The 57,671-nt window shown below is 46.6% G+C and carries 47 protein-coding genes, 1 pseudogene and 1 other annotated feature (1 of these 49 only partly in view); of the genes and pseudogenes, 20 read left to right on the plus strand and 28 right to left on the minus strand.

All coding sequences use genetic code 11. The annotated features are described in order from the left end of the window. Positions 1 to 3 precede the first annotated feature (3 nt). Together ACDE64_RS14195 and ACDE64_RS14200 are read right to left on the minus strand one after the other, a co-directional pair. On the minus strand, positions 4 to 3,405 hold the full coding sequence (locus ACDE64_RS14195; RefSeq protein ID WP_411347254.1) for a chitobiase/beta-hexosaminidase C-terminal domain-containing protein: 3,402 nt from the start codon (positions 3,403 to 3,405) through the stop codon (positions 4 to 6). Positions 3,406 to 3,775: 370 nt separating this feature from the next. After that, positions 3,776 to 4,645 (minus strand): LysR family transcriptional regulator, encoded by an 870-nt coding sequence (locus tag ACDE64_RS14200; protein ID WP_411347255.1) that lies wholly within the window; start codon positions 4,643 to 4,645, stop codon positions 3,776 to 3,778. Between the two features lie 119 nt (positions 4,646 to 4,764). On the opposite strand from ACDE64_RS14200, the gene ACDE64_RS14205 reads away from it, so the two are divergent. Then, on the plus strand, positions 4,765 to 5,283 hold the full coding sequence (locus ACDE64_RS14205; RefSeq protein ID WP_411347256.1) for an HPP family protein: 519 nt from the start codon (positions 4,765 to 4,767) through the stop codon (positions 5,281 to 5,283). 315 nt (positions 5,284 to 5,598) lie between these two features. Next, positions 5,599 to 5,835 (plus strand) — a binding site (T-box leader). Between the two features lie 95 nt (positions 5,836 to 5,930). Further along, entirely contained in the window at positions 5,931 to 7,115 is a 1,185-nt protein-coding gene (locus tag ACDE64_RS14210; protein WP_411347257.1) for an aminotransferase class I/II-fold pyridoxal phosphate-dependent enzyme, read from the plus strand. Between the two features lie 364 nt (positions 7,116 to 7,479). Here the strand turns inward: ACDE64_RS14210 and ACDE64_RS14215 are convergent, their stop codons facing one another. The 3 genes from ACDE64_RS14215 to ACDE64_RS14225 all read right to left on the minus strand — a co-directional run bounded on the left by ACDE64_RS14215 (position 7,480) and on the right by ACDE64_RS14225 (position 10,944). Then, positions 7,480 to 8,544 (minus strand): M42 family metallopeptidase, encoded by a 1,065-nt coding sequence (locus ACDE64_RS14215; RefSeq protein ID WP_411350297.1) that lies wholly within the window; start codon positions 8,542 to 8,544, stop codon positions 7,480 to 7,482. Between the two features lie 115 nt (positions 8,545 to 8,659). Then, complete coding sequence (locus ACDE64_RS14220; RefSeq protein WP_411347258.1) at positions 8,660 to 9,907, minus strand: saccharopine dehydrogenase family protein; 1,248 nt, start codon at positions 9,905 to 9,907, stop codon at positions 8,660 to 8,662. Then, complete coding sequence (locus tag ACDE64_RS14225) at positions 9,904 to 10,944, minus strand: methyltransferase domain-containing protein (protein WP_411347259.1); 1,041 nt, start codon at positions 10,942 to 10,944, stop codon at positions 9,904 to 9,906. The genes ACDE64_RS14220 and ACDE64_RS14225 overlap by 4 nt, the downstream gene beginning before the upstream one ends. 277 nt (positions 10,945 to 11,221) lie before the next feature. Here ACDE64_RS14225 and ACDE64_RS14230 point away from each other — a divergent pair, with 277 nt between their 5' ends. From ACDE64_RS14230 to ACDE64_RS14250, 5 genes are all read left to right on the plus strand, one after another. Next, positions 11,222 to 12,466 (plus strand): LuxR C-terminal-related transcriptional regulator, encoded by a 1,245-nt coding sequence (locus ACDE64_RS14230; RefSeq protein ID WP_411347260.1) that lies wholly within the window; start codon positions 11,222 to 11,224, stop codon positions 12,464 to 12,466. Between the two features lie 737 nt (positions 12,467 to 13,203). Continuing rightward, a complete protein-coding gene (locus ACDE64_RS14235) occupies positions 13,204 to 15,024 on the plus strand; it encodes a sensor histidine kinase (protein ID WP_411347261.1) in 1,821 nt (606 codons plus the stop codon). A 2-nt stretch (positions 15,025 to 15,026) separates the two neighbouring features. Continuing rightward, on the plus strand, positions 15,027 to 15,701 hold the full coding sequence (locus tag ACDE64_RS14240) for a response regulator transcription factor (RefSeq protein ID WP_411342806.1): 675 nt from the start codon (positions 15,027 to 15,029) through the stop codon (positions 15,699 to 15,701). An 84-nt stretch (positions 15,702 to 15,785) separates the two neighbouring features. Beyond that, a complete protein-coding gene (gene pssA / locus ACDE64_RS14245; protein WP_411342807.1) occupies positions 15,786 to 16,313 on the plus strand; it encodes a CDP-diacylglycerol--serine O-phosphatidyltransferase in 528 nt (175 codons plus the stop codon). A gap of 6 nt (positions 16,314 to 16,319) precedes the next feature. Continuing rightward, a complete protein-coding gene (locus ACDE64_RS14250; RefSeq protein WP_411342808.1) occupies positions 16,320 to 16,826 on the plus strand; it encodes a DedA family protein in 507 nt (168 codons plus the stop codon). 22 nt (positions 16,827 to 16,848) lie between these two features. Here ACDE64_RS14250 and ACDE64_RS14255 read toward each other — a convergent pair whose 3' ends face one another. Continuing rightward, positions 16,849 to 17,019 (minus strand): hypothetical protein, encoded by a 171-nt coding sequence (locus ACDE64_RS14255; protein ID WP_411342809.1) that lies wholly within the window; start codon positions 17,017 to 17,019, stop codon positions 16,849 to 16,851. Positions 17,020 to 17,294: 275 nt separating this feature from the next. Then, positions 17,295 to 18,041, minus strand: a complete 747-nt coding sequence (locus ACDE64_RS14260; protein ID WP_411347262.1) for an alpha/beta hydrolase — start codon at positions 18,039 to 18,041, stop codon at positions 17,295 to 17,297. A 380-nt stretch (positions 18,042 to 18,421) separates the two neighbouring features. Between ACDE64_RS14260 and ACDE64_RS14265 the strand changes: the two genes are divergently transcribed. The 3 genes from ACDE64_RS14265 to ACDE64_RS14275 all read left to right on the plus strand — a co-directional run bounded on the left by ACDE64_RS14265 (position 18,422) and on the right by ACDE64_RS14275 (position 21,441). After that, a complete protein-coding gene (locus tag ACDE64_RS14265; RefSeq protein ID WP_411350298.1) occupies positions 18,422 to 19,396 on the plus strand; it encodes an aldo/keto reductase family protein in 975 nt (324 codons plus the stop codon). Positions 19,397 to 19,435: 39 nt separating this feature from the next. After that, complete coding sequence (locus ACDE64_RS14270) at positions 19,436 to 20,002, plus strand: O-acetyl-ADP-ribose deacetylase (protein ID WP_411350299.1); 567 nt, start codon at positions 19,436 to 19,438, stop codon at positions 20,000 to 20,002. A 284-nt stretch (positions 20,003 to 20,286) separates the two neighbouring features. Then, a complete protein-coding gene (locus ACDE64_RS14275) occupies positions 20,287 to 21,441 on the plus strand; it encodes an epoxide hydrolase family protein (protein WP_411347263.1) in 1,155 nt (384 codons plus the stop codon). A 464-nt stretch (positions 21,442 to 21,905) separates the two neighbouring features. On the opposite strand, the gene ACDE64_RS14280 is transcribed toward ACDE64_RS14275, so the two are convergent. The 3 genes from ACDE64_RS14280 to ACDE64_RS14290 all read right to left on the minus strand — a co-directional run bounded on the left by ACDE64_RS14280 (position 21,906) and on the right by ACDE64_RS14290 (position 27,025). After that, positions 21,906 to 23,204, minus strand: coding sequence for a galactokinase (locus tag ACDE64_RS14280; RefSeq protein WP_411347264.1), 1,299 nt, complete (start codon positions 23,202 to 23,204; stop codon positions 21,906 to 21,908). A gap of 319 nt (positions 23,205 to 23,523) precedes the next feature. Then, the gene (locus ACDE64_RS14285; RefSeq protein WP_411342815.1) at positions 23,524 to 25,737 is read right to left on the minus strand and encodes a bifunctional alpha,alpha-trehalose-phosphate synthase (UDP-forming)/trehalose-phosphatase; all 2,214 of its coding nucleotides are present in this window, start codon (positions 25,735 to 25,737) and stop codon (positions 23,524 to 23,526) included. Between the two features lie 577 nt (positions 25,738 to 26,314). Next, on the minus strand, positions 26,315 to 27,025 hold the full coding sequence (locus ACDE64_RS14290) for a YceI family protein (protein WP_411342816.1): 711 nt from the start codon (positions 27,023 to 27,025) through the stop codon (positions 26,315 to 26,317). A 284-nt stretch (positions 27,026 to 27,309) separates the two neighbouring features. Here ACDE64_RS14290 and ACDE64_RS14295 point away from each other — a divergent pair, with 284 nt between their 5' ends. After that, positions 27,310 to 27,993, plus strand: a complete 684-nt coding sequence (locus tag ACDE64_RS14295; protein ID WP_411347265.1) for a response regulator transcription factor — start codon at positions 27,310 to 27,312, stop codon at positions 27,991 to 27,993. Then, positions 27,978 to 29,378 carry an ATP-binding protein gene (locus ACDE64_RS14300; RefSeq protein WP_411347266.1) on the plus strand — a complete coding sequence of 467 codons (1,401 nt, stop codon included), beginning with the start codon at positions 27,978 to 27,980 and terminating at the stop codon, positions 29,376 to 29,378. Before ACDE64_RS14295 ends, ACDE64_RS14300 begins: the two co-directional genes overlap by 16 nt. A 121-nt stretch (positions 29,379 to 29,499) precedes the next feature. On the opposite strand, the pseudogene ACDE64_RS14305 reads toward ACDE64_RS14300, so the two are convergent. From ACDE64_RS14305 to ACDE64_RS14315, 3 genes and pseudogenes are all read right to left on the minus strand, one after another. Further along, positions 29,500 to 29,613 (minus strand): annotated as a pseudogene (locus ACDE64_RS14305) (excalibur calcium-binding domain-containing protein); the annotation flags it as partial. A gap of 680 nt (positions 29,614 to 30,293) precedes the next feature. Then, entirely contained in the window at positions 30,294 to 30,785 is a 492-nt protein-coding gene (locus ACDE64_RS14310; protein WP_411347268.1) for a hypothetical protein, read from the minus strand. Positions 30,786 to 30,798: 13 nt separating this feature from the next. Beyond that, a complete protein-coding gene (locus ACDE64_RS14315; protein WP_411347269.1) occupies positions 30,799 to 32,733 on the minus strand; it encodes a primary-amine oxidase in 1,935 nt (644 codons plus the stop codon). A 224-nt stretch (positions 32,734 to 32,957) separates the two neighbouring features. Here ACDE64_RS14315 and ACDE64_RS14320 point away from each other — a divergent pair, with 224 nt between their 5' ends. Beyond that, positions 32,958 to 34,463 carry an APC family permease gene (locus ACDE64_RS14320; protein WP_411347270.1) on the plus strand — a complete coding sequence of 502 codons (1,506 nt, stop codon included), beginning with the start codon at positions 32,958 to 32,960 and terminating at the stop codon, positions 34,461 to 34,463. Between the two features lie 237 nt (positions 34,464 to 34,700). On the opposite strand, the gene ACDE64_RS14325 is transcribed toward ACDE64_RS14320, so the two are convergent. From ACDE64_RS14325 to ACDE64_RS14340, 4 genes are all read right to left on the minus strand, one after another. After that, a complete protein-coding gene (locus tag ACDE64_RS14325; RefSeq protein ID WP_411347271.1) occupies positions 34,701 to 35,528 on the minus strand; it encodes a helix-turn-helix domain-containing protein in 828 nt (275 codons plus the stop codon). A gap of 307 nt (positions 35,529 to 35,835) precedes the next feature. Beyond that, positions 35,836 to 36,702: a TIGR02452 family protein gene (locus ACDE64_RS14330; protein WP_411350300.1), complete on the minus strand. Its 867-nt coding sequence runs from the start codon at positions 36,700 to 36,702 to the stop codon at positions 35,836 to 35,838. Between the two features lie 237 nt (positions 36,703 to 36,939). Next, positions 36,940 to 37,437, minus strand: coding sequence for an NADAR family protein (locus tag ACDE64_RS14335; protein WP_411347272.1), 498 nt, complete (start codon positions 37,435 to 37,437; stop codon positions 36,940 to 36,942). Positions 37,438 to 37,473: 36 nt separating this feature from the next. Continuing rightward, positions 37,474 to 38,388, minus strand: a complete 915-nt coding sequence (locus tag ACDE64_RS14340) for an NUDIX hydrolase (RefSeq protein WP_411347273.1) — start codon at positions 38,386 to 38,388, stop codon at positions 37,474 to 37,476. Between the two features lie 857 nt (positions 38,389 to 39,245). Between ACDE64_RS14340 and ACDE64_RS14345 the strand changes: the two genes are divergently transcribed. Next, positions 39,246 to 39,617 carry a hypothetical protein gene (locus ACDE64_RS14345; RefSeq protein WP_411347274.1) on the plus strand — a complete coding sequence of 124 codons (372 nt, stop codon included), beginning with the start codon at positions 39,246 to 39,248 and terminating at the stop codon, positions 39,615 to 39,617. A gap of 60 nt (positions 39,618 to 39,677) precedes the next feature. On the opposite strand, the gene ACDE64_RS14350 is transcribed toward ACDE64_RS14345, so the two are convergent. Together ACDE64_RS14350 and ACDE64_RS14355 are read right to left on the minus strand one after the other, a co-directional pair. Then, positions 39,678 to 40,019 (minus strand): antibiotic biosynthesis monooxygenase family protein, encoded by a 342-nt coding sequence (locus tag ACDE64_RS14350; protein ID WP_411350301.1) that lies wholly within the window; start codon positions 40,017 to 40,019, stop codon positions 39,678 to 39,680. Positions 40,020 to 40,128: 109 nt separating this feature from the next. After that, a complete protein-coding gene (locus ACDE64_RS14355; protein WP_411347275.1) occupies positions 40,129 to 41,256 on the minus strand; it encodes a substrate-binding domain-containing protein in 1,128 nt (375 codons plus the stop codon). A 387-nt stretch (positions 41,257 to 41,643) separates the two neighbouring features. Between ACDE64_RS14355 and modA the strand changes: the two genes are divergently transcribed. From modA to ACDE64_RS14370, 3 genes are all read left to right on the plus strand, one after another. Next, a complete protein-coding gene (gene modA, locus ACDE64_RS14360) occupies positions 41,644 to 42,534 on the plus strand; it encodes a molybdate ABC transporter substrate-binding protein (RefSeq protein ID WP_411347276.1) in 891 nt (296 codons plus the stop codon). Beyond that, positions 42,531 to 43,208, plus strand: coding sequence for a molybdate ABC transporter permease subunit (gene modB, locus ACDE64_RS14365; protein ID WP_411347277.1), 678 nt, complete (start codon positions 42,531 to 42,533; stop codon positions 43,206 to 43,208). The genes modA and modB overlap by 4 nt, the downstream gene beginning before the upstream one ends. 400 nt (positions 43,209 to 43,608) lie before the next feature. Beyond that, on the plus strand, positions 43,609 to 44,397 hold the full coding sequence (locus ACDE64_RS14370; protein WP_411347278.1) for a GNAT family N-acetyltransferase: 789 nt from the start codon (positions 43,609 to 43,611) through the stop codon (positions 44,395 to 44,397). A 225-nt stretch (positions 44,398 to 44,622) separates the two neighbouring features. Here ACDE64_RS14370 and ACDE64_RS14375 read toward each other — a convergent pair whose 3' ends face one another. The 3 genes from ACDE64_RS14375 to ACDE64_RS14385 all read right to left on the minus strand — a co-directional run bounded on the left by ACDE64_RS14375 (position 44,623) and on the right by ACDE64_RS14385 (position 46,697). Then, on the minus strand, positions 44,623 to 45,387 hold the full coding sequence (locus tag ACDE64_RS14375; protein WP_411342830.1) for a hypothetical protein: 765 nt from the start codon (positions 45,385 to 45,387) through the stop codon (positions 44,623 to 44,625). 41 nt (positions 45,388 to 45,428) lie between these two features. Further along, positions 45,429 to 45,881 carry a flavodoxin gene (locus tag ACDE64_RS14380; protein ID WP_411342831.1) on the minus strand — a complete coding sequence of 151 codons (453 nt, stop codon included), beginning with the start codon at positions 45,879 to 45,881 and terminating at the stop codon, positions 45,429 to 45,431. Between the two features lie 405 nt (positions 45,882 to 46,286). Then, complete coding sequence (locus ACDE64_RS14385) at positions 46,287 to 46,697, minus strand: hypothetical protein (protein ID WP_411342832.1); 411 nt, start codon at positions 46,695 to 46,697, stop codon at positions 46,287 to 46,289. Positions 46,698 to 47,181: 484 nt separating this feature from the next. Between ACDE64_RS14385 and ACDE64_RS14390 the strand changes: the two genes are divergently transcribed. Next, on the plus strand, positions 47,182 to 48,045 hold the full coding sequence (locus ACDE64_RS14390; RefSeq protein WP_411347279.1) for a class I SAM-dependent methyltransferase: 864 nt from the start codon (positions 47,182 to 47,184) through the stop codon (positions 48,043 to 48,045). Positions 48,046 to 48,389: 344 nt separating this feature from the next. Continuing rightward, positions 48,390 to 49,175, plus strand: coding sequence for an RluA family pseudouridine synthase (locus ACDE64_RS14395; protein ID WP_411350302.1), 786 nt, complete (start codon positions 48,390 to 48,392; stop codon positions 49,173 to 49,175). A gap of 464 nt (positions 49,176 to 49,639) precedes the next feature. Here the strand turns inward: ACDE64_RS14395 and ACDE64_RS14400 are convergent, their stop codons facing one another. Then, positions 49,640 to 50,584 carry a LysR family transcriptional regulator gene (locus tag ACDE64_RS14400; RefSeq protein WP_411347280.1) on the minus strand — a complete coding sequence of 315 codons (945 nt, stop codon included), beginning with the start codon at positions 50,582 to 50,584 and terminating at the stop codon, positions 49,640 to 49,642. A gap of 295 nt (positions 50,585 to 50,879) precedes the next feature. On the opposite strand from ACDE64_RS14400, the gene ACDE64_RS14405 reads away from it, so the two are divergent. Further along, positions 50,880 to 51,467, plus strand: coding sequence for a DUF4865 family protein (locus ACDE64_RS14405; RefSeq protein WP_411347281.1), 588 nt, complete (start codon positions 50,880 to 50,882; stop codon positions 51,465 to 51,467). Here ACDE64_RS14405 and ACDE64_RS14410 read toward each other — a convergent pair. The 5 genes from ACDE64_RS14410 to ACDE64_RS14430 form a co-directional block, all read right to left on the minus strand. Continuing rightward, a complete protein-coding gene (locus ACDE64_RS14410; RefSeq protein WP_411350303.1) occupies positions 51,447 to 51,653 on the minus strand; it encodes a hypothetical protein in 207 nt (68 codons plus the stop codon). The genes ACDE64_RS14405 and ACDE64_RS14410 overlap by 21 nt on opposite strands. After that, positions 51,554 to 51,811, minus strand: coding sequence for a hypothetical protein (locus tag ACDE64_RS14415; RefSeq protein ID WP_411347282.1), 258 nt, complete (start codon positions 51,809 to 51,811; stop codon positions 51,554 to 51,556). Before ACDE64_RS14415 ends, ACDE64_RS14410 begins: the two co-directional genes overlap by 100 nt. A 167-nt stretch (positions 51,812 to 51,978) precedes the next feature. Continuing rightward, positions 51,979 to 54,447, minus strand: coding sequence for a DNA gyrase subunit A (gene gyrA / locus ACDE64_RS14420; RefSeq protein ID WP_411347283.1), 2,469 nt, complete (start codon positions 54,445 to 54,447; stop codon positions 51,979 to 51,981). Positions 54,448 to 54,743: 296 nt separating this feature from the next. Beyond that, a complete protein-coding gene (parE, locus tag ACDE64_RS14425) occupies positions 54,744 to 56,723 on the minus strand; it encodes a DNA topoisomerase IV subunit B (RefSeq protein ID WP_411347284.1) in 1,980 nt (659 codons plus the stop codon). Between the two features lie 707 nt (positions 56,724 to 57,430). Then, positions 57,431 to 57,671: the final stretch of an ABC transporter permease gene (locus tag ACDE64_RS14430; protein WP_411347285.1), read on the minus strand. It continues 749 nt past the right edge of the window; the window shows 241 of its 990 coding nt (coding positions 750–990); its start codon lies beyond the right edge, outside the window; its stop codon occupies positions 57,431 to 57,433.

Genomic DNA, 57,671 nt, shown 5'->3' on the forward strand with positions numbered 1-57,671 from the left:
AGATTACTGTGCATTCAGCTTCACATCGTCAAGGAATGCGGTATTATCACCCGTTGTCGATGTCGCAGCAAAGCGAATCGTATGATTGCCTGCCGTTACTGTAAATGCGTTAGTCGTATAAGTGGTATACGTTCCAGTATTCGGTGCGAAGCTGCCGACTTTGTTGCTATCGACGTACACATCGAAGCTTTGCGTACCGCCCAGATTGGTGCGTTTGGCTCCCTTAAAGCTGAGTGTATACGTACCGGCAGCCAGATTTGCCTGCTGCTGAATACTGCCGTTGACACCGCCATCTGTTTTCAAATAAGCCGTTTGCGTCCCTTCCGGTGCATTGGCAGCAGGTGCGAACACACTGCCATTGCCTTGCAAACCAGCACGGGAATCGAATACCCAGTCGCTTGTAAATGGACCGACCTTTGTTTTGGTACTGCTGGTGGATGCAATTGCCGGAGCTTCAAATCCCGTATTTTGCAGACCTGTAGTTACTGGCGGCTCTGGCTCAGTCGCTCCCGAATCAGTACGGATAATCATATTGTCAAGGAATGCAGTATGATCGCCAGTCGTCGATGTCGCGGCAAACTTCAACGTATGCTTACCTCCCGTGACGGTAAAGGCATTTGTCGTCAATGTTGTAAACGAACTGGACGACGGTGCGAAGCTGCCAACTTTCTGGCTATCTACATACACATCAAAAGTCTGCACGCCATAGCCGCTGCGCGTTGCCGCTTGGAAGCTGAGCTTGTATGTGCCTGCTGGGAAGTTCAATTGCTGGCTGATTGTACCGTTTACCCCGCCGTCTGTTTTCAGATAAGCGGTTTGTTCGCCGGATGGTGCATTGGGAGCGCCGAATACGCTGCCGTTATGCTGAATACCAGCGCGTGAGTCGAATGTCCAGCCGTTTGTAAATGGACCAACCTTGGTCGAGGTGATCGCTGGCTTTTCAAAATCAGTGTTGAAAATAGTAACAACGGGCACTTCACTCGGAATGGTTTTCGTATAGAAACAACGTTTGTCGAAGCCTGGTGCAGGATCGCCGCCAAAGGCGTCATCTGTACAGAGCGCTCCATCGGTAAACGTTTTGTATTTGAAAATGCCATCCGCTCCGTATGCTACCATCGCCTGACCGGTAAAGGAGCACGTCTTGCCTTCATACATACAGAACTGGTAACCGTCCGGTCCAGCCGATTGATCCAGCGTTTTGTACAATGCCGAAGTAACGCCAGAATTGTCTAGCCCCGACTTGATCGCAATCGCCTTCAACATCGTTGTCCCACCGTTTGGCAAAATGACTGCATTGCTATATAACGTGGATGAAGCGGTTGGTGTGCTGCCATCTGTCGTATAGCGAATCTGTGCACCTGCGGTGCCACTCTCAATAAAGACAGCTTCCGCCGAATTGTAAATGCCCGGTTCTAGACTGAAGGTCGGTGCATCCACACGCGTACTGATGGAACGCGGCGTAACTTTGATCAATGCAATGCCGTATGCGCCAGTATCACTACCACTAGCTGCCTTGATCGCAACCAGCTTCTCGGTTGCTACATCCGGCGCGGTGTATAGACCGTTCGCGGTAATAGAGCCGTTATTGCTACCAAGTACCGTCCATGTCACATTACCGGCAGCCAGCGTATACGTATCATCCGTTGCAGTCGCCTCCTCTGCCGATGTCGTAGTCGCTGTTTGTGCAGAAGTATTTAAGTCAGATGCAGTTGTCGTACGGTCTGCTACAGATGATGAATCCACTGGATGGTCAGATTCTTGGTTGGTTTCCGATGTTGCTTGCTCATCGTTCGCTGGTGTGGAAATGGTATCTTCCGAATCTGAAGCGGCTTCCCCGTACACATCCTCCGCTACAGCCGTTGTATTCGCATAGGTAGAATCGATCACGTTGGCACTCAGTTGCAGTGTTTGTCCACCAGTCACTGTCTTCTCCACAGGTGTCACTTCCACCTGAGTTTGCGGTTTGGCTGTCGTATAAATAGATACCTGATATCCCGTATCCGTGCTATTGTCTGTAAAGGAATTGGTCGCTGCGAATGCGCCTTCTACTGGCGGTAAGATCGCATTCGTATTGCGCGTCACATTGTCGCGATACGTCAACTTGTAAAAGGTTTTGTTGACGTTGGTATTGCCGAAGTTAACGGTCAGGTTTTTGGCGGTGCCTGCTTTCGATTCAACGAGTAGCGTATAATTGCCATCCTGCCCTTTAAAAGCAGCTGCCCGTACGTCATCTGCTCCGCCAGTGCTCACCTTCAACACATCGCTATGTTCAGGGATATAGCGGTTCAAGAAGCCTGCCGAATAGTACGTTTTGCGCGGTGTACGATCCAGCGGCAGTGAATGCCACATTGTGTACGTACCGTTCGTATCCCCATCTGGATCGGAGCTCCATGCGCCATTCATTTGCCACATGACCGCGCCGTGCAAACCGTCATTAGCGGCTCGGATGACAGAGTTGGCAAAGCCTGCATCCCAATTGCTGGCATCGTCATCTGCCCAGCCAAATTCGGTCATCACCACAGGTTTGGAACCAGCAGCCGTTTTGCGGTCAGAGATCACTTTGCTCAAGCCGTCATAGCTCGTGCCATAGACGTGGAATGTGTATACGTCAAATGCACTGTCTGCGTTATTCTTAATGTATTGCATCCAGTCCAGCGCACCTGTTTCTTCCGGTCCCCAGATTTCCACATCGTCGCGCAGACCGTCAGCAGTTAGTTTGTCGCTGACCTTTTGCACCATCTGAGCGTAGTAGGCTTTCTGGTCGGCAGGTCCTTCAAAGTCCCAGCTGCCATTCGGTTCATTGTAAAAGGTTAAGTATTTGATGTTGTTGTAGCCACGATTGTTCAGCAGCTCATTCAGCGCTCTGGAAGCGGACACTGCATACGCATCCAGATCCTTCGGTGCGCTGACATAAGGATCTTTCAGACCGGGAATATTAAACCAGTCCTGAACGGTGCTACCCACCTTCCAGCCAAAATTCAGCTCTACTTCAGTACCTGCACTTTTTAGTGCATCCATGTATTTGTAGAAAGCCTTCATCTTGTCGCTATCAAAGGTATATGTACCTTTGGCTGGCTCCATCCAGTCGATCTGGAACCAGACACGCGCCACCTTCGGCTGGATCTTCTCGATTCGATTCACATCCATTGCCCAGTACGCATCGTTGTAGCCATATTTGGTGCCAAGCGGCATCAGATTCGTTGGAATGATATTCACACCGACACCGAGAAAATCGGATTGCACGACATTGCTGCTATCCACCGTAATCGTGCGTGTTACCGCAGCCGCTTCCGCCGTCTTCACCGTTGCTCCCGGCGCAATCACTTCCAACACTGGCAATAGTAGAGACAGTAGCAGCACCGTAACCCCAAACACGCTGAATGCTGATCTGGATTTGTTGTTCATTCGTTCCTCTCCTTTTCGTATGCAAAATATGAAGTATGCGTATTACGCGAACCATTGGCTATCTTCCATTGCTTCTTCATCATAGGTCAAAGATAGCGCTTACAAATTGAAAAATACACAGAATAAATTGAATTATATACAGATGTTATTTGTGATAACTCAGTCGGTACAGGCACTCACGTTGAACAAAATTACGATTCGCTTGAACAATCTGCTCCACGCAAAAAGGAGCACAGCGATCGTGTTATTCCCTCGCTGTACCCCTCATTTGCATCCTTTCAAGCATTGCCGCTCACTACATATGTTTCATGTCATCGCGGTTATTTCATGTCATTGCGGTCATGCTGTGTATCACCAATCACATTGTGTATTACGAATCCACAAAGAATTGCATCATAAACTGCTTGAACACCGCTGCATGGGTATTGCGTCGCGCCGAGCGATGCTCCACCATGCCATGCTGAATCCACACCGGCTCGCCCAAATCAAGTCTCTGCAATTGTGCTGACTGCAATTCACTTTCCACTGAACGCTTCGGCATCAACGCAATGCCTGCCCCGCCCATGACTGTTTGCTTGATCATTTCCAGACTGGCATAGGTGATATTCCGATAATCTCGCTTGCCGCAATCTTTTAATATTTGATCTGTGAGACTCTGATACATGCAGTTATTGCCAAAACCAATGACACGCAGCTCTTGCTGCATGATATGTTCAGGGTCCATATTTGCAGCACATACAAACATAAATTCCTCCTGCAATATAGGCGTGTATTCCAATTGCGCCATTTGCGGATCAAATGGAACGATGCCGTACTCTACCTTCAGATTGATCACATCATCTACGATCTGTTGCTGAAATCCAGTCGTCAGCTCGATGTCCAGATTGGGATGCAGAGCAAGGAACTGAACAAGTGGACTATACAACTGGGTCACACAAAACGATTCCAGTGCCTTGACTTTAATCGTATTCCGCACATTGTGAACCTCGTCGTTCATCTCCTGCGCCAGCTTGCTGAACTGATGTGCGTATTTGGCGAAAATCTCCCCTTTATCGGTCGGCGTAACTCCGTGAGTTTTACGATCAAACAGCTTCGCACCGATCATATGCTCAAGAATCTGAATATGATTCGTAATCGATGATTGGGAAAAACCAAGTACGGATGACGCTTTGCTAATATTTCGGTACTCATATACTTTTAGAAATGTATGGATATATTTTCCTTCCAGCTGATGAAGCACGATATGCACCATCCATCTGTATATTCGATATTGGTATCAGTATTATCAATTATACAGATAGCGTTGTAGCGTGTACAATGATCCATACAATCTCATTTTTGAAAGACGGTGCACACAATATGACTATTCTTAAACAGTATCTCCGCAAATTCTACACTACTACACGCTCTCCATTGCCGATCCATCTTGAGCAAGCATGGTGGGCTTTTGTCGGTGGTACGATTGCCGTTTTGGTATTAGAAAGTTTGTCTCGCAGTATGGATATTACGTTGCTAATCGCACCATTTGGAGCCAGCTGTGTGCTGGCATTTGCGCTGCCAGAAGCACCATTATCACAACCGAGAAATATTATCGGCGGACACTTTATTACGACATTATGCGGGCTGATTATCGCTCATCTATTCGGTCACGGAATGTGGGCATTGGCACTTGGCGTCGGTCTGGGCATCGCTGCCATGCTATTGACCAAAACTACGCATCCACCTGCTGGCGCTAACCCTATTATCGTTATCACTTCTGCAAGCTCGTGGTCGTTCCTATTTCAACCGGTGTTGATAGGTTCTATCGTTATTGTCTGTATCGCCTTGCTATACAACAATCTGTTCAAAAACAAAAAGTACCCTTCATTTTGGCTGTAATGGATGAGTCTACTGTGCATCTATTGAAGGCATATTCATTGACTTCCAGTCGCTCCTGCTATGAGAAATAATGGGAGTAAAATAATAACTTTTATGCGTAATTCAACATGTAGCGGCTAACAGAATCTGAAAACCTTTTTTTCAAAACTCCTCTTGCAATCGTAAAATTCCTGTATTACAATGAGCCTACGATTTTGACCGGTCGGATGAATCGTGATGATAGCAACAATGGAACTTGCACGCATCTCGATGATTCAATCATCCTTTACGTGTGTAATCATCAAGCAAAGACAGCCGCTTGGACGGCTACGATAAATACATTCTATGACGGGAAAGAGTACGTTATGATTCTGTTCACCAGAGAGTTGGGTCAGGTGTAAGCCAACGTTCAGAATATAACCGAAGCCATCCCCGAGAAGCAGGCTGAACTTACAGTAGGTGCTGCCGCATTTCCAGCGTTAACGGGAACACGTATTGATGGATACGTTGCAGAGTGCCGCTTTGTCATGAAGCGGAACCAGGGTGGTAACACGGGCAAAGCTCGTCCCTTTTCAGGGGCGGGCTTTTTTTGTTTTCTGTTTTCAGATCATCGATATAACAATGGATTTACCAATAGACAGATACACACAATCGAGGAGGAACTTAGGATGAGCACAATAACAACAAGCCCCGGCAGCAGCCTGATCACGCCGCTAGTACAGGAGATGCCGCAATCAGGAATTCGCAAGTTTTTTGATTACATTTCTGGACGTGACGATATTATTTCACTCGGAATCGGTGAGCCTGACTTCAAAACGCCGCGTGTTATTCGCGAAGCTTGTATGGCTGCACTGGAACAGGGTCGGACGGAATATACACCGAATGCCGGGCTGCTAGAACTGCGTCAACGGATTGCTGGATATTTACAAGATACGCACAAGGTCAGCTATGATCCCGCAGATGAGATCATGGTGACAATCGGCAGCAGTGAGGCGCTGGATCTGGCACTTCGTGTACTGATTCAGACTGGCGACGAGATTCTGGTGCCATCGCCGTGCTATGTCTCTTATTCTCCGATTACCGGATTGTGCAGCGGAACCACCGTGGAAGTGCAGACGAGCGCAAGCAACGACTTCAAGCTGACCGCCGAAGAACTGGAAGCTTGCATTACTCCTCGTTCCAAGCTGCTGATTCTGAGCTACCCGAGCAATCCAACCGGCGCTGTGATGAGCTATGACGATTGGCTGCCAATTGCACGTCTGGTGGAAAAATACAATCTGTTCGTGCTGTCAGATGAAATCTATGCAGAATTGACCTATGGCAGTCAGCATATCAGCTTTGCCGCTATGCCGGGTATGAAAGAACGAACGCTGCTAATTAGCGGATTCTCCAAAGCATTTGCGATGACTGGTTGGCGTATCGGTTATGTATGCGGTCCATCCGAAGTGGTGAAACCAATGCTAAAAATTCATCAGTATACGATTATGTGCGCTCCAATTCTAGGACAGATTGCTGCTATCGAAGCACTAAAACCCGCTGGACTGGAAGCAAAAGATATGATGATGGATTCATACAATCAGCGTCGTCAGATGTTTGTACAGGGATTGCGGCAAGCAGGATTGCAATGCCATGAGCCGCGCGGTGCCTTTTACGCATTCCCTTCTATCGCTCATACCGGATTAACATCAGAGCAATTCGCAGAACGATTGCTCAAGGAAATGAATGTGCTGGTTGTGCCGGGAACCGCATTTGGCGTCAGTGGTGAAGGGTTTGTTCGCTGCTCGTATGCAACATCAACCGAGAAGCTGGAGCAGGCATTGGAGAAGATCGGGCAGTTTGTGGGTCAACTGTAAGTCGTGTTTGATGACTGTACCATGCTTATTAATAACGGTACTATTATACTTAGTAATGACTGTAGCATCATACTTCGTAATTACTGTAGCATCATACTTCGTAATGATTTGCGATTGTTAGCAGCTTGAATATAGAGCAGTTTCATTATAGTTAAGCTGCTCTGTACCCGGCTCAAACCTACTTATATAGGTACAGTACGAAACAGTACGAAACAATTCAACTCATATCACATTATGAAGCCTGGGCGAATTGTGATAACGAGAAAACAGCCTACAATGAACGATCTGTAGGCTGTTTTTCGTATATTGACTAAATGAACATTGGGTTCATTTCCAATTCAATATATGGTATTAACATATGAGATTAACCAAATAACTCATCCACCGTAGCACGACCCAGCTTTTGGATCACACGAGTTAGCAAAGTCGCTGCATCGTCAAAATCCTTTTTCGCCATAATCGCGTTATGTGTATGAATATATCGCGTCGCAAAGCCCATCGATAGCGTCGGACAACCTTTGCCGCTGACGTGGAATTTGCCACCATCCGTACCGCCACCCGGTACGGTTGCAACCTGTACCGCCATCCCAATCTCCTCAGCGGTATCCATCACGAGATCACGCAAGCCATTATGCGGAATCATCGTTGCATCGAGTAGCAGGAGTAGCGGCCCTTCGCCTACTTTGGAAATGACGTGCTCGCTTTCCAGTCCCGGCATATCGTTAGCAATACCTACGTCCAGTGCAAAAGCAATGTCTGGCTCTACCAGATTGGCAACTGTTGTCGCCCCACGCAGACCAACTTCTTCCTGCACGGTTGCACCTGCGTACAGCACATTCGGATGCTGCTGCTCTTGCAATCGCTTCAGCACTTCCACTGCCAGTGCACAACCCGCGCGGTTATCCAATGCTTTGCCGACCCACAGCTCACCATCGCGCATCGTGGTGAATTCGGATACAGGTACGACCCAATCGCCCGGACGAACGCCCATTTGCTTTGCGTCCTCTGCATCACGAGCACCGATGTCGATATACATCTGTTTTAACGGTACGACCTTGTCACGCTCTGCCGCTTCCATACCGTGCGGCGGCTTGGAGCCAACGATACCGATGTAGTCGCCTTTGCGTGTTTTTACTTTGACACGTTGCGCCATCACTGTATGTGGCCACCAGCCACCGAGCTGTTGAAAACGCAAAAATCCTTTAGGGGTAATACTTGTCACCAGAAATCCGATCTCATCAAGGTGACCGGCGATCAATACTTTCGGGCCGCTGGCATCACCATTCTTTTTGGCGATTACGCTACCGAGACGATCTTTTAGAATCTCGTCGGACAGTGGCTCTAGATAATGTATCATCTCGTCGCGTACACTGCGCTCAAACCCGGATACGCCATCCGCTTCGGTCAATTGCTTCATCATTGCTGTCATTTCATCCAATGCCGTGTCTCCCCTTTGCCTGAAAATACTGACCATAGGTTAATTAGCCATTAGAACGATTGTATGCCAGATGAACAGCATTGGCAATTGTACAGGGTCAACATTTTCAGTAATGATCCAGTCCCATCATCTCAAATGGCAAATGTCGCTGCAATCTCGCCGCAAAGGTTTTCCATTCCAGCACTTGCTCAATATGCTGCACTCCACCCGGTAGATGATCCTGCAACTCTAACAGCATCATCGCCGCCAGGGCAGTAACCTCAGCTGTAGCATGGGACTGATTATGTCCATGAAGTACACAATACCGTTGTACTGGCTTACCATCTTTGCTCCCTTTGGCATCGATACGAATCGCATACCGGTCACTGCCAGCATGGATACTGCCAAATAGTGAAATCATCGCTTGTTGCACCGGAGCAAAACGCAGCAATCGAAATACACCCAACTTCTGTACTCCGGCAAGCAGGCGAGTCAGTAGAACAGAGTCAAAGCCTAGCCGTGTAGATACGGTAGGAACATGTAATGTTTGTGCCAATGTCTGCTGATCGGAAAAGGGAAACCGATACACATACTGACGACCGCTGGACTGCTCATACGGCATAGCGACGACGCGCCCATCGGTCAAACTGGAAACGGTCATCGGTTGTCCGTCCGACATTATAGTAAAAGACGAGCCTAGCTGTTCCACCGTCCAGCGAATCGCCGCTTCACCATGCCGTTCACCTAGACCAAGCATGATAGAAATATCCAACTGATCTGTGTGATCCATCTCCTGATGCACTGCCGCTCCCAGCAGATTGGTTAGCCCCGGTGCCAGACCGATACTAATCAGCGCAATAGACATAGGTGAAGCAGACGATGTACCAATATTAGTTGCGGTTGCGGTTGCGATTATGCTATTTACAGTGTGTGTGCTGGGAGTTGTAGCATATAAGCTTGTATGAGCGCCTACTGCTTGGGAGAGCGGTATTTGCGTAGCGATCTTCAATTGTTGAATCTGCTGTAAATACTCTCCGTTAGCCGTAATATCCATATAATGAATCCCATGATTCAGGCAGTATTCCACTAGCGTAGTATCGGTCAGATCGAGACACATAATCAGTAAACGAGCAGCAGACAGATCGGGCCATGTGTCTGGCGATGATTGAATATCCCATTGCAGCGGTTGAATCTGTCCATTGGTACTTTGACTGAATGCCTCTGCTGCCGCCGCATTACGCCCGGCGGCAATCACGTCATATGATGGCAGCAGACCGGAAGTGTCCTCGGCAATATATTGCACCAACCGCCGCGAAATCTGTTGCCCGACCGTGCCATATCCGCCTACAACAATAATCTGATTACGCACCATCATATTGTCTGTTCCCCTTCCCATGCACGGCGACCACACCACGCCTGTGTAAATAACGTTTGAAAATAACTTCTTACGTCCACCAGCCCGGCAGAGCTGAGCATCTGCTCCATCTGCTGGACTTCTGGCGGGTAGGACGTTACACCAATCGAATCCACAAATGTATACCAATCTTCATCAGAAATGTGATGATCCCGCATATGTTCATGCCATGCTTGCATCACCCAGTTCGTTTCCCCTTCCTCCGGCATACCGGATAAACAAGCAACCACAATCGGAGCGCCCGGTTTGACGCTCGCAACTAGCTTGTTCAGCATATCCTGCTGCTGTGATGAATCAGGCAGAAAATGCAGGACAAGAATACAGGAAGCCGCATCGTACAAAGATGGATCAGCGAACGTGTTCCAATCAGCATTGGAGCGTTGAGAGGAATCTTCAGAGTAACGAGAGATTTCCGAATGTAACGAAGTTTCGGAATATAAAGGAGTTTCGGAATATAAAAAACTTTCAGAATCCAATGAATCTTCAGAATCCAACGAAGCCTCAGAATAGCAAGAGGTTTCGGTGGAACTGCCAGTATGTTGTTTCTTTTGCGACATGACATCAGTTGCTGAAGCAGCGGCAGATGGCAGGTGTTCCACGCTTCCTTGATATAAATGGCAACGGTGAGCGACTCCTATCTCATGGACACGCTGCTGCGCCGTTGCCAGCATGCGTGTAGAGGTGTCCACCCCAGTACATTGCCAATGCTCGTGTCGGGTTGCCCATGTTACCAATTCCTGTCCGCCGCCTGCACCGATAACAGCAATGTGTCTTGATTGTTTCTGGTCAATGTTAGAGTTGGGACTATTGAGACTACCTTGATGAGTAGACGGAATCCGTGTAGATTGCTCTCGCTTGTTCATGCCTGCTTCTAGTATTCTGCCGCTTAATTCATATAGCACTGGGTATGCTGGAATTTTGTTGGCGATTGTTTGATGATATTTCCCTGCCACTTCGCTTTGCCAGCTCATGGATGGTTGATTATGTTGTTGCTGCATGGGTAACGCTCCTTTCGTTGAGCCATTCGAATATGCTATCGATTGTGGAACCATGAGCGCTTTGCTATACTTTTCTTCATTACAAACGATTCTCAGTACACTGCTTGCGCTAATCTATACGAACAATAGCTCTTGCTATTCATTATGAAACGAGCACTGCCATTCGCCCATCCCACAAAGCTGGGATTTATGTATATCGACTATATGATCAACCTATCTGCTTCACTATTTTAATCAAGCTACCGGATCATCTAGCGCCGGAGAAATGAGGTTTTGTATGCAATTCCCCCCTTCTCCACACTCTCGACCTACTGTCGATACACCACCCCATACACTGCCAGATGTACCGCATCATTTGCCCGCTGCATTGGACAAGGAAATGACATCCTCCATCGTGTATCGGCAGCAGTTGCTGGACTGGCTGAACATCTACATGCCTTTTGGCGGTGCTTGCTGTACAATGGTCGATCCCGACAGTCTCTTATCTGCTGGCGCGGTCGTCGAGCAGCAGTTAGAAAGCATTCATACCGGGCTACTGCATTATGAATATCAGCACGCACATGCACACGATGCATATGTACAGCTCGTTCATGCTCAGCCACCTGTATCGGTATTGAGCCAGCATGATTCTTCGATTTTGCTTGTTCATCCGCGTTATTGTGAGTTGTTGCAGCCTGCTGGTTTTGCCGATGAATTGCGTGCGGCATTGATGTACAAAGGCAAATGTTGGGGCTTTCTCACACTGTATCGTCAACAGCAACATCCGCTTTTCAGCCCAAGCGAAAAGCAATGGATCATCCAGCTCGCTCCATTGATCGCAGAACGGCTGCGCTGGTTTCATTTGCATACGTTACAGACTGCTGAGCACAACGATCAGCAGCACGACATATCGCATACTACGCTTGCTCATACTGATATTTCCTATAGCAATATCTCCAATTCTGAGCAGCTCCATAGTAGCGAGTCCTCTACCACAACAGTTGCAAATTCCTCCCCAATCGTTGCGGATCAAGGCATTCTGCTGCTATCTTCTGATCTGACCATCCTGTCCTCCAATCGCGCAGCTTCGTCATGGCTGGAACAATTATGTCAGCATGAAAATGAAGAGACTTCGCATCTGCCCCGCCCGCTTCATACGGCGGCATTGCAGCTGCTTCATCAATCAGCGGAAGCCGAGCCTTTTCAGGAAAGGGTACAAAGCTGCATTCCGGCGAATGGGCGCTATATCGCAATCAGTGTACAATTGCTGTATACGATGGACAATGATCAGCAGCTATTCATCGAAATGACACAAGCGTCGCCAGAGCAACTCTTCCAGCTGCGCTGTGATATGTTCAGCCTGACAACGCGTGAGCAAGAGCTGATTGCTCATGTCATCAAGGGGCGCTCTACTCGCCAGATTGCCGATCAATTGTACATTTCGTCGTTTACAGTGCAGGATCATTTGAAATCCATCTTCGCCAAAACCAACACGTCCAGCCGTCGCGAACTATTGGCATTGCTACGCAGTTCTTCTATATAACTAGAGGTACATTAACTAGAGATACTATTTAAAAAGTAAACTCCCTCTAGGTAGACTCAACGCGCTTGCTTCGTTCACTTTACGATTGCTTTTATAGGTTCTTTTTGGATATTGCTCATTTTTTCAGCTCACACTTACATTTATATTTGTATTTGTATTTGTATTTGTATTTGTATTCACACTCATACTCATACTCATACTCATTACTTAAGCACACTCCCGATACAATGCGGATTCAAATCGCAGTATGCGGGAGTGTTTTGTATAGGTAATGATTTTTCGATCCTCTACAATCCCTTACATATCGTTCTATTTTATAAACATTTGCTTACCCTAATTACAGCTTTTCATCAGAATGCCTCTGTTCATATTCATCATTCCCTTCAATCGCAGTACCACCCTGTACCATATTTCGCTATGGACACATGAAGGACAAACCGTTTCGTTATACTAGAATCACTGGAAAAGAATACTTCATTGCTCTTTTGCCAGACTGTTGTACGCATAGTACAAGATTCTTTTTCACATAGTATGCGACTTTCGTTCAAGCAGTATGAGAATCTTTTTTCACGTTCCATTAGACACTTTTTCACGTAATACAAAATTTTGTTTCAGTGTACATCGGACGTTTCTTCAAATAGTAGAAGTGAAAAACCTGACACCTGTCTGCCCTATTGCTATGGTATGATGCAGAGGTTGTGAACACATTTCCGGTCGATTGTATAAAAGGAGACCAGATGAGAAATCGCGGGATTACATTTAAGCTGTTTATTATTACGGTGATTGTATTTGCCTGCTTTTACGGCATGGTGATGCTATCCCAATTGCTCTTTTTCAATCAATTTTACGAAACGTATAAAATGAAGCAGGTCGAGCGTAATGTCCAGCAGCTCGCTGACAGCTATGTGACCGAATCACAGGACAGTCATCTGCTGGCGCGCAATGCGATTCGATTCATGGAACGTAACAAAAGTCAGCTGGCGATCGTCGATCTAAATGGCAGCTTTATGCTGAATGATACGTACCAGTTAAGCATTAACGAAACATACCATCTGGTATTAAAACAAAAGGATGGCAAAGAACTGTTCGTACCGTTATCGCTCATGATTAGCGCATATGGCGGCGAATTACGACGAGCAGGCATCAAAACTGGCGATCAACTGACCATTTATGGCACCATACAGCAGCCATCAGGTAATCAGCCCTATACACTGCTCACACCGGAGCAAATCCGCAAAACCGGCATCCCGACCATCGGAGATAATCAGGATAACACGCTGATTCAGCGGACTGGCATCGTGGAAGATCTGGTGGTGCCGGATATGACTAGCTGGCGTTTAAGTCAAGGGTTGTTAATGCAAGCCATCTATGAGGAATTCCCGTTATCCACCGCGCAAAAGGATACCTTGCGACACATGCAGGAGCTGCAATACGGTTGGAGCGATTCATGGAGTGGTGCCAACAATCTGATTACGATGCACCCGTTGGAAAAGAACGGCAAGCTGCAAATCATGTTTGTGCTCACCTCCATTCAGGAGATTAGCGATACGAATGAAGCATTGCGCTGGTTTTATCTGTATCTCGGTATTGGCGGCTTTGTTCTGCTACTAATTCTGTCACTATTCTTCTCACGGATGGTGACGCGTCCGTTAATTGCACTGAATGAAATGGCAAAACGGATGGTCAAGCTGGATTTCCGCAATGTTGCGCCTCCACTGCGTCAACAGGATGAGCTGGGCGGGCTGGCACGCAGCATGCACACGATGTCTCACAATCTGGATCAGGCATTGCAAGAATTGCAGGGCGCCAATCAGCAATTGCAGCAGGATATGGAGCGTAAACAGCAATTGGAGCAGATCCAACAAGCCTTTTTCGCCAACGCTTCGCATGAATTGAAGACACCGCTCAGCATTATCAAGAGCTTTGCCGAAGGATTGCAGGATGGCGTAAATGTGAGCAAAACCGGGCATTACGTCAATGTCATCGTCGAAGAAGCTGACAAGATGGAGATGCTGATCAAGGATATGCTGGATCTAGCACGACTTGAATCGGGAACGATTCAACTGCATTACCGCTCTTTTATGCTGAGTGAACTGTCTGAAAAGGTCGCTGACAAACTGATCTATTCGTTACAAGAACGCGGACTGAATATGATGATCACCCCTATTAATGAGCGTCCGGTATATGCCGATCCCGAATGGATTGAGCAGGTTCTGCGCAATCTGATCGTTAATGCAATTCGCCACGCAGAGGAGCAAAGCTTGATTCGGATTGAAATCGAGAGTAACCTGCATTCCACCATCTTGCATGTTGATAACAAAGGCTTACGCCTGAGCGATGAGCAGTTGCACCAAATCTGGGAACGATTTTATCGTGGAGAGAATGTACCACGCAGCCGCAACAAGGGCGGTACCGGACTTGGATTGCCGATTGCAAGCCAGATTCTTGATCTGCATAGCTGTCGGTACACGGTAAGCAATCTGGAAGATGGTGTACGCTTTTCGATTATGTTTGACGACCGATCTGCGCAAGCAACCGAAACGATAGAAGGAGTATGACGATGGCAGGAACTGTATTGCTGGTAGAGGATGAATTGCGTATCCGTGAAGTCATTGCTGATTATTTTGCCGGGGATGGCTGGAATATTGTCGAGGCAGAACATGGCGAGGAAGCGCTGGATTTATTTGATACGGTTCACCCTGATCTGATCATTCTGGATATTATGATGCCGCATATGGATGGCTTCGAAGTATGCCGTCATATTCGTGCATGCTCCGGTGTGCCGATCATTTTGCTGACGGCGCGCTCTGGGGATCACGACAAAGTTCAGGGCTTTGAGCTGGGTGCAGATGACTACGTTACCAAGCCTTTCAGTCCAAAAGTACTGCTGGCACGGGCTAATTCTCTCATGAAACGGGTAATGGATAATTATGAGCCTCAAGGCTACCGTCTAACTTTCGGCAAAGCGGCGCTCAATACGTTGACACGGCGGCTGGAGCTGGATGGTCTGCCGATTGAATTAACTCCCAAGGAATATGAGTTACTATTATTGCTAATCCGTAACAAACATCGCGTCATCTCGCGCGATATGATTCTGGATCGAGTGTGGGGCGCAGAGTTTGAAGGTGAATCTCGTGTTGTCGATTCTCATATTAAAAAGCTGCGTGCCAAATTAGGCACACAATCCGGTCATATTCGTACGATGATCGGTGTCGGCTATCAATTTGAACTGTAATGAGCACTTGTCGCGTATAACTAGTATAGAGACAACATTCACATCATGGATCTGCGACGTCAACGTCGGGAAAGGACATATTTTATGATCAAATGGAACTTTATCCCCTCTTTATTTACAGTGCTGAATCTGGCAGCTGGTGCGACCTCGCTGTTGCTGACGATTCAGGGACATTACAGGATCGCGCTGCTGATGATTCTCGCTGCTGCAATCTTTGACGTATTGGATGGTTTGATTGCACGTCTGCTGAATTGTCCAAGCGAATTTGGCAAGCAGTTGGATTCGTTAGCAGATCTCATCTCATTCGGGGCGGCTCCGGCGTTTCTCGTATTATTCGACCAGCTAGACGGCTCGCATGGACCGGCTTCGGTAGCAGCAGTGTTATTCATTATCTGCGGTGCACTACGTCTGGCACGGTTTAATATTTCCGGCTCCAATGATGGCTTTACCGGTATGCCAATTACGGCGGCAGGTACGCTGTTATCGCTCGTTTCGCTGACTGACAATATGCTACGTCCCGTATTTATCGTCATTCTGATGATTGTGCTATCTCTGTTGATGATCAGCCGGGTTCCGTTTCCATCCTTCAAAAATCGCATGGTCAGGAAGTGATGCACGTTGGAATATGCTGTTGAATATATTGGCAGATACGGATATATCGCAATCTCCGCCCTGCTCGCGCTAGGTATTGTGGGACTGCCTATACCGGACGAGATGCTGATGATTCTGGTCGGCTATCTCGCTTCTACCAAGGTGCTTCATTTTCCACTCGTATTGATCTTCAGCTTTATCGGCTCGGTCGGTGGCATGACGATCAGCTATTGGGTCGGTCGTAAGCTTGGGCTGGCGATTCTGCTGCGCTATGGCAAATGGATCGGATTAACACCGAAACGGTATGATCGTGTAAGGCACTGGTTTCAGCGGTACGGTCGCTGGACGGTGTTATTCTCCTATTTTATCCCTGGTGTGCGTCATGCCGCTGGTTATATTTCCGGTATTAGCGCCATGCCTTTTCGTCAGTATGTATTGATCTGTATGGCAGGTGCCGTGATCTGGACAGTCATCTTCGTCTCCATCGGCTACTTTGCTGGAGCCCATTTTCTTCATCATCCCCCGCGAATGTAAATATACCGCCGGACAGCGTGCATTAATGCCAGCTGCCGACGGTATATTTTTTTTTGCGGCGTAAATGACGTTTGAATGATCCTTCCGCTTTGCGTAGAGCGAGTGTTCGCCGGATTCCCTGCATCATCAGTTTGTAACGCCATTCATCATTATGATTGATCAAATGCAATTCTTGTAAAAAATAAGCGTCCATGGGGATCACTCCAGTTCTCATGATCTGTGGTGATCCCAGTATAGACCCATAATATGAACAACAGATGTAGATCGGCTGAAAGAAAGCTTAAAACGCAGCGGATATCTTACTATCTATTTGCCTTGCCGAACTGGCGCATCTGCGCAATATTGCGCAAGGTATGGAGTAGCTTGTTATGACAATATCACCCTTTGCTACCCCTACTGCCCTTATTGCTTCCACTGTATCTATTGTCGCTTTTGCTTCTACTGCCTCTAGTGTCATTACTACTTCTTCTATGCTTGCCAATCCAGCCCATCTAAAAATTCGGCAATATCAGCAAATACCTGCTCCTGCTCTACATCCATCGGCAAAATATGCCCGGAACGTGGATACCATTTTAACTCCTTTTGCGCCGAACCGATCTTCTCATAAATCTCCTTCGCACTTTGCTGATACAACTCGTCATCCTGCTCGCCCTGCATAATGAGTGCCGGTGCGCTAATACGTGCCAGTCGTCCTGCTGTCGAGCTGATCAACTGACGCAGTTGCTCCAGATGAGTCAGCGGCTCTGTTGCCAGCTGTTCAAGACGCGCAGCAATCATGCTCTCATCCTTCGTTTGCAGGGATTCGTACCAGCGCGCATAGCTCAATACCCGGTGCAAAATATCAGCGGTATCCTTCTCCTGCACCGGCGCGCTCATCGATACAACTGCCTTCACTGGAAACAAAGTGCCCGTGCGCAATGTGAATACCCCACCTAGCGATACGCCAGCAACAGCAATTTCTTCATATCCCTGACTGATAAGCAGATCGTAGCCGTCAACCACACTTTGCCACCATGCGGCAGGGCGTGTGTGCAGCAATTGTTCCGGTGCGCCGCCATGTCCGGCAAATAGTGGTGCATGACAGGTGTACCCTTTTTCATGCAAATAACGACCCAATCGGCGTACATGCATCGTGGTGCCGGTATATCCGTGTAGCAGCAGAACTGCTCTCTGATCGCCAGTATACGTAAATGACTCCGGTGCAACCATCTTCATCTCGAATCTCTCCACTTCCGTTTTACTTTTCTCTATTCATTTAGCATATCGACTATCTATATTGCCTGTCAAAGTAAGCTTATTGAACCCTCGCGCAACTAGTAACACCATCACCAAGAATACCATAATTGATCCAACTGCGCCCAGCGGTCTGAACTAGGATGATATCGGATGAATCCCTTTCCCTGCGAACTGGATAGGATTGCTTATTTTGATGACTCATTGATTACAGCATAAAATGGATATAAGCATATCCAATCCAGAACGGGAATAGTTCGGACGACCATTGACGAAACGAATGTTTTGGCGGATGATGGCTAAGGCGGCTTGTATGTCAGATGCCGCCTCATCTATCTACATATCAAGGAGTGTGAGTGTTGATGAAATACCGCAATCTGGGCAATACGGGTTTGAAAGTTAGTGAAATCTCGCTAGGCAGCTGGTTGACTTACGGTACAGCCGCTGAACAACACGCAGCCGATCTGTGTATCCGCACTGCGTTTGAAACGGGAATTAATTTTTTCGATACGGCAAACGCTTACAATCGAGGTGAAGGCGAAAAAGCAATAGGTGCCGCGTTAGCAAGTTACGAGCGTTCCAGCTATGTGCTGAGTACGAAGGTCTTTTTCCCGATGGGCGATGGACCGAATGATCGCGGACTGTCACGCAAACATATTATCGAGCAATGTGAAGCCAGTCTGAAGCGACTGGGCACCGACTATATCGATATTTATTTCTGTCACCGCTTTGATCAAGAGACACCGACCGAAGAAACGCTACGCGCACTCGACGATCTGACTGCACAGGGTAAAATTCTGTATGCGGCTGTCAGCGAATGGTCAGCTGCTCAGATTACCGAAGCTGCTGCGATCGGGGAGCGGTTGCGTCTGCGCCCATTAGCAGCGAATCAGCCAATCTACAATCTGTTCGAACGTTATATCGAGCAGGAAGTGTTGCCGGTATCGCAGCAATATGGTCTAGGTCAAGTCGTCTTCTCTCCACTGGCGCAAGGCGTATTGACTGGTAAATACAAGCCGGGTCAAGCACCTGCCTCTGGCACGCGTGCAGCGGACGATTCGGTCAATCAAGTCATTCGCAGTTATTTCCGTGACGATGTGCTTGGCGTCGTGGCAGAACTGAACGATCTGGCTGCCAATATGGATATGACACTGTCGCAACTTGCACTGGCATGGGTTCTTCGTCAACCGGGCGTCAGCTCTGCTATTATTGGCGCTAGCAAACCGCAGCAGATTCATGAAAATGTAGAAGCGGTAAATATAACATTGAACACGGAAACGCTAGAACAGATCGATAGCATCATGGAGAAGATCAGCGATTTCGCACCGATGCGCTAACTGACAGTCAAGTGAGCGGCGCGGAAAGGAGATGACATGATGAAGCTTGTCTTAAACGGTGTAACGATTGAAGCGGTACAGGGCGATATTACGCGTGAAGCGGTTGACGCTATTGTGAATGCCGCCAACTCTAGTCTGCTTGGTGGTGGCGGTGTGGACGGCGCGATTCATCGTGCAGGTGGTGCAGCGATTTTGGAAGATTGTTACCGTATTCGCGACCGTCAGGGTGGCTGTCCGACTGGTGAAGCGGTGATCACCACCGCAGGCGATTTGCCGTCACAGCATGTGATTCATACGGTCGGTCCGGTTTGGAACGGGGGCGATCAGCTAGAACCAGATTTGCTGCGCAACTGCTACATGCACTCTCTGCAACTAGCGGATGAATATGAACTGAACAGCATCTCGTTTCCCAACATCAGCACAGGCATCTACGGTTATCCCAAACCCGAAGCCGCTGCAATCGCCGTAAAAGTCATTCAGCAATACGCGGAAACTGGCAATGGTACTGTGACTCATATCCGTTTTGTTTGCTTTGATCATGACAATTTGGCGTTGTATGAGCAGCAATTGGATTCATTGAATGACGAGCCTGACGAGTCGAAATAAATGTACATGTTTGCAAGAACAAAGTGAATGAAACTCATGAGTATTATAATAGTGAGTGTGAATACACAGAAGGAGATTATCCGGTAATCGGGTGATCTCCTTTTTAAATATATGGACGATATTAACTGCTAACTATGTACACCAGTTCTTCTTAGACCTGAATCAAACTTTGCACGAGAATATATACCCATCTAAATTATGGGTATAGTTGTATAAAAGAAGGATTTTGTAATAAGCAATGAGCGCTTTATATTGTTCATTTCCATCAAAGGAGTGTGTAGTCGATGATCCAACCATTTCAAATTTCCATCCCTCAACAGCAATTGGACGATCTGAAGCAGCGACTAGAACAGGCAAAATTGCCAAGTCCGCAAACGGACGAGCCTTGGAAGCTAGGGGCGGATCAGACGTTTATTCACAAGCTCATCACGTACTGGCAACAGGAATATGACTGGCGCAAACAGGAACAATTTCTAAATCAATTTCCGCAATACATCGCCCAGATCGACGGCTTTGCTATTCATTTTCTGCATATTAAGGGTGAGCGAGATGATGCTACTCCGCTGCTGGTTACACACGGATGGCCGGGTTCGTTTATTGAACATGTTGGTTTGATTCCGTATTTGACTCAGCCTTCGCAGCATGGTGGCACAGCGGATCAGGCGTTTGATGTGATCATTCCGTCGTTACCGGGCTTTGGCTTCTCTAGTGTGCCGAACGAATCCGGTACGCACGCGCAGAAAGTTGCCCACTTGTGGGCGCAGTTGATGGAGCAACTTGGCTATGAGCGCTATGTAGTTCAGGGCGGTGATATTGGCGCAATGGTATCGACTTGGATGTCGTTGCTGTATCCAGAGCGGGTGCAAGGATTGCATCTAAACTTTATCCCGACTAGCTACCAGCCACCACTGGAAGATAATGATCCGCCGCTGACAGTGGCAGAGCAGCGCTATTTGGAAGAAGCACAGCAATTCATGATGCGAGAAGGTGCCTACGCTGCACTCCATCGCACCAAGCCCGAGACTATTGCTTTTGCACTCAGCGATTCACCGATTGGGCTAGCTGCATGGTTGGGCGAGAAATTTTATAGCTGGACGGATCATAATGGTAATGTGGAAGATGCTGTATCACTGGATACCTTGCTGACCAATATTTCCATCTACTGGTTTACTAATACCATTGCATCCTCCATGCGGATCTATGCAGAAGGCTCCAAGGTTCCACTAACGTTTACTACAGGCGAGAAATTGACCGTGCCGACTGGCGTTTCTGCTTTTCCCAAGGAATTGCTGTCGCCACCGCGTAGTTGGGCGGAACGTGCATTTCCTATCGTTCGTTGGGAACAATTGGAGCATGGCGGACACTTCGCCGCCTTGGAACAGCCACAGGTATTTGCAGAGCAGGTGCGGAATTTTGTGTATGATACGTTGAAAATATAACTATATCTGCCGCTCTCAAGCTATATTATTCGTTCCAACTTTCACTTTCACTTTCACTTTCACTTTCACTTTCACTAAAAGCAAAACCACATGCTGTATTTGAAACAGTTGTCGTGATCAATATTATCTTTCACCTGCAAAGGTTCAGGATATGTTGGATCGCGAATAACTGTCTCTCATAACAACATGTGGTTTTTTATTTTATATGCAGCTTTGCATATGCGTACTTAGAATATACTGCGCGGCGATAATAACATTACATAATAATACAGCTAACGATACAGGAAAAGGAACTGTACACACTCATATCATGCAACTGTTCTTAGATCATACAAACGTTCTTAGATCATACAACCGTTTTCTACACGCACCTCACACATCTACATGTAATCCTGCCCTATGATCCTACACCTATATCACTAGCTAGTATCGACTATATCGCAATAGCAAAGTACTGTAGCTACTCAACCTTCCAACAGATCATTCAGACAAAACGCACCATGATCACGCACACGTACCCGGAAAATGGAAGTACCCAGCGTATCCTTAATCGTCTGCTCATATGCTGCTGCATGTTCATTCGGCACTGCCGCCAGAATAACACCGGCGAATCCACCGCCATGCAGACGACATGCGCCGTCGCCGATACGTTGCAGGAATACTTCTGTAATTGCCAGTGCCACCGCTACGCTTTGATCATGATGATCTGAATCACGATAGCAGTTTTGCAGCCATTTCCAAGACGAGTTACCGGATGAAGTCAACAGCTTCAGGAAGCCTGCTACATCGTCACGGCGCAACGCTTCCACTTGCTGATCGACACGTCCATTTTCTTCTAAGAAGTGCATCGCGCGCAGTACTGCACGATCACCCGCTTGCTCACGCAGCGCTGGCAGATTGGCATATACTTGCTCCAGCGTAATATCGCGACATACTTCCGCACCTAACTGCTTCGCTACCGCAAACATCTCGTTTGGCACACTTGCATAATCTTCCGTCAGATCGGCATGGTTGCCGCCAGTGCTCACGATCAGCAGTGAATAGCCTTTTTCATAAAAATCATACGGCACTGCTTCAATTAACGGCTGTTGCGGATCAGCAAAATCAATCGCTACCAGTCCACCGTACGCACAGGACATCTGATCCAGCAGACCGGACGGCTTGTTCCAGTACCGATTTTCGGCATAACGTCCAATCTTGGATAATGCGACTGCATCCAGCTTGCCATCATTGTATAGCGTATTCAGAATCGCACCGATCAGCATTTCAAACGAAGCGGACGAGCTTAGACCTGAAGCCGACAACACGTTAGTCGTAATATACGCACGGAATCCGCCTACTTTGTACCCTTGTTGCACAAAGCCATCCACGATGCCTTTGACGAGAAGGATTGTAGCGTTTTCATTTTCTGTGGAACTCAGATCATTCAGATTCACTCGAAACTCGCCTTCGTATCCTTCCGATACGAATACGATCTCCTGTTGCTCGGTCGACGCTGCCGCAGCAATCGTATCCAAATGGATGCTGCCTGCCAGCACTTTGCCGTGATTGTGGTCAGTATGATTACCACCAATCTCAACTCGTCCAGATGCGCTGAACAGCTGAACCTGCTGCTCTCCAAAATGCTGCCCGAACTGCTCCAATAGCTGCTCATAGCGCTTCGTCTGCTCCGACAGCTCCTCTTCCCCATATAACTTCACCAGCAAATGCTGTACCGGCTGTTGCTGTACATAATCTGCCGCTTTGGATGTCAAAATACTCATCTTCATTTCCCCCTGCCCGCGTGTATGTATACGCTTCAATAATTGCATTCACATCTTCTATCATAGCGCGACTTGCTTCATACGGAAAGGATAAAATACGAATATTTACGGCAGGATTATAACCGTTTGTCCATCATGTTACGGTCTTGCTAATATACGGTCTTGCTATCACAAAAAAGCAGAAGCGCCATAATGGCAGCTTCTGCTGAATTGTACGATCAACGATATGCTATTGAAATGATACAACTCATCCTGTTCCTATCAACAAGCTGTACATTCATAAAACTATTGTACTAAGCAAGCGGCACCTATACTCCGCTTATTTGCCTGCGTTTGTCTCTTTGCGACTCAATTCGATAAATCGTTTGAGCAGCTGACGGATGTTGCGGAATGACTTCAGACGATAGTTGGCGCTAGTATGACCTGCACCGACTTTAATCGAGAACGAATCTTTGGGCATTTCGGTAAACAGATCCTCATCCGTATGATCGTCACCTACGCCGAAGATAAAGTCATAGTCTTTGCCTTGCAGCATCTGATGCGCGCCATGACCTTTGTTCATACGAGTGTCCTTGATCTCCAGCACTTTGTTGCCTTCGAGAATACCAAGGCTCATCGACTGAGTAATAGAAATGAGCGCTTCACGCAATTCATTGCGTTTTAACTCTGCCATTTCTGGCTCACTTTGTCTGTAGTGCCATGCAAGAGAGTATTCTTTTTCTTCGATCAGAGAACCCGGTGTGCGGTCGGTGTACATTTCGAGTACGTGACGCACCGATTCTTTCCAATCGTTGTCCACACTCATCGTCATCTTCCACTCGCCGCCCGGTTCGCGCAGCCACAGACCATGCGAAGCGATAATGTACAGATCGAGATCGCCTAGCCAGTTCTGCATTACATCGCGGTCACGACCGGTAATGATCACGACGGTATTGTTTGGATCTTCACACAACTCGGTCAGAATGGTACGCAGCTCTTCATCCGGTTTTGCCTGATCTGGCGTCGGTTTGAAACCAACCAGTGTACCGTCATAATCGAGGAACAGGACACGTTTTTGTGATTCCTTGTATGCTTTTTCTACAGCGGATGGCTCGGAACGAATATCAACAACGTCTTTCGTTTCCACTTGAGATTCTGCTGTATTTTTGAGAGCTTCGAGGAACTCGTCTGCCCAGAACTTCACGTTGTAACGCGAAATGCGGCGGTGCAGCATTTTGTTGCGCTCGATTTTCTCATGATCTGGCATATCCAGTGCAGTTTTGATACCAGCTGCGATTGCGCCATAGTCGTTAGCGTTTACGATTACCGCTTCGCCCAGCTCACTTGCAGCACCGGCTGTTTCACTCATTACCAGCATACCTTTGTAATCGCTACGTGCGGCGATATATTCCTTGGCAACGAGGTTCATGCCGTCGCGCAGTGGCGTAACGAGCAACACATCGCTATTCCGGTAAAAGGCAATCAGGTCTTCCTGACTGAATGTACGGAAGAAGAACCAGACTGGCATCCAGCTCAGTGTACCGAATTCACCATTGACGGAGCTGACCAGGCCTTCGATCTCATTTTTCAATTCGTCGTACGCTTCTACGCCAACGCGTGATGGAGCGACGATCAGATTGAGACGTACCTTTTCATGGTACTCTGGATATTTTTGCAGGAATTGACGGAACGCTTTGATGCGCTCAGGCAGTCCTTTTGTATAATCCAGACGGTCGACGGAAATGATATTTTGTACCGTTTTCGTGCTTTCGATAAAATCGCGTGCTTCGTTGGACAGATTGTCTGTACCAGACGATTTGGCGAAGAAATCGTAATCGATTCCCATTGGGAATGCTTCGACTTGCACGGAATACGTTTCGTAATTGATTTTGTACAGGTTATGTTCTTTGCCCAGCAGGCGGCGTACGCTGCTCAAGAAGTGGCGCACATAATCGTAAGTATGGAAGCCGATCAGATTGGCGCCAAGTAAGCCGCGCAAAATCTCTTCACGCCAGATCAGCAGGCGATAGATTTCAAAGGAAGGAAACGGAATATGCAGGAAGAATCCGATCTGCGTATCCGGGTACTTCTCACGAATCAACTGCGGCAACAGCATCAGCTGATAATCGTGAATCCAGATCGTATCATTCGGCTCAATAATATCGTCGATCGAATCGAAGAATTTCTGGTTCACGCGCTTGTACGCTTCCCACGTCTCTTCATTATATTCAGTCATATTCGTAAAATAGTGGAACAGCGGCCAGATCGTTTCGTTACAAAAGCCTTCATAATACTGTTCAATCTCATCATCTGATAAGAAGATAGGCAAACAGTTATATTGATCCTGAAGCTCCTGGTTGATCTCCTTCTGTTCGTCTTCATTCAGGTTGTCGCTCGCAATACCCGGCCAGCCGGCCCAAACGGTGTCGCCCTGCTCATGATAACTTTTCAAACCGGTAGCGAGACCACCGATACTTTTGCTGTATTGAAGTTCGGACTCGTTTTTTTTCACAGTTACAGGTAAACGGTTAGATACGAAAATAATTTTGCTCATTGAATCCCCTCTCCTAATCAACAAAGTATAATTTGCATGTGTATGAGAACGTGAATGAAAGATCCTGCAAATCAGCTTGATTTTAAAACAACCGATGCGCTGATGGGTCATACCGGAATTACCCTTTTTTTCGGATTTCGACACATTTACTATGTAGTAACCTTATTGTGTAACAGACATGAATGTTGATTTGACAAGGCTTTTCGTCCAAATTAGCTACCAGGCATATGTATATTAAAAATAGGATTGTATCGATATTTTGACTATAAACCGTAAGAAAACAATGATGAATATTTTCATATTAACTACATCTGTATTGTGTATTATTGAACGATTTGAACGTTATTCTTGCTCATATACCTTCCTTCTCGCCTGCATCCATCGACTGTATGGTTCCGCTGCCTCAAGCAAGTATCATAATCAAAACAAGCCGGATAACGATAGCGTTCGTTATCCGGCTTACTTCTATATACATATACTCATTCGATACATACGGTAATTCATAATACACGGGGTGAAGCGCTAGATTGCAGTTCTTTCTACCGATTGCAGCTTTTTCTACTTACTCCATGCAATCTTACTGCTTATCCAGTACCAGTTCCAGTTGAACATTGATGTCGTTCTCTGTACTCATTACAACAGAGTGCGGGTTCGTCATACCGAAGTCGGCAAATGTAACAGTCGTTGTACCGGACAGCAGCAGTTGACCGTCTTGATATACGCCTTTCATATCAAATGTCGCTTCTTTTTCTACACCTTTTACTGTCAGTGTACCGGTCATTTTGAATTCATTGGTAGCACCAGATGCCCATTCAGTCGGTACATTTTCAAATGAAGTTGCTTTGAACGTTGCGTTCGGGAATTGGCTCACATCGAAGAAGTCTGCTTCTTGTACGTGACCGTCACGTTGAGAGTTACCAGAATCGATCGCGCTCATGTCGATCTGACCTTCACCTGTCATCTGAGATGTATCATCCACGTTCACGTTCCATGCACCACTTACTTTGTTATCTACAAAGTTAACTGTCTCTTGCGAAGTCGTTACAGAGAAGTATACTTTGGACGTCGACTCATTGATCGCCCAGTTCCCGTTCAGCTCGCTGCCGGTTACGCTCTCTCCTGTCGTTGCAGATGTTGATCCTTCTGCTGATGTACTTTCTGTTGGTACGACACTTTCGATCGCTACATTGTTACCCATGTAACTTTTCAGGAACGTATAGCCCCCTACTCCTGCGATTACAACAATGACTGCAATGGCGATTAACCAGTTCCTTGTCTTTTTATTCATGTGTGATTCTCTCCTTTGATTTCTTTGATATGCACAGTATACAAAGTCAATATGTCGAGAACATGTCCAAATGAATGATTTATTTATTTTTTTTACATAGTAGATTGTTTGGTTTTCCTGCTATATAATGCAATCAATCCACGGTTTATATTGCCGCTGGATTTGTTGCGCCTGTACAATAGAAGCAAGCTGATGAACAGATAGCATGTTGTATCTTCATCTGCTAACACAGGTCATATTACCGGAGAGTTTTTCGTTACTCTGGCAAGGAGCCGCTGATATAGATGAATCTGATTTTGATTGTCGAAGACGAACCGGGAATTGCCCGCGTCTTATCCGCTTATTTAAAAAAGGCAAGCTTTGAGGTCATTCATGCTGCCGACGGTATTACCGCACTGGAATTATTCAAGCAGCACCAACCTGCACTCGTCGTATTGGATGTGATGTTACCCGGCATGGATGGCTGGGAACTGTTGCAGCTCATTCGCGAACAAGGCGCATGCCCAGTCATTATGCTTACCGCCCGCGATGGCATCGAAGATCGCCTTAGCGGTTTGGACGGTGGTGCCGATGATTATATGACCAAGCCGTTTATACCGGAAGAGGTAGTTGCGCGGGTCAATGCGGTATTGCGCCGCCGACCGTATGTGAATGATCGCAACAGCAAGCGTCATTTTGGCAATCTCGTTATTGATTATGCTGCCAAATGCGTCTACCTGAACGGCGCTGAGGTTGGTCTCAGTCCGCGCGATCTGTCACTGCTGTTATTTCTGTCTGAATATCCAAACCGTACGTTTACACGCGATCATCTGATTGAACAGGTGTGGGGCATGGATTACGAAGGTAGTGATCGTGCCGTCGATCTATCGGTCAAACGATTACGCCAGCTGCTCTGTAACTGGTCTTCTGATGTGGGCGAGATTCGTACGTTACGAGGAATGGGGTATCAATTTTGGATCAGCGAGTAAAACCGAAACGAACCGTCTCGATGCTGTCTTACTGGACGATCCGTTACTTTATCATTCTATGTATCGGATTCGGGATTATCGCGCTTGCCGCTATCTATTGGGTGCGCGATACGACAATGGATAACCGGATTCGGACGGCTGGGCTGCTCGGTCAAGAGGTTGCTGACCGCGTGACTACATCGTCAGGCGAGATCAACGTTCCGCCCAATCTGGATTATATTATCAAAAATCGACTGCGTTTCTTTAATATCGACGATGGCACTTGTCTGATCATTACCGACAAGCAGGGCAATCTAATGTTCTCGCGTCCGGCAATTACCGAGAAGCAAATGTATAACAAACTGTCAGACGATCTCAGTCAGGCACGCGATGAGCGCTTTATGGCGATCAACACACCGATTGACAATAGCAGCAATCAGCAGATTGGTCAGGTTAGCATTTTACAATCCAAAAAATCGCTAACTTACAGTCCCAAAGAGCTGACATTCATTTTCGTGCTGCTCGGTATGCTCATTCTAGCAGGCTGGCTCACCATCTATCTGCTCTCGCGCAAGCTGGCACGTCCATTAGGTGGAGTCGCCGAGGCTGCACAGCAGATTTGTGCAGGCAATTACGACGTCAAGCTAAACATTCACACACGGGAAAAAGAGATTCAGGAGCTCGTCTCTTCCTTTGAAGAAATGGCGCAGCGTCTTAAACATCTGGAAGAATGGCGTGCCCTCTCGCTCGCTGGTGTCACACATGAGTTGAAAACGCCCGTCACGTCGATCAAAGGTCTGATGATGGCAGTACGCGATGATGTCGTATCTGGCGAGGAAGCGCACGAGTTTCTGGACATTGCACTCAAAGAATCGGATCGTATGGAGCGCATGGTTGCCGATCTGCTCGATTATAATGCCTTCGCCTCCGGCAGTGTCGAGGTGCGCCGCGATAAATTGGATCTGCAATTACTAATCCGCGAAGTTGCTCATCAATGGAAACTGACACATGAAATGCACGAGATCGACATTCAGCTGGATCTGCCGACAGAGCCGATGTACACTACTGGCGATTCGCTACGTATTCAGCAAATTATCGTCAATCTGCTGAACAATGGCTTGCAGGCTGCCGATCAGTCTAGCTGCATCCGCTTCACGATTCGTATGTTTGCCGATAACGATCTATTGCAAGTGGAAGTAACAGACAACGGCTCCGGGGTAGCACCGGAAGATCAATATCATATTTTCGAACGATTTTACCGTGGGGAAAAGAAAAAGCGTAGCGTACGCGGTCTGGGTCTCGGTCTGACATACAGCCAACTGCTTGCACGCGCACAAGGCGGCGAACTACTACTACGCCGCAGTTCACCAGCAGGCAGTACCTTTGCATTGGAATTGCCACGATGAGCCTATAACAGAATGAGTCTATACAATAATGCAAAAGATGAGTCTATGTAACAATGCAAAAGCTCCAGCAGAATGAGGTATCTTCCTCTCTGCTGGAGCTTTTGTTATATACAATACATATTTATTCGCAAGCGATGCCGTCTTTGTCACGATCCAATTTCAGACGGTATCCCGGTTGACCTTTGTACAATGGAGCTTTGCCTGCTTTACGTACAGCAGTACAGTTTTTGTAAAAGACACCTTTCACGTTAGTGAAGCCAGATACCTGCTGCGAAGGTTGGGCTTGAGCGGTAGACGATACAGCGACGCCCGTTCCAGCGATTAGTGCTGCGGTAACAATGCCTGCGAACAACTTTTTCATTTGATTCATTTGTAGTAACCCCTTTGTCTGTATGATGTTGTGATCGGTAACGCCTTTTTCTCTTTAAGTGAATCAGTTAGTTATGTGTTCCTGTGTATTCTATCACATAATTATGTTTTATTTTACCTTTTTTTCAAAATAAAATTTTTTTTGTACATTTTAGTTTTGAACGAAGCTTAGGTGGAAATGAACAAGAGAATATGAGCAGGATGGGATGAGGAATAGTAGCTAAGTAACGTGCAGGTTTATATTCTATTATGAATTTTTCATATATTGAAATTATTATTTTAATTAGTAGTTTAAAGGAATCGAATGGTATTGCAATCCAGATAACGTAATCCTTGTTGCTTCAACCTTTTATCGTACAAAACAAAGCGAGCAACAAAGTGATCGGAACAGCAAACACTCCATATTCCCGCTCGGCAAAGACCGAACTTGGAACACGGAGTGCTCACTCTGGCGATACATTAGGGCGATCCATTCTTTATAGAATATGACGCGATGTATCATTTCATATGACAAAGCCATTGTTCTAATTACTGCTATAGCAGCATTTATCCTATCATCACTACAATGCTATACACCGCTACGCCTAGCGAAATGAGCGAAAATCCTGCGCAAACATAATTCATCCTCGCCGCTTGTTTGCTACGCAACATTGTCCACAACTGGTATCCCGCCTGCACAATGCTGACAATAGAAATGATCCAGATCGCTCCCATCACAATTTCCATCCATGGGATTGCGCTGCTCGTACTACCATCACTCATATGACTCATCCCGCTATGATCCATACTATCCATATGATTCATTCCACTCATGCCATCCATGCTCATTCCACTTCCGTTCATCTCCATACTGCCCTGTTCCATCATCACCATCGACGATGCCAGTGCAGGCACAATTAACATATGAATGACATGCAGCAGAACAATCACTACAGCTGGCAATAACGATGAGAGCATTGGGAGGGTAGACATCGCCTTGCTGCGAGTCACATCAGGTACAGCACGACCATGCACAGACCAGACCGTTGTTTTCTCCATCAGGCTTCCTCCTTCATCCATGGTTATGATGCTGACAGTGACCGTGCGCCTTCGATGGCGAAGGTGGCACATCCAGTGCTGGACTACGGTCGAAGAATCCGGTCGGTTTCAGCATAAAACTGATATACGCTGTCGGCATCACGGGCCAGTCCTCTGGACGCGTAATATGATGATGCCCCATGTTGTACCAGACCACCACGTCCGTGTTCTCAATATCCCGATCCGCTTCGGCCCAGTATTGCAGCCCGTCACCGCCTGCATGCTGATTCGGATAACTGCCAGAAGCATAACGTTCTTCCGGGTCAAACGGAGTCACATACAAATGATGCTTCAGAAATCCGGCACGTTTCATTAGCGGTGAATCGTCATGCGCATACGGATACGCATTCTCCCCAGCAAATAGCTTGTAACCGACCGGATCACCAAGCGCATTCTTCATAGTCGGATTGATAAATTTCCAGTAGCGCGCGGTTCGCAGGTCGAGGTCACGAATCGCTTCTGACTCTTTGCGGAACGTAGTCGTTACTGGATAGAAGCCATTGCTGTACGGATTGTCGGGACCTTTTTCCATCGAAACGGTATTCACTTCGCACACGGAATTGTTCGTGCCATCAATCATCAGATCCATACGCACATTGAAGAAATGCTGATGATGTGCGGCGAATAGCTGTGGTGCAATCAGATTACCGTACGGATAACGCGTATCTGGCTGAATCGCTTCTGTATGCAGAATACCCGTCAGCTTCACTTCAAATTGAATCGAACCGTCCTGATAAAAGTACCAGAAAAATCCGTATTCATAGTTGCCGACAGTGGAGATGCTGGACAATACCAATCGGCGCGAACGACGCACTTCCACATGCCCGGTACGCCAGTCCGTATGCTTCCAACCGATACCAAAATCTTCTTCATGCAGACAGACCGCATTGTTAATTTGAATAATATTGCCCTGACTATCGGAGAAATGAGCGTCAAAATAACGAATCTCGCCCAGACAGTCACAGCCCAGCTCCAGCGGATTGGCAAGCATCCCGATCCCGTATTCACCAGCATCAAAGGCATTGTTGCGATTGACTGGCTCGGTCGGATCGCCATATGGCACGACCATTTCCGATAAAGACGCACGATACAGAATCGGACGCTCTCGTCCCTGATCGTTGTAGCTGACCGTATGCAGTACTAACCCTTCGCGCGAAGTAAAGCCAAAGCGGACTTTCCACTTTTGCCAGCATATCTCATGTCCTTGCACTGTAAAGCTCGGTCCCTGCGGCTGCACAATATCAAGTGGACGTATATCACTGCGCAGTGGTCCGACCGCATCAGCCGTATAATTGCCATCCAGCGGAGGCAATGGCACAATCTCGCGGTCAACCACCTTCATCACTTCCATATGATTCAGATCGACTAGCGCATACAGCCCGGAGATCGGACGAGCATACAGATTATCAAACTCAGATGTACGATAATAGCTCAGCGCCCGCACGATACGTCGCCCTTCCTCTTCTTCATGTCCAAAGTTTCCCGCCGACCACGGATCCACCATAATTTTATCCATATCTGTCAGTCCGCGACGCTCAAGAGCAGCGATCATATCGGGATTGCTTTTCACTACGTTCTGACACTCCATAAACTCATCCGCCATAATCGACGGCTGCACACCCGGAATATGCTTCCACGAAACGATGTGCCCACCAGTTACGGATACGACTGCTTCGTAGGTCTGCCCATCACGATTGTTCAATACGATGCAAAACGCTTCACGCTCTAACAGATCACCGGCTTTGTATTGCAATACTTGTGCTTTGGGAGGCTCATACAAATTCACACTGGCAAAGCGATAATGCTCGTCCAGTTCCTTTTCTTTTCGCAAAATCGCAATCGTTTGTTCCAGTTCAAGCGCCGTGAGCGGCTCCAGTGGATGAGTGACTGTTTCTAATTGAATCGACATGATGATGTCCTCCTTCATAGTTAAAGTCAACTTTTCTGACTATTCATGTTGAAATCATATCGAAATTCATCTAGTTATGTATTGTAAAAATGGGATCAACAGAAAAAAACATCTCTTTTGCGTAAGTTAAGTTAACATATATTCCGCTTTTTACAATCAACGATGAGAGGAGATGTACATAATAAGACAAGGAATACATGCAATCCATTTAAGGGGGAATGAATATGGATCAAACGACATCCAATGTACAACCACATCCTCGGCAGCAAGCATCGCTTATGCCGGATGCATTGGGCGTGCCGGGTCTGGTGTTTTTCGTTATTTCGGCTGCTGCACCGTTGATGGCATTGATGGGTACACTTACTTTTTCAATGGGGCTAGGTAACGGGGTTGGTGCACCGGGCATTTATGTATTGGCGCTAATTCTATGGATGCTATTCGCGGTCGGGTATACATCAATGAGCCGTCATGTGCGTAATACAGGTGCTTTTTACGCTTATGTATCCAAAGGGCTTGGTAAAGTCTCCGGCATTAGTGCCAGTCTGCTGGCGATTGTATCGTATTGTGCATTGTTGCTGGCGTTATACGGTCTGGTCGGTAACGCATTTAACTCATTATTGATGGAAGTCGATATTCATCTGCCATGGTGGGTATACTCGATCCTCTGTTGCGCGATCGTAGGTGTTCTTGGATATCGACGTGTCGATGTAGGAGCGAAGCTGCTTGGGGTGTGCATGATTATGGAAGTGATCATACTGCTGATCATCGCTGTTGCTGCGCTAACAACGGGCACGGCGGAAGGCTACACAGCAGCACCATTCCAGATGGATGTCTTGTTTGGTGGCTCGCCTGGTATTGCAATTATGTATTGCATGGGTGCCTTTATCGGGTTTGAAGCTACTGTCATCTATGGAGAAGAAGCCAAAAATCCGAATCGCACGATCCCGGTTGCTACGTACACAGCGGTTGGCATCCTCGGATTGCTGTACGCTTTTATCAGCTATAGTATTGTGATTGGTTGGGGCGAAACTGGCGTTATGAACAAAGTGAATACGATTCTGACACAGGGACTTGATCCTGCCAGTCTGTTTACCGATCTGGCGGCAAGTCATCTAGGCAGTTGGTCGGTATGGGTGCTGCGCTCCTTGTTCGTGACTAGCGCGTTTGCCGGGCTGATCGCGTATCATAATGTTATTGCACGTTATTTGTTCTCAATGGGACGCTCTGGTATTCTGCCTGGTGCGCTCTCCCGTTTGCATACTCATCATCGATCTCCACATATCGCTGGCTTGCTGCTGAGCATATTGTCGTTGATCTTTATCGGATTGACTATTGCAGCTGGCTGGGACCCTTTTTTACAAACGTTTGCTTATTTATCTGCAATGGCGAGTCTCGGTCTGCTCTGTCTATATACAGTTGTTGGTTTTGCGATTGTATCATTCTTCATTCGCACGGGCACCGATCGACGTCTCTGGCATAGTAAAATCGCTCCGCTCCTGTCCGCCTTCGGTCTACTCGCTGCCACGCTGATTACGATTATCAATTTCCCATCACTCGTCGGTACAAGCGCGTCGTCTGTACCGTTGCTCATGGAATTCACACTTGCACTTGTAGCTGTTGTCGGTGTCTGCATCGGCATCTGGCTCAAGCTGTATCGACCATCGGTTTATGAACAAGCGGGCGAATCCATTGCCGAAGCAGAAAGTGAAGCTGCTAGTTCCACCGTTTGACATCCAGCACAAGCTAGGACCAAGCATTGCACAAAAGGTGCCACATAGATAAGGTGGCACCTTTTGTATTCTAATTCTACCCTCTCTATGAATCACAACACTTCTGTATGTATGACAAAAGCCCGGCAATGCTGTTCATTTCGATTCTGAACAGTATTGCTGGGCTTTAGCTTTGCGTGTTGGAGCTTTCCTTATAAGAACTTTACCTATTGGATTCCCCAATGTAACAAAGCTTCGTCACAATAACTCCAGCTCCATCACCAATTTACGCTGACTCCATTCCAAACGTAGCTGATACGGTGACAGATGGCTGAACTTTTTAAAATTATTCACAAAATGCGAATGATCATAATATCCCTGTTCATGTACAATATCGAGCAGATCGACATCATTTTTCATAATCATATGCAGGGCATGCTGGAAGCGAACCGTCTGGGCAAAAAGCTTGGGCGAGAATCCGACATAATCCTCAAACTTTTTACGCAAATATCGTGTTGAATACCCGGTATGCACCGATAGATCGTTCACCGTAATATTACCGCGATAACCTGTAATCTCATCCAAACAATACTGCACCAACTCTGGCAACTGCTCCGTCGTCATTAGCGGCAAAAAGAGCGCAGCAAACCATTGCACCCGTTCGTGAAAATCCTGCGCCTCAAAGATCCGCTGCATGTACTCGTCCGGTAGTGCAAACACATCCTGCAATGTTACCCGCTGCTCAATCCAGTCCTTGAGAGGAATCACACCAATCCCATGTCCCGGCAAAAAGCGAACGCCAAAATAACGCGCGCCCGGCTGAAACCGCATCACCTTCGCCGCTAACACACTTCCACAAATCTCAGCATGTGGCTGCACAGCATCACAATAAAATAACACATCCACACACCCATCCGGCACAACATGAATACATTCTGTTTGTTCACCGCTCGTAAATTCATAATACAGCACCGGCTGACCTGGTTTTTGCGTCATATTATCTTCCATATAAAACTTAGTTTCCAGCTGGAAACCAAATTGAATCGGCATGATAAGGGATGGATGAGTTACTGATGTACCAACCATTGACACAACCTCCTTTTATTACAGCCTTATTTAAAAATAGACCCGATTCTCTGTTATGATATTTATCACATATATTACGTATATTATAATTAAAATTTGAATAGGTTCAAGTTCCGATTTTTACAATGACATTTCCATAGATTGATATGTACCTCTCTCCGTTTTTGTAGCCAAACGTTGAAATGCAATACAAAAAGCTCTGAAACAAACAATCCCATCGCTATCCTACTAGCGATATTGTCTGTCTCAGAGCGATATACATACAATCTGCAAGCTTCTGTACTGCATTCCTCTTCTCTATGCTCATTCAGCACGACCACACCTTACGAAACGCACGAATTACATCGCCATTGCGCGAACGATCCAGCACTGCAAACGTAATATGCTCAAACAGTACCGCATACTGCTCATCCAGCAAAATCTCACGGAACCAGCGTGCTACTTCGGACGGATCGTTACGAAATACACCACAGCCAAATGCGCCCAGCACCAGATGACGCTCTCCTTGCTCCGCGGCTACAGCCAAAATATAACGAATACGCTCCTTCATGATGATTTCAATCTGCGCAACCTTGTGCGCTTCGCGCTCGCGTACAATACCGGCATTGACCGCTGGTGACGTGATCATGGATACCGTATACGGATCATTGCGCAAGCAACCATCATCTTCGCGGAATACGACTACATCCGGGGAATAGATCATATAATGCGAATACATACAGCTTTTCTCACGGCGATTATAGGTGTACATCTCTTCCATTTGTACGATGGAGGGGTAAAGTGACGAAGAACGTGCCAGACTTTCTTCCTGCGCCTGACTGCCGCCGAGAAACCCGCCACCCGGATTCCGTGCCGAAGCAAAATTCAATGCCAGCACCTGCCGCTTATGCTGTTCCTTCACGAATCGTTCCGCTGCCTGCAAGGTGGATTCGTTGGTACATTCTATTGTGGCAAATCCATTGCCCGTCGTGGTTGATGCTTGCAATTGTGCAATTTGCTGCTGCACCGACTGCTTCACGTTAGGAAGACGATCAGGAGCATACAATACAGCATCTTTTACCGAATGGGCGATAGCATCAGCAATATGATGCTGTTGTCCATCAGGCGACATGTACTGTCCTTTGTCCAAAATATCCAGCGTTTGCTGTGCCCATTGTAAGCGGATATTCCGCATGTTTGCGTTTTTGCTGTCCTTTGGATGCTGTATTGTATTGTTAGATGCTGGCGCTTGCTGACGATCTGATTTCTGTCGGTGTAGACGAGCTTGTCGTTTATCATGATTGGATCGTTCCCATTTGGACATAGATGGGGATGAATGATTGTTGTTGCTGCTCATATTCTTTCCTCATTTCGATATACACTCTACAATCTGTATCTGTTCATACAGCTCTGTATATATTCTAAATTCAAGTTACTGTTGTTCTTGTAATAACGTATCGCGCAGCAAAGTTAGTACCTCGCCAAGCCAATTGGTGCCTTTCCATGTGTTACGGTTCAGGATTAGTGGATTGTCTGCTTCCAATCCTACGCCCCAGATGGTATCGCTTGGACTAGCTTCAACGAGTGTCGTACCAGCTGTAGACAGCAGCGCAGACAGCAAATCGGGATTTTGCGTAAACTTGGCTTCATTCCCCTTATATACAATATCTCGCGCATGCTGCTGCCACTGTTTCTTATTAAAATGTTGTACTTCGCGTCCCAGCTGCTTCTGCTCACGGGGATGCTTCGCTCGCAAAATGCGCTGCGCCGTTTGCTCATCTTCAAATAACATTGCCTTCCCGTACATCATATACTGCTCGGCACTGTGAAAATGATTCCCGTCGATCGTAAATTCAGCCGGATGCCATTGCGAGAACGGCGATTCGGTATGATAAAACAAAGTGAATGTCTCTTTAGATTTGGAACTCATTATTTTTCTCCTTTCATTAGGAATAGGGGCACAGCATCAAGCGTCTTCCCATTCTGGGCGGAAGCGGTACAGTTGAGATGGGCGATGCCCTGCATCCTTCGTATACTCATTCGTAGCGGTCACACGCGTCGCCATCTTGCGACGGAAAGCGGGTGCTAGCAATTCACGATCCAGAATAATCTCATATACTTGCTGAAGCGCTGATAATGTAAATAACGGCGGCATCAGGTTAAACGCAATATCGGTATATTCAATTTTGCTACGCAGTCGCTCTAATCCGTAAGCAATCATTTTCAAATGATCAAATGCGATACCTCCATGATCCAGCACTTCCCACTTCACACCTGCCACCGTACCATGATACGTGCGCGTTACACGCACTGTGCCGCTTAATTGTAAGTGTTGATGGGATAACGTCACCTGCATTTCCTTTTCCAAACGACAGCCGTCTTCCAGATGTATCTTCTTCTCTTGCGTAATTCGGTAATCAAGCTTGAACCAGCGAGCATCGCTGGCATCTTCACCCGCACGCACCTGTTGACTGGTGGAATCGACAAGCGCCATATATGAAGCGCTAATGACCCGAGTCCGTGGATCGCGATCCACATCGCCCCATGTATATAGCTGTTCCATATAGATGCGCTCTAATCCAGTCTCACTATGCAATTCGCGCGCTGCCGCTTCATCTAGACTTTCATTCATACCGACAAAGCCACCCGGCAACGCCCATTGCCCTAGAAAAGGATGCTCTCCACGCTGAATTAACAACAAATGCAATGATTTCTCCGGCAATTTACGATAGTTATCCTGCTCCTGATCCAGAATCGTAAAAATCAGCATATCCGCAGTTGCCGAAGGTCGCTCAAATTGCGATGCGTCGTACCTGTCCAAATATTCATGCTCTGTCAGCCCCTGTGCGTCCACCGGCTGCTCTGATTGATTATGGCTCATCCTATTGCCCCCGTTTTTATCATGTTCATATTCAATGAACAAAAAATAAGATCATGCGCGCAGATCTGTTACATATAGTAGATAGTGGTTACATAATGAGTGTTAGACTGTATCCTTGCTTAGTTATACATGTGCTATTTACATACTCGCTACTTATAATTGTGCTGCCTACATACTTGCTACTTGTACATACGAATAGAGCTTTTATTTTGAAATAGTCGTTGTACTTGGTCTACATTTCTATTTTTTGGCTACTGATATCGACTCGTTGTATTCACTAATTATCGTTATTATCCTTACATAACTGCTACGCTTACTATACATCTATTATCTATCTTGCTTCTTGCTTCTTGCTTCTTGCTTCTTGCTTCTTGCTTCTTGCTTCTTGCTTCTTGCTTCTTGCTTCTTGCTTCTTGCTTCTTGCTTGTTCATTATCAAGATAATCAAACCACTAATTCTCTTTTTAATATTATCTAAATGTTAATAACATATTGTTATTATATTCAGTTGTTGTATCATCGTCAACCCGATTTCGGATTTGCATGTCCGACTCTCTCTAACAATGAATTCCTTAAAGCGAAACTATTAAGCTGCTGTTGCGTATAAACAATGATGCGGATCGTTGACTCATACATGGATGATTGTGTAAATCATTTAAATTTTTAATGAATGATCAGTAATATCATTGCTGTTATAACCGATATATAAGGTATACTATGTGTAACATATGCCTATATCGCATTTTGCGTAGATGATGTGATACACGAAGCAGCTACGTTACGCTGCCGATGAACGAATACGGAGGCATTGCAGAAAGGTGTACAATGTTTACCCGTTGAAGGTAAAGGAGTGAAACTATGAGAATTAATCCTATTGATGCCGTACGTAAAATCACTGCTGATTTTGCTGCTTATACACGCCAGATTTTCGAGAAAAAAGTCGGCGAACAAACGGAACGTACCCGTCAGGAACCAGTAAAAACGACCAATGATACGAATGTGCAATTTGATCAGCTGTTAGAGAAAATCCCGGCAAATCATACAGTGTTGCCTGCCGCGATGCCTGCGGTCGCCTCGTATCAGGAACTGGCTGCACTGAAATTGCAAAGCGGAACGTATGAACATGCGCTACCAATTAGTCAGCGAATCTCAGTTGCGCAAAAAGCGTACGAAGGCTCCATGGTCGATCAGGGTCATGTGACGATTGAACCGTTTGATTCGCGTGCTTGATCTTTCGTTTCCAATAGCAAAAAACCTTCCTCTGCAATCGGGGAAGGTTTTTTATTTATATTACACCATAGGTTTCGTTTCATCGACCGCTGTTGTTACAGCTTTCACTTCGTATTTTGCATGACTTACATTCAAAATATATTCAGGCTTCGGTTGACCAGCTTTATTGCGATGACCTTGAACATGGGCGTCGCTTTTCTCCCAGTTTTTCCAGTCTTGTTCTGATTCCCAGCGGAACATAATCAAGACTTCTTCTTCTCCGCGGCGCACTTGCTTGACCAACACCTGCATATCAACAAAACCCGGCTGTTGTACCACAATAGTTCCCGGTTGGCTAAAACGCTCTACAACTTGATCGGCAGATCCTTCACTGACCGTAATTGTACGCAAAATAACGAACATCATAATCCCTCCTTACACCAGTTGGTTCCGGCGAATGAGTATATTATAATTGATAATCATTATCATTGTCAAAACAAAAGGTTTTATACTAACCTATTATAGTATGCGTTCAATATACGCTCTCATGCAAAATTTCACCTGTACGTGACAGATCATATCCACCGATAGCTTTCAGTTCATTTTGAAACTCCGTCGATTGCAAAATACGCTTCAACAGAGCAATCCATTCGGCATTTTCCGGTTTATTCAGCACGACCAAATCATAACGCTCCAATGTAAGCGGTACAAACTCTACACCAACCAGTGCAGCTGCCTTCTCACTCCCTACCCCCACATCCGCTTCACCAGCAGCAATACGCGCAGCTACAGCGATGTGCGATGTTTCTTCACGGTCATAACCTTGCAATGTAGATGGACGAATATGATGTAGTCGCAGTTGTTCATCCAATAGTACCCGCGCCCCGGCTCCGCGCTCGCGATTAACGATACGGATGCCGCGCTGATCCAGCTGCTGCCACTCTGTAATACGTTTCGGATTGCCGCGCTGCACATACAAACCTGCACGCCGGGAAGCCAGATTGATGAGCGTAAACGGGTGAGACACCATCAGCTTGTTCACATACGGCAAATTGTATTCGCCCGTCTCTCCATCGAATAAATGTGTGCTTACAATATCCGAATTGCCCATATACATCGAGACAAGACTATCCATACTACCAGCAAAAGAGCGCAGCGGACGGTAACGTTGTTCTTTTTCTATATAACGTGCCAGCAGATCGAGGCTGGTATCTTGACCGGTAATCACAATCGTCTTCATATTCACGGGCGGCGGCACAGGCTCTTCAGTAATCGGCTGCACATTGCCTACATTGCGTAAAATCTCTTCTGGACGCGCATAAGCGGCATGTACAAATGCTGGCGAAGCACCCGCTTCTTCTGTACCATGCTGTTCTGGTGGAAGATGATTAGCTGCATCCGGTGCTAGACCAGATGCGGGAACATGTGCCAGTCCGCCACTTTGGAACTCCTGTAATTGCAATTGACCTGCATTTTCGCGCAGCATGCCATCTTTGGAACGCTGCTTGTACTGCTCCAGATCGTTATGATCGATGCGCATCTGCTTGCCGACACGATAGGCGGGCAAGTCGCCTTTTTTGATCAGATCGTACACCGTCAGCTTGGACACTTTTAGCAGACGGGCGATTTCTTCAGTTGTATAGGATATCTGCTCGCTCATATGCAGTCCCTTCCTTATTTCAAAATTTCTAGTTCCAATACATTCATTTCCTAATATATCGTTCATTGTAGTATAGATGGTGATAAACAACGATAGCTTTGTACGATAAAACAGGTTACATACTTGCACACTCTATAGCTGACACAATATGTTCATGATTTATCTATTCAGCTGGATCAGGTTTGTATAAGCAACGATAGCCGAACTAAATACCACCGTTTCAGCTATGTTCATCTTACCTGCGTATAGACCGTATTTCAATTCGCAAAAATTAAACCTAAGCCACTTTAAATATAACTAGATATAATTAGTATTATCCTGTATGATTTAGTACGTACATTTTGCATGATACGGCGAAATAATACATATCATTAAGGAGGATTTAAAATGAATATGCCATCCCATTCTTCTACTTCATCCCGTCGCTCAGCTTCGCGCCTGCGCATGACGGTTCTGATCATGCTGACCGTTCTGGCTGTCATGCTCAGCGCCTGCTCATCAACAGCGAATACAACAAGCGATTCCAACTCTACATCCACACCAGCGGCAAGCAACGAAAGTAGTTCCACTGCAACTACCGAACTGACCATCTCTGCTGCTGCAAGTTTGACGGATAGCCTGCAAGAAATTCAAAAGCTGTACGAAGCTAACTATCCGAATGTCAAATTGACCTTCAACTTCGCCGCTTCCGGTACACTGCAAAAGCAAATTGAACAAGGTGCTCCGGCTGACCTGTTCATCTCCGCAGGCAGCAAACAAATGCAAGCCCTGATCGACGAGAAGCTGGTTGATAAAGACCACGAAATCAACCTGCTGACAAATGAACTGGTACTTGTTGTACCCAAAGATAGCACTACAACACCGGCAAATGTCGAAGACCTGAGCGCTGATAGCATCAAGCGTCTCGCTATCGGTACACCAGAATCTGTTCCTGCTGGCATGTATGCCAAACAAGCACTGGAAAAAGCCAATCTGTGGGATAGCCTGCAAGCCAAACTGGTACAAACCAAAGATGTGAAGCAAGTGCTCTCTTATGTCGAAACAGGCAACGCCGATGCAGGCTTTGTATACAAAACCGATGCGATGGAATCCGATGGTGTGAAGATCGCCTTCACTGCTAGCGAAGACAGTCATGATCCAATCGTCTATCCGGCAGCTGTACTGTCCGCTACTACTCACCGCGAAGATGCAGCACAATTTTATGCGTATCTGCAAACGGAAGAAGCCCAGGCGATCTTTGCTAAATACGGCTTTAACAAGGCCGCTGCTACCTCATGAGTGAAGCCTGGTCCTGGGACAGCATTGGCTTTCCAGTAACGCTTTCGCTGCAAATCGCCTGCTTTTCCAGTATCGCGGTATTTATTATTTCGATTGCGGTCGCAACACTGATGGGCAAATATTCGTTTCCCGGTAAAGTTATTCTGGAAACAATCTTCATGTTGCCACTTGTCCTGCCGCCATCTGTAGTCGGTCTGCTTCTGCTCACCATCCTTGGACGACGTAGCTGGATTGGTCAGGCGGCAGAATGGCTCACGCATCAGCCAATCGTATTCAGCGTTACCGGTGCGGTTATTGCCGCCACCGTTGTTGCCTTCCCACTCGTCTACCAGACACTCAAAACCGGCTTTGCACTCGTCAACCGCGATGTACTAGAATCGGCACGCTCACAAGGCGCCAATGAGTTACAGGTGCTTGTGTATATGATTCTACCGCTCGCCTGGCGTTCGCTAATTACCGGCTTTGTGCTCGGATTCGCTCGGGCGCTTGGTGAATTCGGCGCTACACTGATGGTTGCCGGCAATATCCCTGGCAAAACGCAAACGCTACCGACAGCCATTTACTTCGCTGTCGATGCGGGCAATATGCAGCTTGCTTGGAGCATGACCATCATTACGATTCTGATCTCGTTTATCCTACTATTATTAACTAGCAACATTCGCGGCTCCGATTAGGGAGTCGCGTTTTTATTGTTTTCCAGAGCTATGTATAAGATTGAAATATAGGATCGAAAATCTGTATTTCTACATTCCATTCAAATATTTGGCATTCAAACATTATTTTGAAAAATTTAATTGAGAATGCTATGATAAAGTATCATCTATACTTCGCTTGATTGTGTTCCAGCTTATATCTGTTTTCGCTCTGTCATCCAGCATATTATCCCTTCGTTTACATAGGCAATTCCATATTCCTATTCTTGCAGTACGACGAACTAGATTGGCATAGCTTCTTACGTTTCTACCTTATGAATGCAGTCATCCACCGAAAAGAGGTTGTATATTCATGCTCAAGCTTCATCAGCTTTCTGATATTTCTGAATTACAGGCAATTTGTGAAAAGCAGGATCATATTATGCTGAAACTAAACTGGGATATGCTCAAAAATCGTGCTCCCGGAAGTCTTGAAGACTTTTTTGATTATGAAGATGGCGAACTACGCTCGTTTCTAGCATTGTACCGGTTTGGAGCCAACGTAGAAATCTGTGGCATGACCCACCCGGATTATCGGCATCAAGGTCGGTTTAGCAAACTATGGAAACAAGTAACAGATAGCAATCTATTAGAAAATAAACAGAAAATCCTCTTTAACATTCCTCATTCTTCAAAAGATGGACAACAGTGGGCGTCATCGCGGCACGCCGGTCTTCATAGTGTGGAGTATACTCTCAAACTGGGAGACGATATGAGCGGGCTTGGCATTGGTAGTACGGAGCTTGTATCGCTGCGCCCCTTCACACAGGACGATGCCGAATTGTGGGCACGATTGGATGCAGAAGCATTCGACATTTCGGAATTTTCAACATTAGCAGCGTTATCTAGTCCACATCGCTCATTATCGCGGGTAATGCATATCATTGAGTATCAAGGGCTGGCTGCTGGTAAAATTGAAGTCGATCGTCAGGGCGAACATAGCTGGATTTATGGCTTTGTCGTTGATCCGGCGCTGCGCGGGCATGGGATTGGACGTAGCGCTCTACGGCAGGTTACATTGGATGAGAAAGCAAAAGGCAAGCATGTGTGGCTAGATGTCGTAGCCGATAATGCGCGGGCACTGCATTTATACGAATCATGTGGATTTGTGCACGAGGATGTACAGGATTATTATGAATATGTATATGCTGCTGCTAAAACCAATCGATAATCAACATACACAAAAAGCGTTTATCACAGCGATGGAGGTCCGGTCCACCGCTGGATAAACGCTTTTTTGCAGAACTGCTGAACTTTCCGTACATGACTGGGACAGACGGTTCAACAGTCCTGTTCCCCTGTAACAGGGAAGGCCGTATGTTCATGTGTTGCGTATATATGTGAAAAGGCAAGTGGCATCAAAATGATGGGGGATTTTGATACCGTCCTCTTTCACCTAAGTGAGGCTCCATTTCGGAGCAAGGTATGCCGTACCGGCGTTACTTCTGCAATTGGCGCAGATCGTATTTCCGCCCGGCACGGCATGGCGGAGCAATTCCAGGTAATCGAGCGAGCGACCATATTGTTCCGCTGACGGAATATGGTGGCTAACCGTACCTGCCGAGATGTTGAACATCTCGATACGCTCCGGCATGCTGCCAAAGGCTGTCCGACAAAACACGGTGGACAGATGAATAAACGCATCTTCCAGATGGGGCTCATGCTCCCAGAAAAATTTCTGGACAATCAGGCTCTTGTGTCCGGGTGGTACAACACCCGGTTGCGCTGTTGTCCAGGGAATCTGCCATGCCGCCTGGAAAATCAACGATAGTTCCGCACCCAATTCAGGCACGATGACCTTTTGCTGTTCATATAACATGACCGGATGTGGGGCATGCTGATGCTCTGCAAGCAATGTGCCCAGATGAGCGATCACAGTGTCCTTTACGTCCCAGTAGTGGGCTTCACTTTCAAACCCGACCGGACGGCGAGGCCAGCGAAAATCGACCAGCTTGCCAATATTGCTTACTTCCCGCATATCCGGGGAAAGGCTGTAATATGCGTTAATCGCATGACCGATAGCGTACAGAACGCGCTGCTTCCACGTCGGTTGCGAGGACGGGGAAGCTGGCTTTTGTTCGCCATAGGTCTGACGCAGCCAATCCTCCAGCTTGTAATCATGGAGCACAGGTGGCTCCGAAACAATCGTGTGTGTACTCATTCTGTCATTCACCTGCTTCCAGACAAGACTTTGCCGATTAATTATACGACGCTGGCAACCGCGTTTACGAACTGTTTACCGAAATTACGGCAGACATCTTTGTCTTCCGATGAAGGATTCAGTTCGATCTTCAGGTTGTCCTGCACCAGCTCGGCACCGCGCTCCTTCAGTTTCTCCGACAGCAGATCAACCGCTGCGGCAAACTGGTCATACGCTGTGTCTCCACTACCGAATACGGCAGCTTTTTTACCGGACAGGTCCAGCTCATCCATATCTTCGTAGAAATCGAGGAATTCGTCCGGCAATTCGCCGTCGCCCCAGGTATAGGCACCGAGGATTACTGCATCGTAGTCCAGCAGAATATCCGCGTCCACGTCCATCGATTGTTTTACATCCACTTCCGCGCCTGCGGATTGAACGCCTTCCACGATCAGGTCAGCCATCTCTTCGGTATTACCGGTCAAGCTGGCGAACACAATTAAAAATTTCGGCATAGCCATCCTCCTGTATGCTTGTTTCTCTCGTCGGTTTCTCTGTGAACATCATAGTTGATAATGATTCTCATTGTCAACATTTAATTTGAATTTTTTATTTTATACTGGATGTGGAACGATTGTTTAACTGTGTATAAACGTTGTTGTGGCGCTGTTTACAAGCATTTTTAAATTCCAAAATTTATATTTTATTTTGTTTCATTGAGAATAACACTGAGATTGTCCTTGTATTCTCATTGCGATTCTCAACGGCAGGCTTAATAGATATGTTGGAAATTTGTACAACATCAAACTCTATTTTATCTTAAAAAAATGGAACGATCCTCTATATAGAAGATCATTCCATTGTTATTGTCGCCTTTACTAGTGATTGGGATGATATTGTGGAATATTCGTCACAACGATTCAAAATGGCGCTGCCATCGACTTCTGCTCTGGTGATAGCAAATCCTTGAACTCATATACAAACTCACCGTGCTCGGCGATGAACAACCGAAGCAGACCTTTGCGTCGCATATCTTCCAGCACATAACCAGCCTGTGATAGCGTTAGAGACGTAAACAAGCTGACATCGGCTGCCGTGAAGCGATTGTTGCGTCCTGCGGCGATGCGTAATACCTGCCTCTCCATCCATTGCTGCTGCTTGCGCTTGGACGAATGCAAGAGCACGCAACCGATTGCAGCCGGGATGATGCCCCACCACAATACTCCGATATGTTCTAACGGATCAGGTAATAATGTTTGTAAGAAAAGCAGTGCTACAAATCCTCCAATTCCCATCAACCATAATGCAATCCGGCGCTCTCCCTGCTGCATAATCCTCTCTCCTTTCGGATATCAAGATCTGATAACGGTTTGAATGAACGATTATATGAAATATGATGAGTACTGGTGTATGTGTATGTGTATGTGTATGTGTATGTGTATGTGTATGTGTATGTGTATGTGTATGTGTATGTGTATGTGTATGTGTATGTGTATGTGTATGTGTATGTGTATGTGTAAATAAGTATACCGCTACTGGAGAATCACTTCCAGTTTTTGAAGCTTGCAAATGCTAATTTCCGATGGCGACAACAGTTTTGGCAAACTATCATCATGTTGGTGCTTCGTTACCTTTCTTTTACCGCAAAATAGAGCGGTTTTAATCACACTACTATAGCGTGTGTGATGTCGTTGTTGTACAATGGAATGCGGTGAACCATGAAGGAACATTTGCGGCAGATGCCTGCACGTATACCCTATTCGATGTATACCAATGATCCAATCGGTGAAAATTAAATATAAGGATGGTTAGACAATGTATATTGCAGATCAATGGAAAGATTATGAACTGATTGACACAGGCGATGGTGAGCGTCTGGAGCGCTGGGGCGACATTTTGCTGCGTCGTCCCGATCCACAGATCATCTGGCCCAAAACAGGCAATGATCCACGCTGGAGTCAGGTACACGGACACTATCATCGCAGCTCATCAGGCGGCGGCGAATGGGAATGGAAACGCAAAATCCCAGAACGTTGGGAACTGGCTTTTCAAGACCTGAAATTCCACATCAAACCGACTAACTTCAAGCATACCGGGCTGTTCCCAGAGCAAGCAGCGAACTGGGCATGGATGATGGACAAAATCCGCAATGCCGGACGTCCGATCTCTGTACTCAACCTGTTCGCCTATACGGGTGGTGCAACAGTAGCCGCTTCGTCCGCTGGTGCTGAAGTTGTACACGTCGATGCAGCCAAAGGTATGGTGCAATGGGCAAAGGAAAATCATCAGCTGTCCGGTATCGGTGAGCGTCCGGTTCGTTTTATTACAGATGATGTATTCAAATTCGTTCAACGCGAGCAGCGCCGTGGCAACAAATACGACGCGATCATTATGGACCCGCCATCATACGGACGCGGTCCTGGCGGCGAAATGTGGAAGCTGGAGCAAAGTCTGTATCCATTCCTCGAATCGTGCATGAGCATCATGTCGGATCAACCGCTATTCCTGCTAATTAACTCGTACACGACCGGACTCGCGCCGACTGTATTGTCGAATATTTTGAATATGACGTTGAAGCAGCGCTTTGGCGGGCATATCTCATCCGGTGAAATCGGACTGCCGATTACGAATTCCGATATGGTTCTGCCATGCGGTATTCTCGGACGCTGGGAAAGCTGATTGTTATGACATCACGCTCTTCCGGCTCCAACAAAGGCTCCGGCACTCGCAACAAGCAGCATAAACCGTATGCTAACACATCATCGTCTCATTCAGCTATGAATGGACGTAAAGAAAATACCGCTCAAGCTCGCAAAAAAGGGACCAATTCGTCTACACGCTCGCAGCACAATGCGCGCACATCCGGCGACGAATCAAAAAGAGAATATGGAGCTTCTTATCGAGACAGCTCCAATCGTCATCGCGCATCAGACAGAAAACAATCTGCTCGCCGCAGAAATGATGATTCTTCAACGGTAGCTCGTTCCGCCAATGAGACAGATTCTTCCCATAAAGAGCATTCTATGCACAGCGATCATGCTGATGTATCGGCAAATGCCCTATCCAAGGCAACGGCTCGTTCAATCAGCATTCCTGTCTTGTATGAGGATAATCATGTAATCGGCGTCGTGAAGCCGGTCAATATCCCTTCGCAGGCGGATGATACGGGAGACGAGGATATGCTGACCTTGATCAAACAGGACCTCAAGGAACGGCATCAAAAAGCGGGCAATGTATTTCTCGGGCTTGTTCATCGTCTGGATCGTCCGGTTGGCGGTGCAATGTTATTTGCCAAAACATCCAAAGGTGCTTCGCGCCTGTCGGATTCCGTACGAAATGGACGATTGTTGAAGCGTTATGTAGCTGTACTGCGCGGCATTCCAGCGCGCCCGAAAGCAACATTACGCGATACACTACTCAAAGATACGCGTACGAACACCTCTGCCGTTCTAGCCTCTGGCACACCCGGCGGGAAAGATGCTGTGCTGGATTATGAGGTGCTGGCAACGCATACGCAAGCTAATCTGTCGCTGGTGCTCATTACACTGCATACCGGTCGGTCGCATCAGATTCGAGTGCAACTGTCGCATGCCGGTTATCCGCTATATGGTGATCAGCGATATGGTGTAACTGTCAACCGTCCGGGTGAGCAACTAGCGCTCTGGTCGGTACTAGCAGGCGCTCCACATCCGGTCAAAGACGAACAGATTCGCATTCTGTCGCTCCCACCGCGCGTACGTCCTTGGAATCAATGGTCAGAACATGTATATGATCAATTGGCAGAACGTTTGGAACGCGAGCAAGATTAATACAATAGTAGTATCAAAAGCTTTTCTCTTGTGCGAAACCGCAATCAGCATTTTGGATGTATGTAGCTGCTTTTATTGAGCAGTTCTACTGTACAACGATGCGATTGTTGAATAGTGCTGAGGAAAGCTTTTTTGTTGAAGTTACATTTGGATTGAGAGTTGTTTATGTTCTAACTATTTGGGGATTTAGAATGTTTGGGATTTATGGATTTTGGTGTTTATGATTGTTGTATTCTGGATTTTTAGATTCAAGCTGGAGCCGGCGTCGCTGTATCGTCTACCGATCAAGCCCAACCTTCGCAGCAGGCATCTGGCTTCAATAACGCGAAAGACTTGATTGCTTTTAAATTGCTGTGCAGCATAATTACTTTGTTTAGAAAATCGTTCATTTGCTTGGAGCGTAGTTACTTTGTTTGGAGAATCGTTCATTTGTTTGGAGCGTCGTTTTGTCATATGGCATATCATTATTGCTGAAGTGAAGACGTCATCAGTCGTTTTAAGGCTGCGATTTGTTTATCATGTTGTAGATTGGGATATATGATTGCATTTGGCGTGGACTCAGTATATGCAAATGGAGCAGGTGGGCGTTTACTCATCTCGTAGTAGCCGATCTCAACGTGTAATGGCATCTCGTTCTGCGGTGGTTGCAACCATTGAATATGTGGTTGATGCTCGGGATGGTGGGCGATTGTTTTTGGTAAAATAGCTGCGCCTCTGCCCTGCTTGATCAACGTGAGCATCATATCCAGTGTATCCACTTCGCGGATATTCCAATCATAGCGCGGATGATTTCTTGTATATTGCATCGTTGCCTGACGGTATGGACAATCGGTGTCCCGGATAATAAGAATGGGTAGCTGATGAAGCTGTTCTGCCAACGATTCGTCCGATTGGACATGTAGGGATGCCGAACGAATCCAGCCGATCATTTCATGAATTCGGAAGATACATACAGCCTGTCGCGCTTCTGTCCAATTGCGATTGAGTAAAATACCATCCAATTCGTCAGCAAGTAGCATGGAGATCAATTGCTGTGTTGGTCGTGTATATACATCTAGCGCCATGTCTCGATCCCATACTGCCTCAGCGAGATACCCCGTAGTAATCGTAGATGTTGCACCAATCCGTAATGACGTCGGTAGCTGTTGAGAGGAACTAGGTGCAAATTCATTCTTCGCTTGCTGTACAAGTTCCAAAATGGAGTGCGCATATTCCAGCAAACGTTCGCCAGCTGGTAATACAATCACACCTCGAGGTGTGCGTTGGAATAACGGCGTTTGCAATTCGTCTTCCAATCGGCGTATACGTGTAGTGACATTCGATTGTACATAACCAAGCTGCTGTGCTGCGGCTGACATGGATTGCGTATGCGCTACTTTACAGAAAATCTCCAGATCGTTTAATTCCATCGTGCGCCTCCTTGTTAGATGATAATATCCCGTATGGATGACATATCGTATTCAAGTCATTTTCTTTTATGCGGTTGAGCCTTTTATATAAGCAAAGTCTGCATCTATGCGCTATTGAAATTGTGTATAGCAAGTATGGTGGTACATAGATGAAGATTTTGCTTGAAATTAGATATCACTGAAAATGATACCATCGTTCATTTCTAATCATTATACGGAACGATAGGCGAGCGATACAATACGAGTATGGTATTTCATCATTTACTCAAGTATGAGCGAAAAAGGAGTGTTTCGTATGATCGGGATGCAGTATGAGATTGGGTTGCCTGCGGATTATGATATGGAGATTATTCGCGAACGCGTTCGTCGCAATGGACACAAAACAGATGGGTTTGAAGATTTGTTGTTTAAGGCGTATTTGATAACGATTCGTCAAGTTGGTGGCAATCGACAAAATAGCTATTGTCCGCTGTATGTATGGAAGCAACAGGGGGGCATGAATTCTTTTTTGTTTGATGGACCTTATGATGCGATTCTGGATTCGTTTGGCTGGCAGCATGTGCAGATTGGGGTGCCGCTCAAGATACATATTCCCGAAGCGGCATTGTTACGGGAGATTCGATATGTGTTGGAGTGTAAGGGAATAATGACACCCACCCATTTGCTGAAAGGATTGCCGCAGAAGATTGAGCATAATCTACATCGTCGATATGCTTGGCATGAGGAAGATGGTTGTCAAGGAAGTTTGTTGATGTATAACCCGGATAAATGGGCGTATAGTCAGTTTTATTTGTTGAATGATCTGCCGACAACTGTGCCTGATGGATGTACGATGTATGAGGTTTTGCATTGGTCGCTGGGCTTAGAGTTTAATAAAATGTAGGTAATAGCGATAAGATATGAGGTTGATTAAACTTTGTTGGGATTGAACAAAATGAAGTATTGAGAAGTCACAATACATCTTAAATATCACGCGTATAGCGTTGGCGCGTATAGCGTTGGCGCGTATAGCGTTGGCGCGTATAGCGTTGGCGCGTATAGCGTTGGCGCGTATAGCGTTGGCGCGTATAGCGTTGGCGCGTATAGCGTTGGCGCGTATAGCGTTGGCGCGTATAGCGTTGGCGCGTATAGCGTTGGCGCGTATAGCGTTGGCGCGTATAGCGTTGGCGCGTATAGCGTTGGCGCGTATAGCGTTGGCGCGTATAGCAAAAGCCGTCTGAATTGCATCTCAGACGGCTTTTGCTATATACCTTTATAAATTCGTGCGTTTGTCGAGCAGTATTGTACCTGCTGATTAAGAGGCTAAGCATTCAAACGCTTGTAATTCCAAGTTTTGCTTTAGCGTATCCTCAGCGCAAGCACATTATATCCTACTCATGTTCCAGCTTATAAAATTAAGCCTGATCTTTATCTGCTGCTGCCGACAAGTCTTCCAGTACAGCGATGATCACATCGTTTTTGTCCAGTGTCACGATGGATTTCCCGATATGGCGACGTTCGTCGGTTTGCAGTGCTTGTTTGCTGTTAAATGGAATCGTGCGATTTGGTGGTGTAATAGCGATAAAGGAGCGATGATCGCGACATACGTAAGCGGCAATAATGGCGTTGCCGTTTGATTTGACACGTTTGCCTTCTTTTAGCTCAAAGGTCGATACCCCTTTACCTCCGCGGCTCTGGGTCTGATATTGCAGCATGGACGTGCGTTTTGCATAACCGAGATCAGTCATAACTAACAGTTGTCCATCTTCTTCGCTGTCGATCCATAGTGCACTTACAATAGCATCGTCGTCTACTAGCTGAATACCGCGTACACCAGTAGATACACGCCCCATCAGACTGACATCTTCTATCCGGAAGCGAATACTCATGCCGTTGCGAGTAATCAGCATCAGATCGCGTGCCTGTTCGCCACGGCTTACGGAGATAACCTCATCACCTTCGCTTAGCTTACAAGCAGCGACTGCGCCGGAGCGTTTGGTCGCATAATCTTTCAGCTCGGTTCGTTTCACCTGTCCACGTTTGGTCACAAATACGAGGCTACCCTGCTCTTGATCCAGACTACGCACTGGAATAATATCAACGATTCGGTCTTCGCGTGTCATGGAGATGACATTAACGATTGCCGTTCCGTTTTCTTTCCATTTGAAGTCTGGAATCTGGTGAACCGGTAGCAGGAAGTATTGACCACGTTGGGTGAATACAAGCAGATTATCGAGTGTGTTCACATCCAGTACTTTGCGGATATAATCATCTTCTTTGGCACCAGAGCCACCGCGTTCGCCGCCAGAACGTGTAAACGACAGCATGCTTGTCCGTTTAATATAGCCATCGTTGGACAGCGTAACCAGTACATCCTCGGAATTGACCATAACTTCCAGATTGACTTTTAGCTCTTCCACTTCGTCGCGGATTTCGGAACGACGGTTAATTCCGAAACGTTCGTGGCTTTCCATCAATTCCTTTTTGATGACGCCAATCAGCTTTTTGTCGCTATCCAGAATGGATTGCAGATTTTTAATCTTTTTCTGAATATCGCTCAGTTCCTTCTCCACCTGATTGATCTCCAGATTGGTCAGACGGTACAATTGCAGATTCAGAATCGCATCAGATTGGCGCTCAGTCAGACCGAACATCCATTGCAGATTCTGATGCGCATCTTGACGATTTTTCGATGCTTTGATAGCAGCTATTACTTCGTCGAGAATATTCAGTGCTTTGGCGAGACCTTCCAGCACATGCGCACGGTTCTCCAATTTATCCAGATCGTAACGAGTACGACGGGTAACGACTTCACGCTGATGCGCAATATACGCCTGCAAAATACCTTTCAAGCCAAGTTGCTGTGGTGCTTTGTTGACGATTGCGACCATATTGAAGTTGTAGTTTACTTGCAGATCAGTCTTTTTGAGCAGGTAAGCTAGAATACCTGCGGCATCGGCATCCTTTTTCAATTCCACTACGATACGCAGACCATCACGACCGCTTTCGTCGCGCACTTCCGCGATTCCTTCGACCTTTTTCTCCAGACGGATATTTTCCATCGCGGTAACAAGACGTACTTTGACGACCTGATACGGAATCTCAGTAATCACGATTTGTTGCTTGCCGCCACGCATCGTTTCGATTTCTGTTTTGGAACGTACGTAAATGCGTCCCCTACCCGTTTCGTATGCTTCGCGAATCCCGCTACCGCCCATAATGATACCGCCGGTCGGGAAATCTGGACCTTTGACATAATTCATCAGCTCGTCCAGCTCCATCGCCGGATTTTCCATCAAAGCGATACAAGCGTCAATCACTTCACGCAGACTATGCGGTGGAATCTCGGTTGCAAAACCAGAAGAAATCCCGCTGACGCCGTTCACGAGCAGATTCGGATAGCGTGCAGGCAATACCATCGGTTCTTTGGTTGTATTATCAAAGTTATCTTTGAATTGGACAGTATTGCGGTCAATATCGCGTAAAATCTCCATCGCAATAGAAGACAGACGCGCTTCGGTATAACGCATCGCTGCTGCTGGATCATCATCTGGGGAACCCCAGTTACCGTGTCCATCTACGAGTGTATGTCCCATTTTCCACGGCTGCGCCATCCGTACCATACCGTCATAAATGGATGCGTCACCGTGCGGGTGATAGTTACCCATGACGTCGCCGACGGTTTTGGCAGATTTGCGGTAACCTTTTTCGGGGGTGTTGCCGGATTCGTACATCGCATACAAAATACGACGTTGTACCGGCTTCAGACCATCGCGCACATCGGGGATCGCGCGATCCTGAATAATGTATTTGGAATATCGACCAAAACGGTCACCGACGACTTCTTCCAGAAATGCCGGCATATATTTTTCATTCGTAGCCATTCACTCACCTTACCTTACCCTCCGGTCCAGCCGGATTGTGATCAAATGCTGCACCATGCAAAAAGGAATGAAAGCCATCCACACAGGTGTCTCATTCCCATTTGCAGCTGACAGCTTTGTTGTTTGCTTACAGCTTATATAACAGTGGATGATGCGTCATACTCTACATCAAGCTTGTTGTTGTGTGTTCCTTCTATCGAAAGGCAAACAGTACCCTCGGTCTGGTCTGCATATATGTTTACTTGTATTTGCCTTTATTTGCTTGTATAGACGTAACGATCATTACAATCATCTAGTTACTCGACGTACTCGGTAAAATCAACATTTTCGACAATCCAGCGTTTACGCGGATCGACCTTGTCACCCATCAATGTGGAGACGCGGCGTTCTGCTTTGGCAGCATCTTCGATCTGTACTTGCAGCAACGTACGGCTTTCCGGGTTCATTGTCGTTTCCCACAATTGATCCGGGTTCATCTCACCAAGTCCTTTGTAGCGCTGTAATTCGACGTTTTTGCCATATTGTTTGAGCGATTGCTCTAGCTGTTCGTCGGTCCAAGCATATTGCTCATCGGTCTTTTTACCGGAGCGCTGCGTAATTTTGTACAGCGGCGGCTGAGCGATATAGATACGCCCTTGATCGATCAGCGGTTTCATGTACCGATAGAAGAACGTCAGCAGCAGCACCTGAATATGCGCTCCATCGGTATCGGCATCGGTCATGATGATAATTTTGGCATAATTGCTATCTTCAAAGGCAAATTCGGTACCAATGCCTGCACCAATTGCTGCGGTGATTGCACGATATTCCTCGTTTTTCATTACATCTGCCAGCTTCGCCTTTTCCGGGTTCATCGGTTTTCCTTTGAGTGGCAAAATCGCTTGCGTTTTGGAATCGCGCCCTTGTTTCGCTGAACCGCCCGCGGAATCACCTTCGACGATGAATAATTCATTTTTGGAAAAGTCCTTGGACTGTGCCGGACTCAGCTTGCCGTTCAGGTTGGAGCTTTCGCTACGTTTGCGACCGGTACGCATATCGTCGCGCGCTTTCCGCGCCGCTTCACGCGCACGGGATGCCTGAACTGCCTTTTTGATCAGTTTCTGACCGACCTGCGGGTTTTCTTCAAGAAAACGCTGCATGTTCTCAGCTACAACCGCATCCACCGCACCACGTGCGGACGAACTACCCAATTGATCCTTCGTCTGACCAACAAATTCGACTTCGGACATCTTAACGCTAATGACCGCCATCATGCCTTCACGCAGATCGCCGCCCTCAAGGTTTTTATCCTTTTCCTTAATCATGGCGTTCTTACGGGCATAATCGTTCAGTACACGCGTGTAGGCAGTTTTGAATCCTGTTTCGTGCGTACCGCCGCCACGTGTCGGAATCGAGTTAACAAAAGAAGCGATTGTCTCGGTGTAGCCCGCATTGTACTGCATGGCAATCTCCACTTCGATATCGTCGCGCTCTGCATTGAAGTGAATCACATCATGCAGCACGTCTTTGCCTTCATTTAAGTACTCGACAAATTGACTGGCGCCGCCTTCATAATAAAAGCGATCTTCTTTGTCGTTCCGATCGTCCTTGAGCAGAATCTCCAGACCGGAGTTCAAGAATGCAATCTCTTGCAGACGCTCAGACAATGTATCATAGTTCAGCGCAATGCCGTTCTGGAATACACGAATATCCGGTTTAAAGGTAACTTTGGTGCCGGTAATTTTCGTTTTGCCGATCACTTCAAGTCCGCTCACTGGCTCGCCAACATGCTCTTTGCCCTTTTTGTCTGCCCAGTATTCAAAACGCTGACGGTGAATACTACCATCACGGTAAATCTCGACTTCCAGCCATTCGGATAGGGCATTCGTTACCGATGCACCTACGCCGTGCAGACCGCCAGATTTCTTGTATCCACCACCGCCGAATTTACCACCGGCGTGTAAAATCGTAAAGACGACCTGCGGTGTCGGGATGCCGCTTTTGTGCATGCCCGTCGGAATGCCGCGGCCGTTATCATATACGGTTACCGAACCGTCTTTATTGAGGCTGATTTCAATTCTGTTGCAATGTTTGGCAAGATGCTCGTCGACTGCATTGTCCACAATCTCCCAGACAAGGTGATGCAGTCCGGACGAACTTGTACTACCGATATACATCCCCGGACGCTTCCGTACGGCGACAAGCCCTTCGAGCACCTGAATGTCGTCAGCATCATACCCGGACGACTGCGGGTTCACGCCACGGGATGAAGTTGTTCTGGAATCGATCTCGACCATTCAAGGTCCCCCTTTGTTCATTTCAATATTGCTAGGTCCTGTTTGAACTACGCTTTGCTAGTATAATGGTTCATCCGCGATTATACCAGAGCAGATGAACAATAAAGCCGCTGTCTAACTACTACTGGATATATATTTAAGATAATTTACATCGGTTAAGCATATCATACCTAGCGTCCAACACACATTTTAGATTTACATAAAATGTAATATCGCAAAATCATGTTCGCAATACCCAAACACATGTTTGCATTTCCTTTATTCATTCTAATCCATATCATGACTTTCGTAAAGGGAATATTGCGCATGATCGTGATGTATGTCTCGCGTTTACGTATTCCGGTTGGGAACTTGTGGACAGAGTAACAGCGTATGATGTCTGTCGCTTCGAGAGATGATATACATTTAAACCGTTTGTATAACGTTGATATCTCTTTTCTCGGCAAGTTTGCGAAAAATATAAACCGGCATCTGTAAACGATATACGATTCATATGGATTTTTTGTGTCATTCCCTTGACTATTTTATGGTAAAGCGCAGTCTATGACATATTGAATTGAGCTTAATCTTCCACACTATTTCAGCATTGTTTTAGCACTATCATCTCATCTAAGTAGATTCTAAATCCTCGTCTCTGCATACAAAAAAACCTGTCTACCGACACGCAATTGTTGTCGACAGACAGGCATTATGATGATCGATCAATACTAATTCAGCACATCACGCTTCGTGAAGACAGCAAAGGAAACGATGAGCGAAACGGCTGCCCATGTCCCAAGCACAGCGAGCGAGAATGGCAAGGTCATGCCTTCAATCGGAGCAGGGCTACCGGATAGATAATCAGTCAATCCAAGATTGACCATAAACAAATACTTCGCACTACTCCATGATGCCGCCATGTTCGTTAAGATCGTCCCGGCAATAAGTGCTGCCATCATAATGACGATA

The sequence above is a fragment of the Paenibacillus sp. WLX2291 genome (assembly GCF_046603665.1).
In the GTDB taxonomy this organism is placed as follows: Bacteria; Bacillota; Bacilli; order Paenibacillales; family Paenibacillaceae; genus Saccharibacillus.

Excerpts from the sequence above, each read along its gene's own strand:
- ACDE64_RS14195 (WP_411347254.1), bottom strand. The coding sequence starts at position 3,405 with ATGAACAACAAATCCAGATCAGCATTCAGCGTGTTTGGGGTTACGGTG.
- ACDE64_RS14205 (WP_411347256.1), top strand. The coding sequence starts at position 4,765 with ATGACTATTCTTAAACAGTATCTCCGCAAATTCTACACTACTACACGC.
- ACDE64_RS14210 (WP_411347257.1), top strand. The coding sequence starts at position 5,931 with ATGAGCACAATAACAACAAGCCCCGGCAGCAGCCTGATCACGCCGCTA.
- ACDE64_RS14215 (WP_411350297.1), bottom strand. The coding sequence starts at position 8,544 with ATGACAGCAATGATGAAGCAATTGACCGAAGCGGATGGCGTATCCGGG.
- ACDE64_RS14220 (WP_411347258.1), bottom strand. The coding sequence starts at position 9,907 with ATGATGGTGCGTAATCAGATTATTGTTGTAGGCGGATATGGCACGGTC.
- ACDE64_RS14225 (WP_411347259.1), bottom strand. The coding sequence starts at position 10,944 with ATGCAGCAACAACATAATCAACCATCCATGAGCTGGCAAAGCGAAGTG.
- ACDE64_RS14230 (WP_411347260.1), top strand. The coding sequence starts at position 11,222 with ATGCAATTCCCCCCTTCTCCACACTCTCGACCTACTGTCGATACACCA.
- ACDE64_RS14235 (WP_411347261.1), top strand. The coding sequence starts at position 13,204 with ATGAGAAATCGCGGGATTACATTTAAGCTGTTTATTATTACGGTGATT.
- ACDE64_RS14240 (WP_411342806.1), top strand. The coding sequence starts at position 15,027 with ATGGCAGGAACTGTATTGCTGGTAGAGGATGAATTGCGTATCCGTGAA.
- pssA (WP_411342807.1), top strand. The coding sequence starts at position 15,786 with ATGATCAAATGGAACTTTATCCCCTCTTTATTTACAGTGCTGAATCTG.
- ACDE64_RS14255 (WP_411342809.1), bottom strand. The coding sequence starts at position 17,019 with ATGGACGCTTATTTTTTACAAGAATTGCATTTGATCAATCATAATGAT.
- ACDE64_RS14260 (WP_411347262.1), bottom strand. The coding sequence starts at position 18,041 with ATGAAGATGGTTGCACCGGAGTCATTTACGTATACTGGCGATCAGAGA.
- ACDE64_RS14265 (WP_411350298.1), top strand. The coding sequence starts at position 18,422 with ATGAAATACCGCAATCTGGGCAATACGGGTTTGAAAGTTAGTGAAATC.
- ACDE64_RS14270 (WP_411350299.1), top strand. The coding sequence starts at position 19,436 with ATGAAGCTTGTCTTAAACGGTGTAACGATTGAAGCGGTACAGGGCGAT.
- ACDE64_RS14275 (WP_411347263.1), top strand. The coding sequence starts at position 20,287 with ATGATCCAACCATTTCAAATTTCCATCCCTCAACAGCAATTGGACGAT.
- ACDE64_RS14280 (WP_411347264.1), bottom strand. The coding sequence starts at position 23,204 with ATGAGTATTTTGACATCCAAAGCGGCAGATTATGTACAGCAACAGCCG.
- ACDE64_RS14285 (WP_411342815.1), bottom strand. The coding sequence starts at position 25,737 with ATGAGCAAAATTATTTTCGTATCTAACCGTTTACCTGTAACTGTGAAA.
- ACDE64_RS14290 (WP_411342816.1), bottom strand. The coding sequence starts at position 27,025 with ATGAATAAAAAGACAAGGAACTGGTTAATCGCCATTGCAGTCATTGTT.
- ACDE64_RS14295 (WP_411347265.1), top strand. The coding sequence starts at position 27,310 with ATGAATCTGATTTTGATTGTCGAAGACGAACCGGGAATTGCCCGCGTC.
- ACDE64_RS14310 (WP_411347268.1), bottom strand. The coding sequence starts at position 30,785 with ATGGAGAAAACAACGGTCTGGTCTGTGCATGGTCGTGCTGTACCTGAT.
- ACDE64_RS14315 (WP_411347269.1), bottom strand. The coding sequence starts at position 32,733 with ATGTCGATTCAATTAGAAACAGTCACTCATCCACTGGAGCCGCTCACG.
- ACDE64_RS14320 (WP_411347270.1), top strand. The coding sequence starts at position 32,958 with ATGGATCAAACGACATCCAATGTACAACCACATCCTCGGCAGCAAGCA.
- ACDE64_RS14325 (WP_411347271.1), bottom strand. The coding sequence starts at position 35,528 with ATGGTTGGTACATCAGTAACTCATCCATCCCTTATCATGCCGATTCAA.
- ACDE64_RS14330 (WP_411350300.1), bottom strand. The coding sequence starts at position 36,702 with ATGCGGAATATCCGCTTACAATGGGCACAGCAAACGCTGGATATTTTG.
- ACDE64_RS14335 (WP_411347272.1), bottom strand. The coding sequence starts at position 37,437 with ATGAGTTCCAAATCTAAAGAGACATTCACTTTGTTTTATCATACCGAA.
- ACDE64_RS14340 (WP_411347273.1), bottom strand. The coding sequence starts at position 38,388 with ATGAGCCATAATCAATCAGAGCAGCCGGTGGACGCACAGGGGCTGACA.
- ACDE64_RS14345 (WP_411347274.1), top strand. The coding sequence starts at position 39,246 with ATGAGAATTAATCCTATTGATGCCGTACGTAAAATCACTGCTGATTTT.
- ACDE64_RS14350 (WP_411350301.1), bottom strand. The coding sequence starts at position 40,019 with ATGTTCGTTATTTTGCGTACAATTACGGTCAGTGAAGGATCTGCCGAT.
- ACDE64_RS14355 (WP_411347275.1), bottom strand. The coding sequence starts at position 41,256 with ATGAGCGAGCAGATATCCTATACAACTGAAGAAATCGCCCGTCTGCTA.
- modA (WP_411347276.1), top strand. The coding sequence starts at position 41,644 with ATGAATATGCCATCCCATTCTTCTACTTCATCCCGTCGCTCAGCTTCG.
- modB (WP_411347277.1), top strand. The coding sequence starts at position 42,531 with ATGAGTGAAGCCTGGTCCTGGGACAGCATTGGCTTTCCAGTAACGCTT.
- ACDE64_RS14370 (WP_411347278.1), top strand. The coding sequence starts at position 43,609 with ATGCTGAAACTAAACTGGGATATGCTCAAAAATCGTGCTCCCGGAAGT.
- ACDE64_RS14375 (WP_411342830.1), bottom strand. The coding sequence starts at position 45,387 with ATGAGTACACACACGATTGTTTCGGAGCCACCTGTGCTCCATGATTAC.
- ACDE64_RS14380 (WP_411342831.1), bottom strand. The coding sequence starts at position 45,881 with ATGCCGAAATTTTTAATTGTGTTCGCCAGCTTGACCGGTAATACCGAA.
- ACDE64_RS14385 (WP_411342832.1), bottom strand. The coding sequence starts at position 46,697 with ATGCAGCAGGGAGAGCGCCGGATTGCATTATGGTTGATGGGAATTGGA.
- ACDE64_RS14390 (WP_411347279.1), top strand. The coding sequence starts at position 47,182 with ATGTATATTGCAGATCAATGGAAAGATTATGAACTGATTGACACAGGC.
- ACDE64_RS14395 (WP_411350302.1), top strand. The coding sequence starts at position 48,390 with ATGCACAGCGATCATGCTGATGTATCGGCAAATGCCCTATCCAAGGCA.
- ACDE64_RS14400 (WP_411347280.1), bottom strand. The coding sequence starts at position 50,584 with ATGGAATTAAACGATCTGGAGATTTTCTGTAAAGTAGCGCATACGCAA.
- ACDE64_RS14405 (WP_411347281.1), top strand. The coding sequence starts at position 50,880 with ATGATCGGGATGCAGTATGAGATTGGGTTGCCTGCGGATTATGATATG.
- ACDE64_RS14415 (WP_411347282.1), bottom strand. The coding sequence starts at position 51,811 with ATGCAATTCAGACGGCTTTTGCTATACGCGCCAACGCTATACGCGCCA.
- gyrA (WP_411347283.1), bottom strand. The coding sequence starts at position 54,447 with ATGGCTACGAATGAAAAATATATGCCGGCATTTCTGGAAGAAGTCGTC.
- parE (WP_411347284.1), bottom strand. The coding sequence starts at position 56,723 with ATGGTCGAGATCGATTCCAGAACAACTTCATCCCGTGGCGTGAACCCG.